Raw genomic sequence first — 57,671 nt, 5'->3', positions numbered from 1 at the left:
CCCCTTTTTAACAAAGTGACAAGTGTAGATTTTCCGCCGCTGACAGGACCCATTAACAACAGAATTCTTTTTCTTACATCCAGCCGCTTAGCAGCGGGATGAAAATATTCTTCCACAAGACGTTCCAATGCTTCGTCCAGTCCAAAAATTTCCTGGTTGAAAAATTTATATCGTTTTCGGCCATTAATCTCCTCAATCCCTGCATCTTTTATCATATTATAAACGCGAGAATGGGCGGATTGGGCTATCCATGGTTTTTCTTTTAATATTTCCAAATATTCAGCGAAGGTGCCTTCCCATTTTAAGCGCTCTTCCATTTCTCTATGCTTTTCGATTTTTTTCAAAATATCCATCAGGGACCTCCTCCATCGTTGGTTTGAGCACCAGATTAATACAATTTATGCGAGGATGTCCTTAAAGATGCTTTTTGATTAGCTTAATATTTGAAAATGAGTTAAAAAATTTTGACAAAATGACAAACCTTAGGGAAATTCTTTCACTCGTTGGGAATGTTAATGTATAATAAAACTAGTAATTTTTGATTACGTTGTACATATGAAGGAGGGATCTTTTTCATGAAAACTGCTTTAGTTTTAGGTGTCTGCATCACATTTTTAATTGCTATTTTCACTGCAGGATACAACGATAAACCTGGTGTCAACAAAAAATAATTTTGTGCATATTGATGATTTGTTCACAAGTAGTCCTCCCGATAATTTTGTGAAGCGATAAAGCAGGTAGGGAATTGCGGCTTGTTTTAGTTCCATGAAAATAACTCCAAAAACATAAAAGGGGTGCTAATTATGGCGGCAGAAAGAGTATTTATCAGCCCTGCAAAATATGTTCAAGGTAAAAATGTCATTACAAAAATCGCGAATTATCTTGAAGGAATTGGAAACAAGACAGTCGTGATAGCTGATGAAATAGTTTGGAAAATTGCTGGGCATACAATTGTAAACGAATTAAAAAAAGGAAATATTGCAGCCGAAGAAGTAGTTTTTAGCGGAGAAGCTTCGAGAAACGAGGTAGAAAGAATCGCGAATATTGCAAGAAAAGCAGAAGCTACTATTGTAATCGGCGTTGGTGGAGGAAAAACGTTAGATACCGCAAAAGCGGTAGCGGATGAATTAGATGCTTATATAGTGATTGTGCCGACAGCTGCTTCAACTGATGCTCCAACTAGTGCTCTTTCTGTTATATATTCTGATGACGGCGTATTTGAAAGCTACCGTTTTTATAAAAAGAATCCAGATCTTGTACTTGTCGATACGAAAATTATCGCTAATGCTCCGCCACGTTTACTTGCCTCTGGAATCGCTGATGCACTTGCAACTTGGGTGGAAGCACGCAGTGTTATAAAATCCGGAGGAAAAACGATGGCGGGCGGCATCCCTACAATTGCAGCTGAAGCAATTGCAGAAAAATGTGAACAAACTTTATTCAAGTACGGGAAGCTTGCCTATGAATCAGTAAAAGCAAAAGTCGTCACCCCTGCGTTAGAAGCGGTCGTCGAAGCAAACACGCTCCTTAGCGGACTAGGTTTTGAAAGCGGCGGTTTGGCAGCGGCTCATGCTATTCATAACGGATTTACCGCGTTAGAAGGCGAAATACATCATTTGACACACGGAGAGAAAGTGGCATTTGGTACTCTTGTCCAGCTCGCTCTCGAAGAACATTCACAACAAGAAATTGAACGCTATATCGAGCTTTATTTGAGCCTTGATTTGCCAGTCACGTTGGAGGACATTAAATTAAAAGATGCTTCACGCGAAGATATACTAAAAGTCGCTAAAGCAGCAACCGCAGAAGGGGAAACAATCCATAATGCATTCAATGTGACAGCTGATGATGTAGCAGATGCGATTTTTGCTGCTGATCAATATGCGAAAGCATATAAAGAAAAACACCGCAAATAACGTTTTGAATTGGCATTTCTTCATGGGATACCTTGTTGACTGCAAAAAAGGCCAGGCGCTTTGACAGCTCTGGCCTTTGTATTTGCTTTTTTAACCTTATGGTAGTCCGCTCCTTCTCATACTTCCTTTATATTTGAACAGAATAACCGCCAAAAATAATGTATATTTACAATCCGAAAGAAGCCCAAAACTAAAAGTGTTTAAGATAATCCATGAAAGCTTTGCTGTCTTAGCGCCTCATACACTAAAATAGCGGCAGTGTTCGACAAATTTAATGCCCGAACGTTTTCCGTCATTGGAATGCGCAAACACCGATCTTCATTTTCTGCAAGCAATTCTTTTGGAAGTCCTGTTGTTTCACGTCCAAAAATGAAGAAAATCTCTTTGGAAGGATCACTAAAATCATAGCTCGTATAATATCGTTTTCCAAATTTAGTTATATAGTAGAAATCCCCGTTCTGGTTTTGCTGAAAAAAATGGTCAAGAGAATCATAATAATGAATGTTTACAAATTCCCAATAATCAAGCCCTGCGCGTCGAAGCATTTTATCATCCGTTGAAAAACCTAAAGGACGAATTAAATGAAGGGCTGTATTAGTCGCCGCACAAGTTCTAGCAATATTTCCAGTATTTGCAGGGATTTCTGGTTGATATAAAACAACGTGTAATGCCACAATGATTCACCTCGAAAACTATTATAACATTTTTAAGAATCCTCATTATCATCAATGATATGAAAAAATTTATATTGAATGTTTTCTGTATAGGCAGTTGAGTCTTCGTACGACCAATATCTCATTCGGCTGTTGGATGTTTGGGCATTGACAAGCGGCATATCGCTTTTATCTTTTGCAACAACAAATGTTGAATGGTCAAATCTGCCGTCGCCTTGAAAATCATAACAAATCACATCCCCGGGCTTAAGCAGCTCAGGAGACGAAACTTCTTTCGCTCTAAGTCCTGTTTTCGATGTGGACAAATACAGCATCAGCGCATGAGCTACAGACCAGCTGTAGCTCCAATTATTATTCGCAAGCCACCATCCTGATGACCGGTTCGGGTAGCCTCTCATCGGCGCATCACCGGCACGTAAACATTGGGAAACATAATTTGTACAATTTACGTCAAAATAAGGATAATTCGGATTTCTGCTGTTCCACCACCGTTCCGCATATTGGACGCTTTTCAACCGATCATATTGAAAAGAAACCCGTTCATCTTTTTCTTGCCATTTTTCGTTTGTCCAATCATCCTCTTCATCTTTATGAAAACAGTCTTTTAGTTTAACTTCATCAGATATTAAATGACCTTTATTGGAAAACTTCGCTACCCGCTCTTCCCCAATTTCTTCTATATATAAAAAATCACCTTGCTTATAAAGAAGCCTGTAATCACATAAATAATCTAAAACGGTTGCCTCATCTTCGATCTGTTTCGGCCATTTTATGAGACAAGTCGCTTTCACTATTTCCGCTTTTCGTTTTGCTGCCAGCTCTTTTTTCTTTTCACACCATTCAAGCTCTGAAGATTGCTGCCGATTGTGATTGACAGATTTGTTCACTAAAAATTGCAGCTTTTCATTTATTTTTCGATAAACAGCCTGTACGTCCACATTTGTCACCACCATTTTCGTTTCTTCTATATACGTATGATGGTGACAATTAAAATCATGCTTTCAACATTTCAATTCCTTTGACAATTTCATTCTTTACTTCTTCATCTTGTTCTTTTTCCAGAGCTTTTTCTAATTCAAAAAGCACTGATTGATCTCCTATCCTTCCAATCGCCCATGCGGCGGTTCCCCGAATAATCGGTCTTGAATCTTCGTGCATCAGTTTAATTAAATCAGGCAAAGCCGTTCTATCTTTATAATGGGCTAAAGCGATGATCGCATTTCGCTGAATCGGCTTTTTTCCTCTCCATGAACCAGCTATATGGCCGAATTTTTCTTTAAACTCGCGGTTTGAAATATGAAGAAGCGGCTTTAATTTTGGTTTTGCAATTTCAGGATCCGGTTCCATTTCAGAATGGATATGGAAATCCTTTCCTTTATTTTCCGGACAAACAAGCTGACAAGTGTCACAGCCGTAAAGCCTGTTTCCGATTTTCCCACGGTATTCATCAGGCAGAAACCCTTTTGTTTGCGTTAAAAAAGCAATACATTTCTTTGAATTGAGCTGCCCGCCTTGCACGAGCGCACCAGTCGGACATGAATCGACACATATGTTGCAGGATCCGCATCGGTCTTCAATCGGGGTGTCGGAAGGAAAAGGAATATTTGTAATCATTTCGCCTAAATATACATAAGAGCCGAATTCCGGTGTAATAATCATGCAGTTTTTTCCGCTCCATCCGATACCGGCTCGCTCTGCTACGGCCCGATCCGACAGCTCCCCCGTATCGACCATCGATTTAACCTGTGCTCCGTCCACTTTTTCTAAAATAAAGCTTTCCAGCTTTTTTAACCGATCTTTTAGAATCACGTGATAGTCTGTCCCCCATGAAGCCCTGCAAAATAAACCGCGCCGCTCTTTTTTTGTACTTCTGGGAGCATTTTTCATTTTTGAAGGATATGCCAACGCTATAGAGATAATCGATTTTGCTTTTGGAAGGAGCAGCTCAGGATTTGTCCGCTTTTCGATATCAGGCTCCTCGAATCCTGACTGATATCCTAACTGCTGCTGTACAATTAGCCGCTCCTTCAATGTTTCAAAAACATCAGCACTCGCAAAACCGATTTTATCGATTCCAATTTGCTTGCTGTATTCAATAATTTCTTGTTTGAGAACTGTGAAATCCACACCGCTCCACCCCCTTTGTTTTTATTTCAAAAAATATATAAACTATGTTAAGATAAAATGGCTGAAAATAGGAGGGAAATCAATGGAATTTTTTATTGCTGAAGAGGTCAAACAACGAATTCCTCACTTTAAAATAGGCTTAATTGAGTATGATCATATTCAAGTATCCGAATCCCCCCAAATGTTAAAAGGGAGACTTCGTTTCTTTCAAGAATCTATTTTTTTCGATCTAGAAAATAAAAATGCAGTTGAATTAGACGGCATTCGAGAATGGCGGGAAGTCTTTAAGCGTGTTGGCACTGATCCTAATCGATACCGCCCATCCAATGAGGCTCTTTTTCGCCGCGTTCAAAAACAGCAATACTTACAGTCTATCCATTCAGCAGTTGACTTAAATAATTTTTTCTCTTTGAAATATGAAATTCCGTTAGGCATCTACGACCGAAACAAAATAAAAGGACCTATTACGTTAAAAATCGGTAAAAATGGCGATTCATATGATGCCATCAACGGCCGCCAAGTGAATTTGGAAAATAAACTAGTAACCTGTGATGCAAACGGACCTTTCGGAAGCCCCTATGTTGATTCTAAGCGAACAGCAGTACAGCTTTCGACAACAAGCGCTTTACATATCGTTTATTTAAAGCCATCGATGCGGACAGAAGAAGCAAAAAAATTACTTGAAGCGATAGCAAACATGTTTGTTCAAATTCACGGTGGAGATGCTCGCCAACAAATTTTCGCTTAAGCCTCTCCCTTTTCTTTCTTTTAATGGCATGGCAGCCATATACAAAATTTCTATAATGAAAAAACGCAATGCTTCGTTTGCTTATAAAAACGAAACACTGCGTTGATGAATGATATGTATGGAGCGGGTGATGGGAATCGAACCCACGACATCAGCTTGGAAGGCTGAGGTTTTACCACTAAACTACACCCGCATACATTATTTCTTTTCTATTTAAGATGAAAAACACGCACTTGTCATGCCTCTTCCTCTTCCAGCTTATTCGAGGAAGTAGATGCGTCGAGGCAACTCGATGCTTATTCATCGAAGCATCGCTCGTGGCTGAGGTTTTACCACTAAACTACACCCGCATACATTATTTCTTTTCTATCAAGACGAAAAACACGCACTTGCCATGCCTCTTCCTCTTCCAGCTTATTCGAGGAAGGAGATGCGTCGAGGCAACTCGATGCTTATTCATTGAAGCATCGCTCGTGGCTGAGGTTTTACCACTAAACTACACCCGCATACATTATTTCTTTTCTATCAAGACGAAAAACACGCATTTGTCATGCCTCTTCCTCTTCCAGCTTATTCGAAGAAGGAGATGCGTCGAGGCAACTCGATGCTTATTCATCGAAGCATCGCTCGTGGTAGCCGTAATGCAATGACGGGTTTTATTATAGCAAAGCGAAAATGACGGTGCAACGGAAAAATGTAAAAAAAACGACATTTTTTTATGTTTTTGTCGAAATTGTGAACAAAATAGATACCAAGCTGTCCATTTAACACCCTATACCACTGAAAAAAGCATTAAATCAACAGTTTTTCTTATTTTGTTCATATATTTACAAAGCTGGTGGTAAATGTCCGGCGTTTAAATGTAAACTCCGAAATCATGGCAAGCTTAGATAACAGTTAGATTGAACCCCTCAGTCATTCCTTCGCAAACTAAATTTATCAACCAACATAAAATACTAAGAGCTGAGAAGATTCCTATAAAATCAGAGTAAAGTTAAGACCAAATGATAACTATACCTCAAAAACTACACCATTTTGATTCATTGAAAAAATGTGATGAGCGCACTTATCCCATATCTTTTAACTTTCTATAGCACTTTCGTGACTACAGCTCCCATACCTTGCCCATTTCAGAGCTGTCAAGAATTTTTTCAAAGATAAATATACACTTATCCGGTGGATCAAAAATCTGCCTTTTTTATATTACTATAAACAACTTGCTCTTCTAAAAATTCAGCTGATGAATCGTTAAAAGAAAGTAAAAAATCGACGTTCAAAAACGCCGATTTTCACCTTATTTTTTCAACATTTCAAACACTTGCTCGACATCCTTATCTCCTCTGCCAGAGAGATTAACGATCACAATATCCTCCTTGCTTAGCTGCGGGGCAAGTTTCATCGCATATGCTACAGCATGTGAACTTTCAAGGGCAGGGATGATTCCTTCCAACTTAGATAATTGCTGAAAAGCTTCCAAAGCCTCTTTTCCAGACACCGTAACATATTCTGCCCGTCCGGTTTCCTTCAAATAGCTGTGCTCTGGACCAATTCCAGGATAATCAAGCCCTGCTGCAATAGAGTAAGTCGGCATTGGATCATTATTTTCGTCAAGCAAAGTTAAGCATTTAAATCCGTGAATAACAGCTGGAACACCTTTCGTAAGCGTTGGTGCCTCTTCCGGCTCCACTCCTATTAATCTTACGTTTGGTTCGTCCAGATAATGCGCAAAAGCTCCGATTGCATTGCTTCCTCCTCCTGCACAAGCAATCACTGCTGTTGGAAGCTTCCCTTCTTTTTCAAGAATCTGCTTTTTCGACTCTTCACTAATAACCGATTGAAAATGCTTGACAATTGTTGGATACGGATGCGGGCCGACAGCAGATCCAAGCAAGTAAAACGTGTTTTGGTAATTTTCCACATAATCAGCTAAAGCTGCATCCACCGCATCCTTCAAACGTCCTTGTCCTTTTTCAACCGGTACTACCTTTGCACCAAGCAGCTCCATCCGAAACACATTTAATGCCTGCCGCTCTGTATCGAGCTTGCCCATATAGATGGTGCATTCCATTCCAAACATCGCACACGCGGTTGCTGTTGCAACACCGTGCTGTCCAGCACCTGTTTCTGCAATGATTCTAGTAGCCCCCATCCGTTTGGCAAGCAAGATCTGTCCAATTGCATTATTGATTTTATGTGCTCCGGTATGATTTAAATCTTCACGTTTTAAATAAACTTTCGCGCCCCCGAGCGCTTCTGTGAAATTTTTCGCATATGTCAGCGGATTTTCTCTACCAACATATTCTCTTAAATAATATGCCAATTCTTCATTAAACGTTGAATCGTTTTTAAATTTTTCGAAATTCTCTTCCAGTATGTCCAATGCTCTTTGCAAATCCTTTGGAACAAAGCTTCCTCCAAATTGGCCAAAATAACCCTTCTCAACTGTTTGCTGACTCATCTTACTCATCTCCTCTAAGCTTTTATTCAATTATAGCAAAACATGTTCAAATCAAACACTTATTTTTAGAATTTCTGCCGCTTATTATTTTGCATAGTTTAGCTCCCAAACTACACCGAATTTATCGATTACCACACCATATTTTGAATTCCAAAAAGTATCTTGCAATTCCATTTTGACCTGTCCGTCTTTCGCTAATGTTGTAAAAATTGAATTTATTTCATCTTCTGACTCCAAATCCAATGTCAGCCATATATTGTTCCCCTTCGTCACCGGTGAGAAAACATCGGCAAAATAAAGTACACATGATTCGTTAATATGCAGCTCGGCATGAATATATTTTCCTTCGTGGCCTTTAAACATTTCTTTTCCATCGGATGTCTCTACATTTTTGAGTTCTCCTCCAAATACTTGCTGATAATATTGCAACGCTTCCTTACAGTTATGCAAATAAATATGAGGGATTATTTTTTTCATCTTTTTTACCCGCCTTTGCCAGATTGTAGGGATAAACATTCTTCTCGTCCATTTTATCATAAGGGAATGACACCTTGTTTTATATAAAAATAAACGGGTTAAATGATTCAAAGCTTTTTCTTTTGTCCAAACTAAAATCTTTATGAAATAGAGCATTACTAGAAACAATTGAAATATTCTAAAATATAAAATGAAGTTAAAAAGCGCAGCGTGATGCAGGTTACCTGCTCCGAAAATAGTTTTCAAATTGGTAAACAAGAAACATCTTGTTATATTGTGTAATCTTTCTTAACGAGATACTTAGCAAAAAATTCAAATTATGTAAAAATCAATTTGGAGGACACATTCATGAAGAAGAATGACTACTTTCATTCGAAAAATTACACCGGGAATCATTTACATGTAGACAACTTTAAAGATGAATTTTCCCCTTTTATCGAAGGAATTGCCTGGGAAAGAACTGATGGCACAATGGATTTATTTTTTGACGATTTAAAAGAGGAAGAATTTCAACAATTATTTGCAAATAAAGAGCATTATTATGATAAATTTAAAGGTGTATTTATAGAAAATGTTCAAACAAATGAGGAAGCGTATGAAAAATTTCGTCAATGGGTGGATGAAGTACTGGAACCGTTTAGAAATGGCCAAAAATAAGCGAATGTTCCATTGAAATGCATTTTGCAAAATTCTCCCATATTTTTACTACAAATGAAAGAAGGGATTCTATCACATGAAAAAAGACAGTTGGAATGCAGCTTTGTATGATGCAAAACATTCATTTGTTTCCAAATTTGGAGAGCATTTGCTTGATCTGTTGGAGCCAAAAAAAGGTGAACGTATTCTTGACCTCGGCTGCGGTACGGGAGATTTAGCCTGGAAGCTTTACGAATTAGGAGTTGACGTCGTCGGAATTGATAAATCAGAAAATATGATTAATCAGGCTAAAGCAAAATACCCCGGTTTAAGCTTTGAGGTGAAGGATGTTCTAAATCTTGGATACCGCAACGAGTTTGATGCCGTTTTCTCCAATGCAGTTCTTCACTGGATCAAGCCGCCAAAACAGGCGTTAATCAATATATACCAGGCCTTAAAGGAGAACGGCCGTTTTGTAGCGGAATTCGGCGGCAAAGGCAATGTCAAAACGATTACCGATGCCATCCGAAATGAATTCAATAAATTGGGCATGGAGGAATTAGCAGACCAATTTCCTTGGTATTTCCCGAGCATTGGTGAATATTCATCGTTGATGGAAGAAGTGGGGTTCCGTGTCGTGTTCGCCCAGCATTTTGACCGCCCAACGCCATTACATGGGGAAAATGGGGTAAAAAATTGGATAGAGATGTTCGCTGGCAGCCTGTTTAACAGTTTGACAAACGAAACAAAAAATCTTATCTTCACAAACGTGGAAAACAACTTGAAAAACGTCATATATAAAAATGGCATCTGGTTTGCCGATTATAAGCGAATTCGCGTCATCGGGATTAAAGAATAGCACGTAAAGAGGCGTCTCATATCTTCGCGAATTGTTGAATCTAAAAGAAAGTGAACAATATGTAACTTTCTCAAAAAAATTTTGGAAAAAGCTAAATCTCCAAGAGCTTAAAGTTGCTTCTTATTTTCTCTTGATTTATGCTCAAATTGAAGGCTATTAGAATAACAGCTAAGAGCCTCCATATATTGACAGAATATAAAAATGATGATAGCATAAAGCGAACTATTTCAATAAGATTTATATGTTTTTTTAGAATCGTAGAAAGGAGCATAGTAGTAAATGAGCAAAGTTGTAATTATCAATGGAAGTCCGTTTCCATCATCAAGATTAAATGGATTAATCCAATATGCTGAACAGCAATTGCAGCAAAAAGGAATTGAGATTGATTACATTCAAGTAGTACAGCTGCCTGCGGAAGATTTAATCAAAGCAAAATTCGACAGCGAGGCGATTCTGAACGCCAACCAAAAAGTAGAACAAGCTGACGGAATTATCATCGCAAGCCCAGTGTATAAAGCAGCTTATACAGGCGTATTGAAAACATACCTTGACCTACTTCCGCAAAAAGGGCTTTTGGGTAAAACAATACTTCCGTTGTTTATTGGTGGCACATTGGCTCACCTTCTATCTATAGATTATGCGCTAAAACCAGTGTTATCCACAATGGGAAGCAGATATATTCTAGGAGGCGTTTATGCCGTTGATGCCTGGGTAACCAGAGAAGAAAATGAACAATACAGCTTGTCTGAAGAGCTGGTGCAAAGATTGGACGCAGCAGTAGAGGAATTTGCGAATGCTTTAAATGGACAAAAAGCATGATCAGCTCCTAATCAAAACTCAAAGGTTTTTTTGTTCGTACTTGATTTCGCAAAATTGCCGCTAGTAAATTAAAAGCAGACTGCCCGTACGGTGCAATCTGCTTTTTTCATTATTATTGTTAATAAAAAATGAAAGCATTTTGAGTAAAATATTGAATTTTTCTTTATACAAGATGAAGATTAACGCCACTATTTTCCCATTTTTTGATTTCAATCTCACTTAATTCAGAGCCTATAATAACTGCATCAATTTGATTTGGACTGGCAACAGTATGCAATGCAATCCTTCCTACTTTCGTATGATCCGTTACAACATAGACGCTCTTCGCAGCTTTTATCATAGAACGCTTCGTTGCAGCAATCTGTTCATCAAAATGAGTAAGACCAAATTTGTGATGAAGGGCTGGCGTTCCGATGAATGCTTTGTCCACATGGAGATTACCTAACACTTCATCAGCAATGAGTCCATTTAACATATAGCTTTCCGGATATAGCGTGCCACCTGTTACAATAACTTTAATCCCATTTGAAAAACGCAACTTTGCCGCAACATTTATATCGTTTGTAATTACTGTTATGTTTTTTCTATCTAATATCGCTTCAGCAATATGAACGGTCGTTGTTCCTGAGTCTAGTATAATATTTTCGCCATCTTGTATAAACTGTGCAGCACGCATGCCAATTCTTCGTTTTTCCTCGAACTGAACGGTTTCCCGATCCTGAAAAGACGGCTCCGATTTTACTTTATCTTCCTCAATGACAACGCCGCCATGAGTCCTTCTCAATTTCCCCTCTGATTCTAATAGCGACAAATCTCTTCGAATCGTTGCCTCATGGACATGAAAATATACAGCCAATTCAGCCACAGTAGCAATTTTCTTTTCCTTTACGTATTCTACTATTTTTTTTTGCCTTTCAAGAGCTAACATAGTCGAACTTCCTAACAATTTAAATTTTTCTATTCTTATATTATTCTCTTTTCATTAGGAATTCAATCGACTATGTTTTTTCAGATCTTGTTATTTCGTTTCTTCAGGCAATGTAATAAATTTGGTTAATATAGCGCTTACAAAATAAAGTATTGCCAGCACCCAAATAACTCCTACATTTCCTATTGAACCAATTAACAGGCCAACGATAGCAGGACCAACAAAAACAGGCAAGCCAGCGCCTAAATTTAGAACAGACATTGCAGCTCCTTTGTCCTCTTTCACCAACGAAGGTACTAAAGCAGACAACGGAACATATCCCGCTAACAATCCGCCCCATAAAATGGCTACTAAGCCAACGATCCAAATATTACCATTAAACCACTCTGGAAAATAATATATAGCTAAAGTAGTAACTCCGCAGCCAATACCGCCAAAATACATGATGGTATTGCGCCAGCCAATTTTATCCCCTATATATCCAAAAAATAGATTAAATAAAATATTGCTTGTAAAAATTGTCCCCCAAATAGCCAACCATGTAGATGTTGGAATTCCGTGTCCAGCAAGATAAGTAGGCAAAAAAACAGGAAATGCAAACTGCGCAGTAGTATTAATGACACGAACAATGCCGCCTAATAATACTTTCGGCTCTTCCTTGACAATTGTGACACCTTTTATAAGCTCATATAATTTTTCTTTAACAGAACTTCCTTGATTTGGTTCTAATTTGTCTTTATTAATTATTAATGCGATTATCGCCCCTAATACGACCCAAAAGATTGATGACCACAACGTAGTATAGTGCCCAAATAATTTGATTGCAACTACGGAATAATAAGCCCCTAAAACATTTAAACCTCCTGTAAATACAAACCAAAACCAGCCGACTGCTGTTCCGAGACGCTCCTGATCGGCACGGTAAGCAATCCATACTAGGAAAGAGTATGCAAACAGCGGGTATCCCAAGCCCCTTAATGCATAAAACGGAACCATCCACCAAATATTCAAATTCGGCAGCCCAAAACTCAAAAATCCAATTGTCCCCAGTATATAAAATAACACCCCTAGCCACATCGTTCTTTTTGTACCAAGTGCTTCAACTAATACTCCGGACAGCCACGAGGAAACAGCGACTGTCACCCCATAAGCTGAAAACAATAGGCTAGTTTGCTGAACTGTAAATCCTTGATCAATTAACCAAGGACTTAGCCAGCCAATTTCCAGTCCATCTCCCATCATGAAAATTAAAATCCCTAAATAACCCCATGCAATCGAAGAAGGTATACCTAATTTTTCAGTCCATTTCACTCCAGTTACTTGTGTCATTATTTTACACCCCTTTTATTTAGTTCCATGAAAAAGATAAATATGTTTTTTTCCACCCTTTATGTTCAGCAGCTTCATCCATTGCCTTTTTTAAATCTTCTGCGTTTCGGATTGCTATGCTTTTTTCCGGTATCAACTTAGAGAGAGTTTTCTGATAATCCTCATTTAGAAATGCTTGCATCAAAATTTTAAAATCTTCACTTGAACTTCTGGAACTTCCGTAAAGCTGCAACCCTTTTTCTAATACATCTCTTGTATTAATTGGTACACACTGCTCTGTCACCCCCATTAAAATCAATTTGCCTTCAGGCTCCAATAAATCAATCGCTTGGTTGATAGCGTTTTCGCTAAACTTGCCACCTGTGCATTCAATTGCAACTGTCACCCCTTTAGCTTCTAAAAAAGGAAAATCGTTAACTAAGTGTACAGTGGCAAAATCAAACTGATTCAGTTTTTCTTCCACTGCTCCAAACACTAATAGCTGGCTTTTAGGAATATGAAAATAATGATATAGCATTGCGGCTGTTAAATATCCTACTGGTCCATCGCCGAACACAGCAATTTTCCCTTTATGAAAATCTTCTTCTTTCAAATGATTCAGTGCATGCAGTGAAACTGAGCATAACTCTGCTAATACAGCAATCTCATCTTTCAGCTTTTCTGGAATTGGTACAACATTTTCGCTTGGCAATACTAAAAACTCCTGACCAATGCCATCATATCCGCTTCCTAAAAACACTCCAGTTTTACAATAGTTATCTGCGACATTTCTCCTGCAGGATTCACAACAATCTTCTTTTTTCTTTTGTTCTAATCTGTAACCAGGGATGCTTGGCACAATTGCAACCTTTTGTCCAACTTGTATAAACTCATCTTTTGAAATGACTACTTCTCCAATCCCTTCATGAAATAATGCCATCGGAAGCTTTTGGTTAAGAGCTTCTTTTCTTCTTTTGCCGGTATAGTATCTTAAGTCTGCATGACAAATACTGGCTAAAATAGGCTGGACGACAACTTCACCTTCCTTTACTTTATGTTCAATAATTGTTTCTTTAAATTTTCCAGGCTCTATTAACCTATAAGCCTTTGAATGAATCACATCTGTCATCCTTAATCCTCCATGTTCATTTATGTTCTTTCTTGCTTGTTTTTGATTGTTTATAATGAATATAATTCGATATTGTTTAAATTGTCAATATAAATGAACAAAAATATGTTTATTTTTGCTCGATTATATTAATTTTATGCTTGTAAATTTTATTTTATTAGTTTAATATAATCAGTACAATGAAAGCATTTTCATGGAGTGGTTGGTATGGAAAAATATACTATTGGAATTGATTTCGGTACTGAATCTGGGAGAGTTTTAATAGTAAACATTGACGATGGATCTATTAAAGGACAATGTGTCATTCCATATGCGCATGGAGTGATTACAGAGATGCTTCCGACGAACGATGGGACGAGATTACCCAGAGATTATGCTCTTCAGCATCCGGGCGACTATTTAGAAGTCATTATGAAAGGAATTCCTCATGCTATAAAAGATGCAAATATCAGCTCTTCACAAATTATAGGTATTGGCATTGATTTCACCTCATCTACTATGGTCGCAGTAGATGAAAAAGGAAAACCATTATGTTTTCACAAGGAATTTCAAAACAATCCCCATGCGTGGGTAAAATTATGGAAGCATCATGGACCAAAAAAAGAAACAGAAGAAATGTTCAAATTAGCTTCTTCACATAAAGAAAGCTGGCTAAAAAATTACGGCTACAACATTTCAACAGAATGGTTTATCCCAAAATGCTATGAAGTTTTTTGCAAAGATCGTGAAGTGTATGAAAAAGCCAGCTTATTTTTGGAAGCAGGAGATTGGATTGTTTCACAGTTAACAGGGAAAGTTGTCAGAAGCAATTGCTCGTTAGGCTTCAAAGCTTTTTGGAATGAAAACAGCGGTTTTCCCGTGCAATTTTTCGAAAAGCTCCATCCTGAATTTAAAAACATTGTTTCTTCAAAGTTAAAAGGTAAAATTGGATATATTGGTGAAAAAGCTGGGGTCCTCACTGATGAAATGTCAAGTCTTTTAGGATTGCCGAAAAATCTGCCTGTCGCCGTTGCCATTATCGATGCTCATTCCGCAGTATTAGGAGTCGGTTCATCCAAACCGCATCAATTGACAATGGTAATGGGGACGTCCACTTGCCATATTATGCTGAGCAAAAAAGAAATTCATATACCGGGTATTTCGGGAGTAGTAAAAAATTCTATTATCCCAAGATTATATGCATACGAAGCCGGACAATCCGCTGTAGGCGATTTATTTGGCTGGTTTGCAAAACAAGTTCCGGAATCATTGATGAAAGAAGCGAAAGAACAAGGAATTTCAGTATTTGATTTACTGGAAAAAAAGGCATCTCACCTAGAGCCTGGTCAATCTGGTCTCATTGCATTAGATTGGCATAATGGAAACCGATCTATACTTTCAGATGCAGATCTTTCAGGAATGATTGTAGGACTGACCCTCGCTTCCAAACCTGAGGATATCTATAGAGCATATATGGAAGCTACAGCATTTGGCGCAAAAATCATTATTTCAAATTATGAACAAGCAGGATTAAAAATTAATGAAATATTTGCTTGCGGTGGTTTGCCCCAAAAAAATGATTTACTCATGCAAATATATGCAGACGTTTTAAATAAAGAGATTATTGTTTCAGCCAGCGATTATACCCCTGCAGTTGGCGCTGCCATTCTTGGCTCTGTTGCAGCTGGCAAGGAAAATGGAGGATATGATAGCGTAGAAGAGGCTGTTGAAAGGATGAAACAACCAATTTTGAAAACTTACAAACCAATTCTCAGCCATGTAGAAAAATATAAAAAATTATTTCAAATATATCAGCAATTACACAATTATTTCGGAATTACGAAAAAAAGTTGGATGAAGGATTTAAAATCTCTTTAATCCGAACATGTCGCCCCAAAAAATATCTGCATGGAAGCATATCGTCAGTGCCGAAAGCAATATGATCATTCATGCTTGAGCAAAAACTGAACACTATATTTTTAGCAGGTTTCCCACTCGAACAACCTGCTTTTTCTTTTCATGCAACAATTCTGCCAATATTTTGTTCAAGTCTGCCAAAAATTCGGCAAAAATCTATTTTGTATTTTTCTAATATTCCGCAAATTAAGCGCTTTCAATTTTGGTACGGTTCTTGCATGATATAAAGTCGAAAAAAATGAAAGGGGTTGATTTGAGTGAAAGCAGCAGTAGTTAACGAATTTAAAAAAGCACTTGAAATTAAAGAGGTGGAAAGACCCAAACTAGAGGAAGGTGAAGTTTTAGTTAAGATCGAAGCATGCGGTGTGTGCCATACGGATTTACATGCAGCCCATGGTGACTGGCCGGTTAAACCGAAATTGCCGTTAATTCCGGGACATGAAGGAGTCGGAATTGTTGTAGAAGTCGCAAAGGGAGTTAAATCAATAAAAGTGGGAGATCGCGTCGGCATCCCATGGTTATATTCTGCATGTGGTGAATGTGAATATTGTTTAACTGGTCAAGAAACACTTTGCCCGCATCAATTGAATGGCGGATATTCCGTTGATGGCGGATATGCGGAATACTGTAAAGCTCCCGCAGATTATGTGGCGAAAATTCCTGATAACTTAGATCCAGTTGAAGTAGCGCCAATTTTATGTGCAGGCGTAACGACATATAAAGCGTTGAAAGTATCAGGTGCTCGGCCAGGTGAATGGGTGGCCATTTACGGTATTGGAGGACTTGGTCATATTGCATTACAATACGCCAAAGCGATGGGACTTAATGTGGTAGCTGTTGATATCAGTGATGAAAAATCAAAATTAGCCAAGGATTTAGGTGCAGATATTGCAATCAACGGTTTAAAAGAAGATCCTGTCAAAGCGATACATGATCAAGTTGGCGGAGTTCATGCTGCTATTAGTGTAGCGGTGAATAAAAAAGCATTTGAACAGGCCTATCAATCAGTGAAACGGGGAGGCACATTAGTTGTTGTCGGTCTGCCAAATGCTGATCTGCCTATTCCGATCTTCGATACAGTATTAAACGGCGTTTCCGTTAAAGGTTCCATCGTCGGTACAAGAAAGGACATGCAGGAAGCATTAGATTTTGCTGCTCGCGGAAAAGTCCGTCCAATTGTTGAAACCGCTGAATTAGAAGAAATAAATGAAGTATTTGAAAGAATGGAAAAAGGAAAAATCAACGGTCGTATCGTACTAAAATTGAAGGAGGATTGATGATGAGCTCAATTGCAGCCCCTAAATTAAAAGAAAAAGTTGAAAAGTTTTTATCCGGCAAGAAAAAAATGTATATAAACGGCAGCTTTGTTGAAAGCGCTTCAGGAAAAACATTTGACACTCCTAACCCTGCAACGGGAGAAAGATTGGCAACAGTTTATGAAGGAGATGCTGAAGATATCGACCGCGCTGTGAAGGCAGCCAGAGAAGCGTTTGACCGAGGACCGTGGTCAAGAATGAGCGCAGCAGAAAGAAGCAGGCTCATGTATAAACTGGCGGATTTAATGGAGGAAAATAAAGAAGAACTGGCTCAGCTAGAAACATTGGATAATGGGAAACCGATTCGTGAAACAATCAATGCCGACGTACCGTTGGCAATTGAACACATGCGTTATTATGCTGGATGGTCTACGAAAATTGTCGGACAAACAATTCCAGTCAATGGACCGTATTTTAACTATACACGTCATGAACCAGTTGGCGTCGTAGGACAAATTATTCCTTGGAACTTTCCATTGCTCATGGCAATGTGGAAGCTTGGCGCCGCGCTTGCAACCGGTTGTACAGTTGTATTAAAGCCAGCTGAACAAACACCTCTTTCAGCTTTATATTTAGCTGAACTTATTGAAGAAGCCGGTTTTCCTGCTGGTGTTGTCAATATTGTTCCCGGATTTGGTGAAACAGCAGGTGATGCATTAGTCAAACATCCACAAGTTGATAAAATTGCCTTCACTGGTTCAACTGAAGTCGGAAAATTAATTATGGCAAACGCTTCGAAATCTCTTAAACGCGTTACGTTAGAACTAGGCGGTAAATCACCGAACATCATTTTGCCTGATGCTGATTTTTCAAAAGCAATTCCGGGTGCTTTAAATGGCGTCATGTTCAACCAAGGACAAGTTTGTTGTGCAGGCAGCCGCGTCTTCATTCAGAAGAAACAGTATGACAATGTTGTGGCTGATATGGTATCCCATGCAAAATCTATTAAACAAGGATTTGGACTAAAAGCAGATACAGAAATGGGACCGCTTGTTTCTTCCGAGCAGCAAAACCGAGTCCTTGGATATATTGAAAAAGGGCTGGAAGAAGGTGCTGAACTTTTAACAGGAGGACAAAAACCTTCCGAACAAGGGTATTTTGTAGAGCCGACTATTTTTGCCAACGTTGAAGATTCTATGACCATTTCAAAAGAAGAAATATTCGGACCGGTAATCGCCGCTTTGCCATATGAAGATATAGACGAGTTGATTGAACGTGCAAATGATACAAATTATGGATTAGCAGCAGGGGTTTGGACGCGCGATGTTACAAAAGCTCATTACATTGCTAACAAGCTCCGTGCTGGAACAGTTTGGGTAAACTGTTACAACGTCTTTGACGCTGCAAGTCCGTTCGGCGGATATAAAGAATCCGGCATAGGAAGAGAAATGGGATCCTATGCATTAGACAACTATACAGAAGTGAAAAGCGTTTGGATTGCCCAGAATTAAACAAAATAGGGGAGTGCTCAATAAGCCCCTAAATAATTCAAGTAGGGGCTGTCCGATAAGTCCCTAAAATGAAGCAAGTGGAGAAAAACAATTCGTTTCTCTCCACTTGCTTTTATATTTTTTCGATTTTTATCTGAAAGTAGCTGGCGGATGCCGGCTACTTTCAGTATGTTGTGGGCTAATGCCACAATCCCAAACTCAACATGTACCTTGTCGAGGCCCCGCAAAGAAAATCTGCGGAACGACCGATTGCCCTTGATGTGACCGAACACACTTTCTGCCTCGACTTTGCGTCGAGCGTAGATGGCGGCTTTCTCTTCACATTCAAGGGCTGTTTTGGCCTTTGCTTTCATTTCTTCGAAGATGGGATTCCAGTGAACTTGACGATTTCCCTTCGCTTTTGTGCATTTCGCTTTCAATGGGCAATCGGTACAATCTTCACATTCGTATATTTTGAAGCTTTGTTCATAGCCAGATGGATTCTTTTTGTTTTGGTATTTTTTAAACGTTACTCTCCTTCCATTCGGGCAAATAAAACAATCATCCTCTTCACAATAGGTCCAGTTTTTGGCATTTTTAATGTCTTTTTTGTATGTACGTGTTTGTTCTTTTACATAGCTCCCATAAGGAATTAGAAACTCAAAACGGGGCTCTTTCTCATCACCAACTGCATATACATAGTTTTCTTCACTACCATAGCCTGCATCCGCAATGACCGTTTTGGGCATCGGTAATGAACTGGAGGCTAGCTTCTCCATATGTGGGATAAAGCAACGTGTATCGGTCGGTCGTTGATGAATGGTATAAAACAAGATAAACTGATTCTCTGTCCCCATTTGCACGTTGTATCCGGGCTTGAGCTGACCGTTTTTCATATGGTCTTCTTTCATGCGCATGAAGGTTGCGTCTTTGTCTGTTTTCGAGTAGCTGTTACGGTCACCGAACATTTCCTTTTGTTCCTTGTATCTTGCCATTCGGGGCAGGAAATCTTCACGAATTTGTTTCACCGATTTCTTTAATTGACTGCGTTTTTTTCGCTTCTCTTTCCGAATGGATGTATCGGTCTCCTTTTCGATTTCTTCCGTTAGCGTTTCAACTTTTTCTTCTATTTCTTTTGCGATTTCCTCCATGTTTTGTTCGGTGATCTCTGTATGTTGATCGCTTTCCTTTTGCCCTGTTCCGGCTTCTAATTGGGTTAATTCATGAATGTGCTTTAGTGTTTCTTGGATTTTTTCTTTTAATTTCTCTTCGAATTTCAAAGTGGATTTTTTCCACACAAAAGAATACTTATTGGCATTGGCTTCGATCTTAGTGCCATCCAAAAAGTAGTTTTCCATCGTGATGTAATGTTCTTTTATCAATTTGAGAATCATGACTTCAAAGAGCTCATCCATGAAAGCTTTCATCCGTTCCCCTCGGAACTCATTAATGGTGCGAAAATCTGGTTGTTGCATCGCTGAAAGCCACATGGCAGGAATATTTTCTTTAACGAGTTTTTCGATTCCTCGGCAGGAATAAACCTTTTGAGAATAAGCATACAGAATGATTTTCAGCATCATTTTGGGATGATAGGAACTTCTGCCGCCGCCTTTATAATGAGAAAACAATTGTTTATCTGGTATCGCCTCCACCATTTCGTCCACGACACGTGCCACGTGATGTTCGGGTATAAGAGATTCAATATCATAAATCATTTGAACTTGACGGTTGTCATATGGTTTGAAAGTAGGGGCTAAATTTCTTTTGGCAGGAGTTTTTTCTTCTTTTCCATCTAGAGGAAGTGTCATTTGTGTGTTATAATTTTCACGAGTAATCATTTGATTGCTCATAAAAAATCGTCCTTTCTGTAATGTTGTGTGGTAACTTCATTTTACTAGAAAGGACGATTTTTTTGTGCATTTTTTTTAAAAAGTGAAAAAATGAGGGGCTCCAAAAAGTCAGTTACCCTGACTTTTTGGACAGCCCCACTTGATTTCGTATTTTTGTCTGAAAGTAGCTGGCGGATGCCGGCTACTTTCAGTATGTTGTGGTAAGCAATGAATTGTTGCTTGCCACTTACATATTTTGTTTACCTTTTACATATTAAAAGGATTTTTTTATTTTTATATGGAATTATGTATTTATGGAAAAACTGTCAATGTTAAAGGGGGGGACATAATGAACATTCATAAATTTGTCATGCCGGAGATAATATTTGGAAACGGTTCCATTTCTGAAGTTGGTAACTGCTGTTTACGTTTGGGCGCATCCAATGTGCTCATCGTCAGTGATCGCGGTATTTCGGAGGTCGGTTGGCTGGATGTAGTCATTGATAGCTGCGTGAAAGCCGGTTTAAAATATGAGACATTCATTGATATTACGATTAACCCAAAGGATACAGAAGTGGATAAAGGTCGAAATATATATCTTAAATATGGATGCGATTCGGTGATAGGGATTGGCGGAGGCAGCGCTATTGATGCAGCCAAAGCTATTGCTCTGTTAGCGACAAATGGCGGAGTCATTCATGATTATGAAGGCGTCGACAAAATTAAGCATCCCCTCCCGCCTCAAATCATGATCCCTACTACAGCCGGCTCGGGATCGGAGGTTTCACAATTTTCTATTATTTTAAATACAGAAAAACAGAAAAAGATGACCATTATTTCAAAATCGTTAATACCTGATATTGCTATTATTGACCCTGAAACACTCGTGACGAAAAGTTCCCATTTAACTGCTTCAACAGGAATCGACGTTTTAACACATGGGATTGAATCGTATATTAGTTTGGCCGCAACACCACTAACTGATGTTCATGCCAAAAATTCCATATCGCTTGTCGCTAAATATTTACGGCCTTCTGTCGCCTCTAAATTAAATAAAGAGGCGAAAACCAATATGGCAATGGCAAGTTTACAAGCTGGAATTGCTTTTTCCAATGCCATTTTAGGAGCCGTTCATGCAATGTCTCATGCAGTTGGTGGCAGATATCCTATTTTGCATGGCGATGTGAATTCTATTTTATTGCCTCATGTCATGGAATTTAATTATTTAGCAAATCCTCAAAAATTTGCAGATATTGCGTATCTCCTTGGATTAAATGATTGCGACATATCGAAAATGGAAGCTGCCAAAAAGGCGATTGACCTTGTGAAAGAATTAATTCAAGATGTCGGAGCTCCGCAAAGGCTGTCTGAAATTCATGTAAAAAAAGAAGAAATTCCTCAAATGAGCCTAACTGCTTTAAATGATGCATGTATGATCACAAATCCAAGGGATGTCACTGTCGAAATCATTGAAGAACTTTTCAGAAAGGCTTGGTAGAAATGTTGCTAAAAGAGCGGGAAGAAATGATCAGCAAGCTGACTGGTGTCCAGTCTTCTAAAAAAAGCTACTATAATGAATTGAAAATCATGGTTGAAGAGCTCAAAAAGAAAAACATGCAGCTAGAGGTGATAAATGAGGTAAATAGAAGCTTCAATATCGATATGTCAATAGATGAAATGTTGAAAAATATATTTGAAAAGCTAAAAATTTTTTTTCCGCTTGAACGAATCAGTTTATCTTTATATGAACATGATAAGCTGACGCTAACAAATGTATATCCTCCCAATTCTTTATATTTTCCTATTGGATTTGTTTTTCCAAAAAAAGATTCTTTATATTGGCAGGCAATTGAGTCGTCAGAAAAAATTTTTTACCAAATGAATAATGATCTTCATTATTTCATTGAAAAAAAGGCGTACCAATCATTAGGTATTCAAAGCGCCTTAGTCATTCCCCTCATAAGCAAAGATGCTGCTATCGGTCTTTTAAGCATTGGAAGCAAAAAAATCAATCATTTCGATGAATCGGACCTTGCGTTTTTTCAGCAGCTATCCGATCAGATTGCCGTTTGCATCGAAAATGTCCGTCTTTATCATAAAGTCTTAACAGCCAAAAAAGAATGGGAAGAAACGTTTCGTGCGGTATCAGATATGATGTTTATTACAGATTTAGAAGGAAATATATTAAAATCGAATGATTCTGCAAAAGAATATTTTAAAACCGATCTTATCGGACAGAATATACACAAGTTATTAGAAATTGATAAAAAGGAAGCTACTCAGGAAAAATATCTCTCAGTCAAAGAAAATATTATTGATGAGTTTCATTTAAAAAATCACGTCTTTGAATTCCGCTCATTTCCGATCTTTAATAGGAGCCATGAGGTTTATTCATATATCATCTACATTATCGATATTACAGAAAAACGAAAGATGGAAGCTCAACTAATTCAGTCTGGAAAATTAGCGGCTATTGGAGAAATGGCAGCCGGAATCGCGCATGAACTGAACAGCCCTTTAACAGCTATCCTTGGCAATTCTCAGCTTTTATTAAGATCATTCAAACAGGACGACCGCTCCTACAAACTTTTATCAGACATATATTTATGTGGAAAAAGGTGTAAATCCATTATCCAAAATTTACTTACTTTTTCGCGTCAAGATGAATATGTGTTCGAAGAATGCTCTATCAATGAAGCGGTGGAACAAGTATTAGGAATTTTTAGCGACCAGTTTAAGCAACAAAATATCATCATTCAAAAAGAACTGGCTGAGCATATAGATCATGTGAAAGGAAATATTCAGCAAATCGGACAGATCATTTTAAACTTATTAATTAATGCAAAGGATGCCTTGGAAGAAAAAAATATACCGAAGAAGATCATCAAGATTGAAACAAAAGAAATAATTGAAGACAACAAAAAATGGATCACAGTGTCCATAACAGATAATGGAATCGGAATTCAAAACCAGCATTTGCAGGAAATATTTAATCCTTTTTTTACCACGAAAAGTCCAGGAAAAGGCACTGGACTAGGGTTGTCCGTTAGTTTAGGGATCGCTGAAACACACGGCGGTACAATTGTCGTGAACAGTAAATACGGAGAAGGCAGTGAATTTATTTTAAAGCTCCCAGTTAGACACGAATAGAAAGGGAGATGATTTGCAATGAAAAAGGTACTAGTAATAGACGACGAACGTGAAGTAGGAAACTTTTTTCGACATCTTTTAGAAGAAAAAGGATATGATGTAAAAGTAGGTTTGAATGCTGAAGATTTTTCCAACTTAATTTCGCTCCATTCCTTTGATTTAGCACTAATTGATGTAAAGCTGCCTGGTACAGATGGTCTTCATTTGCTTAAGCAATTAAAAGCAGCTCATCCTTCCTGTAAAGCTATCATCATGACAGGATACAGCACAGTGAAAACGGCTGTAGAGGCCATTAAGAATGGTGCAAATGATTATATTGAAAAACCGTTCGATGATATAAGCCAATTAGAGAAAACATTAGAAGATTTATTAAATAGCGAGAAATTTTCTTCACCAGCAAACACCGACAAACTGGCCGATACGATTGGATTTATTATCGGCAACAATAAAAAGATGAATGAATTAGTCAAGCTGGCGGAAAAAATTGCCAAGAAAAACATAAATGTATTAATTGAAGGAGAAACAGGAACAGGCAAAGAGGTGCTTGCCCATTTTATTCACAACATGAGCTTAAGATACGATCAACCATTTGTCCGAATAAATTGCGGAGCTGTTTCCGAAACGTTATTGGAGAGTGAATTATTCGGGCATGAAAAAGGTGCTTTTACTGGAGCCATTAAACAGAAAAAAGGAATATTTGAAATAGCCAATAACGGTACATTGTTTTTAGATGAAATTGGTGAAGCAAGCCAGGCCATTCAAGTACAGCTGCTAAGAGTACTAGAGACGGGGGAATATTTCAGAGTAGGCGGTGAATCGATCCGTAAAACGAATACACGGATCATTGCGGCCACGAATAAAAATTTGGCCGAGGCTGTCCAAGAAAAAACGTTTCGAGAAGATTTATTGTATCGTTTAGACGTAGTGAAATTAAGAATTCCCCCTCTGCGAAACAGAATAGAAGATCTCCCGCTGTTTTTGGATTATTTTCTAAAAAAGATAAATGCTTCACATCTAACATTCTCTGATGAAAGCATTGAACTAATGAAAAACTATAACTGGCCTGGAAATGTAAGAGAGCTATTTAACATTGTCAAAAGAGCCGCAACATTGGCAGATGGAGAGACAAACATAATTACGCCAAAATATTTACCCGACAAATTAAAAACCAGCTTCAGCTTCCAACTAACAAAATTTCCAAAAGCTAGCACAGTTCATGATGATTTAGAAGCTTATTTATCGAATTGGACGAAACATATTTTATCGTTATGGAAGCAGCAAGATGACATCGACCTTGAACAAGTATTGGATTCCATTAAAGAATTAGAAAAACAAATTGGCCGATCATTTGTCCTCAAATCACTAAAAAAACATACAGGAGATCGAAAAAAAACAGCAGAAGCACTAAACATTACAACTCGGCAGCTACGATATTTGCTTAATGAAAAAGGGAAAATTTAAATTAAGCACTTCTTAATAAATAAAAATTATTGTGAATGAGAATTAAATGCTGCCCGTAAGCTAAAACAAGCGGATCATGAAAGATCCGCTTGTTTTATTAACACATTACTTTGATTGTGAAAAAATCAAGCAAGCTTGAAAGCAGAAAACTCACAGCCATAAAAGCTGATACGGTTTTTCTAAATATTTTTTCACCAGCCCGAGAAATTGGCTTGCCGGAGCTCCATCAATTACTTGATGGTCAAACGTTAAGCTGAGCGGCAAGATTTTTCTCTTTTGAATGGTATCTCCTGAAAACACTGCCGTATCCGCAGCTGTTCCTACTCCGAGAATGCCCACTTCCGGAGGATTCAAAATCGGGGTGAAAAATTCAACGCCGTAAGCCCCTAAACTGGTGATCGTAAAGGTCGAGCCGCTCATTTCTTCGCTGCTTAAATTTCCTTCTCTTGCCTTCTTACTTAGTTCCTTGATATTTTTCGAAATTTCGCTTAAGGAAAGCTTGTCGGCATGGCGCAAAACCGGCACAACGAGCCCGTTCTCCAATGCAACTGCAATGCCTAAATGCACTGAATCATACGTTTGAATCTGCCCATTTTCATACAAACTGTTCATTTGCTTTTGATTTCGCAGCGACAGAATGACCGCCTTAGCTACAAAGTCAGTAATAGTCAATTTTAAATTCTGCTCATCCTGCAGTTCGCTTTTAATCTTTTCTTGCAGCTCAAATAAAGAGGTCACATCGGCTTTCATATGAATCGTCAGCTGTGCTGTCTGATGCAGACTTGTAAACATCCTTGATGCAATCACTTTACGCATGCCAGTGACAGTTTTTACTGCAATATCTTCTTGCTCTTCCGCCGGCTTATTTGTCGGGATTACTACTTCTTGTTCAGGTTCTAAATGGGGGGATGCTTTTTTCGATTGAATCGCTTTTTCAACGTCCGCTCTTGTAATTCTTCCTTTTGGCCCTGAACCCGAAATACTGCTCAAATCAATCCCGGCTTCACGTGCTAGTTTTCGGGCGGCAGGTGAAACGCGAATTGTTGTTTGAGAAGATAAGCTTTCTTCTTTCAAAATGGTTGTCGCCACTTCTTGGGCAGCATCGTTCGTTATGTTGTTGATTACCTCCCCTTCTTGACCGATATAGCCAATGGCTTTTCCTACTTCCACTGTTTCATCCTGCTCGGCAGCAATCTCTAATAACACACCATCTTGCGGTGCTTCGATATCCTTTTCAATCTTATCAGAGCTGATCACCACAACTGGTTCTCCTTTTTTTACTGGATCGCCCTTTTTCTTTAACCACTCTACTACCGTTCCTTCTTCCATGCTCATTCCCAGCTTTGGCATGATAATTTCAACTGTCATGTTTCATCTCTCCTTTGATGAATACTAGAAATGCTATGCGTGTTGATGTCTCCATTCATCAACACGCACAGCTTTTTTTATGCGGTCACGATCGCTTCGTCTCCAATTATTTCAGCCGCTGCCTTAAGCACTTTTTCCGGTGTCGGCAAGTAAAGATCCTCCAGCGCAGGCGAAAAAGGAACCGGACAATGCGGAGCCGTAATCAGCTTAATTGGTCCATCCAGATAATCAAATCCTTTATCTGCTACAAGAGCGGAAATGTCAGCAGCTGCACTGCAGCGAGGATTTGCCTCATCAATGACAATTAACCGGCCTGTCTTCGATACAGAAGATAAAATCGTTTCTTCATCAAGCGGGGACAGTGTTCTCGGATCAATTACCTCCGTTTCGACTCCTCTCGTTTTTAATATGTCGGCAGCCTTCAAGGCCGTGTGCACTTGCTTCCCTATCGCTACGATGGTCAAATCGCTGCCTTCCCGTTTGATATCCGCTTTTCCAAACGGGATCGTATAAAATCCTTCCTCTACTTCTCCTTTCAGGTTATAAAGTGTTTTATCTTCAAAAAAGATAACGGGATCATCGTCAAAGATGGAGGTAAGCAACAGTCCCTTCGCATCCGCCGGTGTAGAAGGAACAACGACTTTTAAACCGGGTATATGGGTAAAAAGGGCATACAGGCTTTGGGAATGCTGTGCCGCCGCTCGAAAGCCGGCACCGTGCATTGTTCGTATCGTTACAGGCACCTTCGCCTTGCCTCCGAACATATAACGAAGTTTTGCCGCTTGGTTCATAACTTCATCTAAGCAGCTGCCGATAAAATCGTTAAACATTAATTCGGCAATCGGTCTTAGTCCTGTTGCTGCGGCGGTAACTGCTGCACCAATATAGCCGGCCTCCGCAATAGGCGTATCCAACACTCTTTCTCTTCCAAACTCTTGAACAAGACCTTTCGTAACCCCCATTACTCCTCCCCAAGCTTCATCGTCCTGCAAATGATCCACATTCGCTCCTCCTGCAACGTCTTCTCCAAGTAAAATAACATTTTGATCTTTGCGCATTGCCAGCTTCATAGCTTCATTGACCGCACCAGAAAAAGAAATTTTTCTTGCCATTTTTCGTTCCTCCTAACTCCTTTGATTTAATAAGATACATAAACGTCCTTTAAAAGATCCTCAGCAGACGGAAACGGGCTTTTTTCAGCAAAATGTACCGCCTCCTCAACCGCTTTTGTTACCTGTTGTTCGATATTTAATAATTCTTGTTCGGATATTAATTGATTGGAAAGAATGTAATGGCGGAATTTTGCAATTGCATCATTCTCCTGTAAATGCTTTTGTTTTTCTTCCGCAGATTTGTAAGTCTGGGCGTCACCTTCAAAATGTCCGTAATTCCGATATGTCTTACATTCAATTAATGTCGGGCCCTCTCCATTTCGAGCTCGTGCAACTGCTCTTTCTGCCGCCTCATATACAGCTACCACATCTTTGCCGTCGACCACTTCTCCCGGGATATTATAGGCTTGAGCCCGATCCGCAATGTTTTTACAGCTGGATGCATATTCAAATGGGGTCGCTTCTGCATATCCGTTGTTTTCCGCCACAAAAACAACAGGCAATTTCCATATAGCTGCAAGATTAATACCTTCATGAAATGTTCCATGATTGTTCGCGCCGTCTCCGAAAAAACAAACTGCAACCGCTCCCGACTTCTTCAATTTTGCTGTCAGGCCTGCCCCAACAGCTAGCGGGAACCCCCCGCCGACAATTCCGTTGGCCCCAAGCATTCCTTTTTCAACATCGGCAATATGCATCGATCCTCCTTTTCCGTTGCACAATCCTGTTGCCTTTCCGTAAATTTCAGACATCATTCCGTTCAAATCACAGCCTTTGGCAATGCAATGTCCATGTCCGCGATGCGTACTTGTGATATAATCTTTGTCATCTAAATGCGCGCAAATTCCTACAGCGACCGCTTCCTCGCCAGCATATAAATGGACAAAGCCAGGCAGCACTCCTTTGCTGAAAATTTCATGAACCTTGTCCTCAAACTGGCGAATTTCATGCATTTTCTGAAATATCCATTTTGCTTTTTCTTGTGTAATGGGAGTAGATGTTGATTTGGCAATCGTCATAAAGATAACCTCCTATTTGATTGGCTTCACTTTTTTCATTTGCAACTATCATGCCAATAAAAAAATGCTTACAAATCAACATTCTTTGTAAGCGCTTTATAAAAAATATTTTTTTCATCTCATTTTGTCCTAATTTTTATCGTTTTGTCGCAAATTAGCTCAATTTATATTTTTTTAATTTGCGATACAGTGTACTTCGAGAGATATTTAACGCAGCAGCCGCCTCACCAATATTTCCATTTGTTTTCTTCAACATATTTAGAATGCGTTCTCTTTCTAGCTGATCCCGATACGACAAATTACCTTTATGGAATGTTTCGGAATTTTCCTGTTCTTGCTCCCAAGCAATCAGCATGGATTTCAAGTGGGAAATGGATGGAATACGGTCTCCATATTCCACTCGTATACGCTCGAGCACGTTAAACAGCTCCCTTATATTTCCGGGCCAGTGATAAGCTGAAAACAACTGTATGACATCATCTGGAAAAGAAATGAGCCAATCATTTTTTTGACAATAATACTCAATAAAGAATGGGATATCTTCTTTACGCTCTCTTAATGGCGGAACGTTAAGCGTGCATACATAAATGCGGTAAAATAAATCTTCACGCAGCTTTCCTTCCTTTACTAATTTGTATAAATTGCGATGTGTTGCAGTTATGACTCTTATATCAACAGGAACGGGCTTTTCCCCGCCAATCGGTACAACTTCTTTTTCCTGAAGCACTCTTAAAAGCGCTACTTGCATTTCCGACGGTATTTCACCGATTTCATCAAGAAAAATGGTTCCGCCGTCAGCCTGAACAAATTTCCCTTTATGTCCCGTCCGTTTGGCTCCTGTAAATGCTCCGTCAACGTAACCAAATAACTCGCTGCCGATCAATTCCTTTGGAATAGCTCCGCAATTTACTGCAACAAACGGCTTATTTTTTCTCACACTATTTTGATGAATCGAACGAGCAATGAGTTCTTTTCCTGTTCCTGTTTCTCCCATGATACAAACAGTCGACTCCGTTTTTGCAACTTTTTCACAGATCTTTAAAAGATTTTGAAATGATAAGCTTTTTCCAACTACTCCTTCAAAGTGATAAATTGTTGTAGGAAATGGAAAAGCTTCATGATAATTCGTCTTCTGCAGGGTAACTTCATAGCCAATCAAATCATGGTAAATGGAAGAAAAAATAGGAGTCTTCGTTTTGATTCGCCAATTTTTATCACAAATTTCTTCAAGCGGTTGATCCATCATGCTCGCGAAGAAAGAACGTAAACAATGATTGATCCATACAATCTTCCCTTGATCATCACATATCATTGAAGGGAAATGAGGATTTTTCACTTTCGATGAATATTTAAGCAACTCCAACATATCGTCCTTTTTTCTCATGTGAAATTGTTGTTCAATCGTATACGCTGCAGCGACAACAGTGGCTAAGGCATGGTTGGAAAATTGAGAGCAGTCGATGGGGTAAGATAAGTCGATAATTCCGACAAGTTCTTTTTTTTCGTCATAGATCGGCGTGGCTGAACATACCCACTGCTGAGAAGCAAGAGAGTAATGCTCTAACCCAGTAACCGTAATAGGTTCACGAATCCTCAATGTTGTTCCAATTGCGTTCGTCCCCACCTCATCTTCAGTCCACTTCACCCCCTCAATAAAATTGATTGTTTCTGCCTTGTTCATGGCCTGTTTATGGCCGTTCATATACAAAACGTATCCGTTACTATCAGCGAGAAGAAGAATTGATTTCGTTTCTTGAAACACTTTTTCCAAATGTTCTAATATCGGAGCAGCAATTTGAAGCAATCTTTGATTCTTTTTCCTTCTTTCCGTCAACAGCTGCGAATCGAGCACAATCCTTCCTTTTCCATCGTAAGGATCGACATTTTGTCGGCGGCAAATATACCATGACTCTTCAATTCTTTTATTCATCCTCCCATGATCCAATACTCCCTCCCGAACAAAACGGCGCCAAATTTCGTGTTTCAAAGGATCAACGATACTCATTTTTCTCCTCCTTCCCACATTTTCCACCAATATGAACATTCGACTTTTTATGCAAAATTCCTTTTGAAATACGCTAATCGTTGAATTAAAGCTTTTACTGCTGAACAGTTTTTTATTTTAGATAGCGACTTGTCTGGAAAAGTTTTTTAGATAAACGCTTCATAGGTCATCGTGAAAATGAAAACGATCCAAGCGACAGCCATGGAACTTTTCATTGTCAAAATCAGATTATTATGATGCGGTGAAAACAATGAAACGTTGTGTTGACCAAACATTGATTAAATGGTTTTTCGTCATAATCAAATATATGAAACTGAAAGACTGAAATTCTGGAAGTATCTTAACATTTGCATTTCGAGGATGTTAGTCATTCAATAATGCAGTAAAACGTATAGGCTTATCTAGCGAGCAATATTGACATACAATTTTCACCTTTAAGTTCTAGTAACAGGAAGAAAACTATTGAAGTTGATTTTCATTCCCAATATAATTGAGAATGAAAATCATTAATTTGAGGGGTTGTTGATCGCATGAAACGCTATAAATTGCCTGTCATATTATTTTTATCAAGCAGTTTGTTGTTTAGCTGTTCCCAATCAAATGAAAGTTCAACAACGGAACCGGCAAAAAAAGAGACAGCGAAAGAAAGCTCCCAAGTTGATTTAAATCAAATATCTACAGATTATCGCACGTTTGCGATCGCTGAAATAGATGAATTTGTTAAAAAGACAGAAGAGTTTGCCAATGCAGTGATCGCTGGGGATGTGGAAAAAGCAAAAGAACTTTATGCGCCGGCTCGCATGCACTATGAGCGTTCTGAACCGATTGCTGAAGCATTTGCAGAACTCGATCCGAAAATTGACGCTCGTGAAGGTGATGTCCCTGATGCAGAGTGGGGAGGTTATCACCGGATTGAAAAGGGACTCTGGGTTGAAAATACGACGAAAGGCTATGAAAAATATGCTGAGCAGCTTATAAAAGATGTGAAGCTTTTGCGCGCAAAAGTTGAAACTGTTGATGTGACACCCGATCTTTTGATCACCGGCGCAGTCGACCTTTTAAATGAAGTTTCAACATCAAAAGTTACAGGGGAAGAGGATCGTTATTCCCATACAGATTTATACGATTTTGTTGCCAATGTTGAGGGTGCTGAAAAGATTTATGAATTAATGAGCCCTGCCCTTAAGGAAAAGGATGAGGCGCTCGCTAAGGAAATCGAACAGCGGTTTCAAGCAGTTTATGCACTTCTTGACAAATATAAAAAAGGCGACGGGTATATTTCATATACTGAGCTGACCAAGGATCAAGTAAAAGAATTGAGCCAATCGATCAATGAACTGGCAGAGCCTCTTTCTAAACTAGGGGTTGTACTGGAGGGATAGCCAATGTCTGAACCTGATAAAAAAGAAACGACATCTGTCTTTAACAAGAACGTATCAAGACGAGATGTGTTGAAGGCTGCGGGCATCGGAGGAGTCGGCGTGCTAATCGGTGCATCCGGCATTGGTGGAGCGCTAGCATTGGCTGACGTGTTGCCGACCTCTCAAAAAAAAGAAAATACAAATGCGGTTGTTCCGTTTTACGGAAAACATCAGGCAGGCATTGCAACTGAAGTGCAAAACCACATTTATTTTGCTGCATTTGACGTGACGGCTGAAGGCAGAAACGAGCTTATTCAGCTTTTTAAAGAATGGACGAAGGCTGCCGCAGCTATGACAGAAGGCAAATCGGTTGGAGATCCAGCTAATAATAAATACCTTCCTCCAGATGATACGGGGGAAGCTGCAGGACTTAATGCGTCAAATTTAACCATTACTTTCGGCGTCGGCCCGACGCTTTTTACAAAAAACAACAAGGATAGATTTGGTTTGCAAAAAAAGCAGCCGGATGAACTAAAAGAACTGCCGAAGTTTCCGCTTGATTCATTGGAAGAGCAATGGACAGGCGGAGATCTTTGTATTCAAGCATGCTCGGATGATTTGCAGGTTGCCTTCCATGCGGTTAGAAATTTAGCGAGAATTGCCCGCGGCAAAGCGGTTCTTCGTTGGGCACAGGCCGGATTCCAGCGTACAAAGCAAGCGAGTCCGAAAAAGGAAACGCCGCGAAATTTATTTGGCTTTAAGGATGGAACAGTGAATCCAAATGTGAAAAATTCTGCTGAAATGAATCAATACGTTTGGGTGCAGCCCGGTGACGGACCTGATTGGCTCGTGAACGGAACGTATTTAGTAGTAAGACGGATTCAAATGTTTATCGAAGTTTGGGATCGGACTACTTTAAAGGAACAAGAAAATACATTTGGCAGATATCGGGATTCAGGTGCATACCTTGGGCAAAAAAATGAGTTCGATCCACCGGATTTTGAAAAGAAGGATGAAAACGGAGAATACTACATTCCAATGACCGCCCATGTTCGAGTCGCTCACGGTGACGGAAAACAGAAAATTTTGCGCCGTTCTTATTCATATGCGGATGGAATAGATGCAAAAACTGGAACATTTGATGCCGGATTATTGTTTATCAGCTTTCAGCGCAGCATAAGCAAGCAATTTATCCCAATTCAAAAGCGGCTTTCGCAAATGGATGAATTAAACGAATATATCGTCCATCGAGGAAGTGCCGTATTTGCCTGTCTTCCTGGAGTAAAAAAAGGCGGATATATTGGAGAAACGTTATTTTCATAATTTATTTTTTGGTGCACACCTTTTTCTTTGTGTGCACTATATTGGAGAAACGTTATTTTCATAATCCCTTTCTCTCTTTCATAGGAGTTGAAGCTGATGTATAAAAAATTAGGGCTTATTGCCTTCACAATTCTTTTCACAATGGGTATTTTCTCAAATAAAGCCGTAGCCGCAGAGAACCTTGATGATTTATATGTTTTGATAGGCGATGCCATCATGAAAACAAAGGAAGCGAACTGGGATGTCGTACAGGACAATTTGGAACAATTCTCACAGCAATGGAACGAAGTAAAAGCTGTTGATAGCAAAAAAACAGCTGAAGTCGATAAACAGTTAAAAAATGCGAAAAACGCCCTGGCTCAATCTGAAAAAGATGCAACAAAAATAAGTGAAAATTTGTCCGCTTTATCAAAAGCGCTTACTTCGTACGAAGAAGAACAAAATCCGACAGATCCGCAAAAAGAAAAAGAAAAGCTAAAACAGATGTATCAATTTATTGATGAAATCGAAAAAATGATTCAAAACAATAATTTTGATCAGGCGGCCATGAAATATCAGCAATTACTTTCCACTTGGACGGCAAACGAGAACATTGTTCGTACCGAAAGCGTTGTTTCGTATGGCGAAATTGAAACACAGCTTGCTTTGTTAAGAATTTCACTGACGCAAACTCCGCCTGATCGAGAGAAGGCTTTAAAGAGCCTCAAGGATCTGACAGCTTCTGTTGAAAATTTTTTAAGCGGGAAAAATGCGGGAAAATCCGCTGGAAATGAATACACATTAAGTGATGTAACAGATTTATTGGAAAAAAGCGTACAGTCGCTAAAAGATCATAACCCATCCGAGGCATCAGAACATTTAAACAAAATATTGCTTATATGGCCGGTAGTTGAAGGGGAGGTTCGGACAAAAGACTACTCCCTATACAATCGCATGGAAACTGAAATTCCCTCCGCAATCAGTTTATTGCAGTCTGACAATAAAAACGTAGAAAAAGCTCAAACGATGATTAGTGAATTGTATGATTCCCTTCAGCTCATCGCAGCCAAAACAAGCTATACGTATATAGATGCTATGCTTATTTTACTGCGTGAGGGTTTTGAAGCTCTTTTAATCATCGCCGGTTTGCTTTCATTTTTGAAGAAAACGAATCATGCCGACAAACAAGGTTGGATTTGGATCGGCGTTTTGTGCGGCATCATTTCTAGTGCTATTCTAGCTGTTGTCATGAACATGTTTTTCTCCAAAATAACTGTTGCCGGAAGCCGCGAATCGATCGAAGGAATCGTCGGCATCACTGCTGTTGTAATGATGCTGACGGTTGGCGCTTGGCTTCACAAAAAGTCAAATATCGCCCACTGGAATCAATATATTAAAGAGCATCTCGGACACGCATTGGCAAAAGGAAGCTTGTTTTCCATGGCCTTGCTAAGTTTTCTCTCAATTTTTCGCGAAGGTGCCGAAACAATTATTTTCTATGCCGGAATGGCTCCGTCGATGGAAATCAGCCAGTTAATTTTAGGAATCGCTATCGCCATGGCGATCTTAGTGATCCTCGGGTTTATTATCATCCGCTTTAGTTCAGCGATTCCCGTCCGGCCGTTCTTTATGGGCGCAACGCTGCTTATTTATGTATTATCATTCAAAATGCTCGGAATCAGTATTCATGCCATGCAGATAGCAAACACGCTGCCAACACATTCATTGCCGAATGTTCCTTATATTGAACCAATCGGTTTCTATCCGACGATTGAAACAGTAGTGCCGCAGCTGCTTCTTATTCTTATCATCATCGGCGTAACGATGTATGTGAAAAAAACGGCTGTAAATGAAAAGGCAGTTGTTGAAAAATAAAGGATCTTAAAAGCTTCAATAAAAAAATGTACTTCGGTGAATACCGCAGTACATTGGCTGAATGCACGAGGTGCTAGTTGAACTTATTATTGTTCGACTAGCACCTCAATATTTTTCATTATGGAGTTAATTTTAAATCCGCCCAGTGCGGGTGTGCCTCAACTCTACGCTCCATATCACGGAACGCATTGAGTGAACGTCTCAGCTTACTATAAGCGTCGCCGCCTTCACTCCAACCTAAGTAGCCGATCATTCCGTTATAACCGATCTTTTTTAACTGTCCAAGCAACGCAAAATTATCTAACTCCCCAACATCCAAAGGCTCGATTGTTGCCACTCCCCCAAAACCGTGCGGATTGCGGCTGCTGCCGGACATGTTTACTTGTTTTAAGTAAGGAGCTACCGCTTGAATCGTTCCTTTTAGATTTGTTCCATCTGCCGCATACCAATGGTAGCCGCAAAAGACAATTCCAAGATTAGAATGATTCAGGCGTTTGCATAGTCTCACTGCATCTTCATGGCGTTCAATCCAGAAGGATAGATGCGTGTAAAGCAAAATGTTAATATTTCTTCGTTCGGCAATCTTCAATGCTTTTTCCAGCCATTTTACTGCGATGTCGTCCCCTTTTGGATCTGAAGGGCGGATATCTCTCCGACAGATTGAATCGCCAGCTCAACCGTGCTGCACCCTTCCATAATCTCCAGCATCTTTAAAATGCCTGCATTTCTTGGATGGTCCTCGCCTAGTGAAAGATCTAACACAACGTACACGCCTGCGACGTCCAGCCCATATTTCTCCTTAACGTTTTTGAGCTTTTCTACATCTCTCCATCGCTCTCCGTGCCAGACGGATAAATGGGTTGCGTCATAGCCAATTTCCTTTAACATTTCACATCGAGCTTCAAAACTATAAATACCCATTGAATTATAGAAAGCAAAATCCATTGCGTAAAAAGGGTAAGCCATTTTCTAATTTCTCCCTTCCTTTTCCATTGAACGGTACATTACAGTGATTTCAACGCTTCGCTAATTTCTTTATCTCCTGACATTAAATCGAATGCTTTTCTATACGTATTTGGTTCATCAAGAGCTTGAACAATCGTTCTTGCTACATCCTCGCGAGGAATGTAACCGACAGGTAAGTTTTCAGCTGCGGTAACCAGTCCTGTACCTTTTTCATTCTTTAGATAACCAGGACGAATAATCGTATAATTTAGGCCGCTATTCATCAACACACGGTCGGCATAATGTTTGGCGACATAATATGGCTTAAGGTTTTCCGGCCAGTTCTGACGATTATGGGCTTGGAATGAGCTCACGATAACAAAACGTTCAATTCCGATTTTTTCAGCAGCCTCCATGGCTTTTACAGCGCCGTCTAAATCTATCAGCAATGTTTTATCAGCCCCTGTGTGTCCCCCTGAACCAGCTGAAAATACGATCGCATCGCAGCCTTTGGCCGCTTCGGCAATTTCATCGACAGTGCCTTCCAAATCAGCGAGCACCGCTTCAATTCCTTTTTTCTGAAATTCCTCCAATTGCTCTTGCTTTCGAACCATTGCACGAACAGAATGCTGTTCATGCGCATGAAGCATATTTACTACTTGTTGTCCTACTTGCCCGTTGGCTCCAATGACCAAAACTTTCATCATATCCATCCTTTCTCATATTGATGGTTTTTAAATTTTCTTATCATGTTAAAGCAGGGAAATGCGGAAGCACATACTCGCCTAATTCTTCAATCACTTCTTCGACTGGACGCTGTCCATATTTTAAGTTGATGATGACATGGTTCACACCTGCATCCTGTAAAGCTCCAAGAAATTCGATTACGAAATTTCGTCCCGTACGGAATCCAAGATGTATCGGAATTGGTACATGATTTGGATCTTCCGTTAAGTTAATGTAAAGAGATTGGGAAAATGGCTTAAATTCTTCTGTTAGCGAACGCCAATTATCGATTAATGCTTTTTGAAACTTAATTCCACGCGGATAGTATATCCATCCATCACTATGTTCAGCAATCCATTCAGGAGATTGTCCACTGTGACCTGTTACCATTAATGGTATATCTGACAATTTTGGTTTTGGCAGCATATCTCCACTTGTCATATGCACTCGTGTCGTGTTAATCGTCGGAAAATGGTCACGCCAAACCTTTCTTATAGCAGCTACTGATTCTCGGAATAATTCGCTCCGTTCTTCTGGATTCACGGAAAATGCTGGAAACTCGATTGGACGGTCACCAGTTGCGACGCCGAGAATGAGTCTTTCACCAGATAATCTGTCTACAGAAGCTGCCTCTTTTGCCACATGAAGCGGGTGACGCAGCGTTAAAATAATGCTTCCAGTTGCTAAAGCAATCTTATCTGTGTGAGCCGCAACATACCCTAAATACGTAAACGGATCATACATTTGTCCAACATCTCCGAAATTTGGATCGTGCAGCGGCACATCTCTCACAAACAATGAAGCGAAATTCAGCTCTTCTGCTCGTTTTGCCAGCTTCATTTGCTTTTCGATATTCATCTCAGGGACGTCTCCCATATACGATTCAATCGGAAAGAACAGCCCTAAAGTCAGTTTGTTCTCTTGATACATTGCGTGAATACCCTTTATGATTTTTAAATTTTTCCATTGTTTTTACCACTCCTTAAGAAAAGGTGGGCCGTATATAAAGGAAAGGCCCTGTTTAAAATAATTTGTTTTACAGATATGAACAATATTTATAATTTGTACAAAAACATATATTATATCTGTAACGAACTTTTTATGATGCAGCCGCGGCAATAGCAGCATCGTCTTTTATCACTTTGTCAATAATGGCGCTGCCAAGACAAATCTCACCTTCATAAAATACCGCTACTTGCCCTGGTGTCACAGCCTTAACTGGTTTTTCAAATTCTACAAACACCGTTCCATCCGGACGAATATGGACACGCACCTTTTGATCCTCTTGACGGTAGCGGAATTTAGCTGTACATGCAAACGTACTAAGACGAACATCCCCATTTATCAAGTTCAGGTTAGATGCAATCAGTCCAGTAGAGAACAATGCCGGATGGTCTTTGCCTTGAGCAACAAGTAAAACATTGTTGTCTAAATCTTTATCGACGACATACCAAGGTTCTCCTGTTCCTTTGCCGCCGATGCCAAGCCCTTTTCGTTGGCCGATTGTGTAATACATTAAACCATCATGAGTACCGAGCACTTCCCCATCAAGCGAACGAATTTCTCCAGGCTGTGCCGGCAAAAAATTCTTTAAAAAGTTTTTGAAATTTCGTTCTCCAATAAAACAGATTCCGGTACTATCTTTTTTATTGGCGGTAATAAGGTTCAATTCTTGGGCGATTTTTCGCACCTCACCCTTCGTTAACTCACCCAGCGGGAACAGAACTTTAGACAAATGGTCCGACGTTAGCTGGCTAAGAAAATACGTTTGATCTTTATTCGCATCTTTTCCACGCAGCAAGGTGATTTGGCCATTTTCTCTGTTGATTCTTGCGTAATGACCCGTTGCGATATAATCCGCATCAAGTGAAAGAGCATAGTCAACAAACGCTTTAAATTTAATTTCAGTATTGCATATTACATCTGGATTCGGTGTTCGGCCTCGCTTCAGCTCATCCATGAAATACGTAAATACACGATCCCAATATTCTTTTTCAAAGTTGACGCCATAGTAAGGAATCCCGAGTTGGTTGGCAACTCGTTTAACATCTTCATAATCCTCAGCTGCCGTACATACACCATCATCATTCGTATCATCCCAGTTTTTCATAAATACCCCGATGACGTCGTACCCTTCTTTTTTAAGAAGGTAAGCAGCTACAGAGGAATCCACTCCTCCAGACATTCCGACGACTACTCGTTTTTTCTTCATCATCATTCACCTCCTTAAACTGAAACGTTTTTGATTACAGTTTTATTTAAAAAAAATTTTTGCCGCAACAAACTATTTTGTTTCAGGCATGAAACGAACTTTTTGAGCTATTATTATGAATTTCATTAATGATATCTTGAACCGTCACACCTTTTAAATAGTTTAAAAAATGTTCTTCTGCATTATGAAAAATACGAATGAGTACATCTGACAGATGTTTGCCTATTATACAGTTGTCATTGGAATCGGGACATTTCGGCACAAGCGTTTCCTCACTAGTGATTCTAAAAATTTTGTCTAACGTAATTTGTTCAGGCTGAGCGTTTAACGAAAATCCGCCCTTTGCCCCTTCTTTAGAAGCAATTATATTTTCTTTTCTTAATATGCTTAAAATTTTTCTTAATCTTACTGGGTGGACAGAAACACTTTGAGAAATGTCTTCACTGGTTACTCGCTGATTTTGCTTTTCAGCCAGATACGCAACGCAGTGAACGGCAATCGAAAAATCGCTATTCATATTGAACCTTCCTCCTAAGTGTAATAATAATGATTACAGTTTATATTGTCAACTTAAAATTACTTCTTTTCATCAGCCGCAAATAAAAAAATTCGGATCATTGGCCTAAATTTAGTGTCGAGTAGTAATGATAATAAGCGATATAAAGCTCATTAGAAAAAAACAAAAATTAGCATTTTAATCATGATTCCATTCAACTATATGAGCTGCGATTGCTGAAGCTTTGCCAGAGCATCGATTCATTTCCAAACGATCAAAGTTAGTCATGTACAGTGTTTACATGTAGCGCAACGATTAAAAAATTCTTTGTAAAAAATCTTCACATTGGCAGAAACCTTTTGCTATTTCATTATAGACATGATCGATAGATTTACTATACAATTATCTGCTCATTGTGTCTATATAGACTGACATCAGAGAGCAACCTGCTAGTTAAGAAAGAATACTATCAAAACAAATACTCCTCTTTGAAAAGGTGAATCTCAAAGAGGAGCAGAGAGCTTTCATTTTATTTTTTCCACGCTTATCCAGTTGGCGGTATTTAGAGTTCCATAAGTACGGAAAGTTTTATCTTGCATAAGTCCGAGTAATCTGCTTCCAATCTGGTGCAAAAATTACGGAATTTCCATGCGGTTTTCGTCTAGTTTATGCTTTTGCTTGTGCAAACCCCGTCTAAATTTATTGAGACGCTTTCGTTTGAAATAATTTTATACTAATCCCTATAAAATCACCCCTGTTAAACAGGCATCGTTCCGAAACTCTTCGCCTAATTAGTGATTAAGCAAAACCGGTGATAATCCGTAATTTGCAGCATTTATGTATTAAACGAGAAAGCAGTATCATAACAATTCTGAAAATAAATAACAACAAAAAAAGAAAGCTTCTTATAGAAGAGCTTAGTCTAAATTATATTGCCTAACTTTGTAATATGGGTAGTCCATTTGTTTTTGAATGCGAAGAACAGCTTCTCTGCCTGCAAGCAGCTCACAAATAAATAAACCGAGATCCACAGATGTTGCGACCCCGCCGCCAGTAATAACATAACCGTCCTTCACAATTCGATCTTCTATAACTTCTGAACAATAAGATCGAAGTAAATCATACTCGTTTGGATGGGTCGTCGCTTTCTTTCTATCAAGAAAACCAGCAGCGCCAAAAAGTATGGAACCTGTACAAACGGACACTTTATACGTCGCATTGCTGCCCGTTTTTAACCATTCGATAAATTCAGAATCATGCAATAATTCTCGAGTACCGAATCCCCCGGGGACAAATAACAAATCATACTGAGATAAATTAGGAGCCACTTCTTGAATCTTAACTGTAATTCCCCGATCATCACTTATTTCATCTTTCATTCCACACAAGGTCCAGCTTAATTCTTCATTAAAACCCATTGTTTTCAAGCGTGTTACCGCATCATAAAAACCTACAAAATCAAGAGCTGTCATTCGATCAAAAAGAATAAATGCAATTTTCATAGAATACCTCCAAAAATTGAAAAAATTGCCTAACTTATTGCTATCATACGGCATTGCTTTTCATACTTACAAGCTTTTATTTTGTCTTTCACCTGAAATCTCTCTGAATAACTTTTTCTCTTATCCATTCATCGTTCGCAAATTTATTGTCTGCTAAAGAATATGATTGATTTTCGTGAAGTAAAGGTATTTCAAATTTGGAGGGATCATGTATTTAGGAAAGCTGTTTTTATTTGTGAATGAATGAAAGGCAAGGGTGTTTACAAGGAATTTGCAATTGAGTTGAAAAACGTCCGCATGGTCTGCAAACAGGAATTGATATCGGCTGTCTTAAGACTTCTCCCTTTTATAAGATACGATTATAAAATCAAATGTCTAAATTCATTGAGAGATCAATAGGGTAGAAAAGTGATGCAACAGAGGCAAGAGGCAAAAATAAATGGCACTGCATATGTTTATTCGTTGATCTTTATAATTGAGAAACTATTGCTCACAGATCGGGTGCAGCTGCTTCCGCTTTCAAGTGAACTAATGCTCGATCAGTTTTGATTCCTTGTACTTAAAAACCGCAAAAAGCGAGCACTGAAGCTTCAAGATATGGCGTTTCAATTCCTTATAGTTAAGATAAAAACGGAGACCTGAGTGTTTTCAATGGGACATTAGGAAAGATTGGTTTCAATTCCTTATAGTTAAGATAAAAACTTAGCTGGAGCTGTTGTTGATGGTGTGTATCCAGAGTTTCAATTCCTTATAGTTAAGATAAAAACCCCAAAAAACGTTGATGTTAGTATGTTTTCTAAATAATGGCGGATGTTGGTTTTAATTATAACGAACATAGAAAAATTTAGCAATGACCCATTATTCTGCTGTTTCCTTCAAAAAACAGCTGTCGTCGATCTCCAGGGATTTTTACACGATTGGAGGTCGACGACTTTTTTCACACTTGGGCGATGTGATTACTGCGTTTGTTTCAAAATTCATACCAGAAAAAATATCGTCATTGTTTTGAAACTAAACCTTGCCTTCTCCAGCTAGCCTGCCAATTAGTCAATCATGAAGGGAGCTTCACCACAGATAAAGAAGTTAGTCCGCTTTTCCATCGGAGTTAATACGTCTAAATGTTTCCAAAAGAAAAAACAACATCTGGTAAAAGCTTTTTTTGCTGATGCTTCGTTATATTTTAAAGAGAATGGATCGCTGAATCCATGTTGTCCATTCAACTTATGAACCTCAACATTATGCTTGTTTTCTAAAGCTAAAATTAACTCATCAACATTAAACAATTTTTCTTCTTCTGGAAAGAACAGCAATTCCGGGCATTGAGGCGATATTTCCAATATAATTTCTAATACGGAACCATAATACCCAATAATTCCATCAACAAGTCGTTCTTCACTACATAGCCATGCAACGGTTGCTCCTGCACTGAATCCGGCGACAAATATGTTTTTATATCCATCCTTAATCTCCGATAATAAACTTTTAATTATGACCAAAGCGTTTGTAAAACCTATGTTCTCCATAAAATTAAAGTAAGCATCTTCCTCTTGAGAATAATCAAAAGGAGTTTCCTGTTCTAACATATTCGAACAGAAGACATCAAAGTCGAATTTCAGATAATGATTGACAAACATGTTTCATATGTTGATTGATTCCATAAATTTCGTGAACAAGATAATTGCAGCATCCGAATCTTTTTGTATGCTAATCATTATTGCTCCTCCACTAAAGCTGTTGCACCTACTTTAAATTCTTTTTTTTCTTTTTCATCACTATACTACCAGCAGCGCAGCAATCTTTATTTTTCAACTCAAGTTTATATATCAATGATTTTCAACAACTTCTTCAATAATTGAATTTCCTTCCGTTTCCTTATCATCGAGCCATTTCCAATTCTCATACAGTCTAATTCGCCCATCTGGTAAGATTTTTGGAGTAGAAGTACATTTTCCGCCCCTAATCTCGTTTTTGATATTCACATGGTTATACCTAAACTCTAAGCACCCATCTTCTTTTACTATCCCAATTAAGAATCCTTTTATAATTTCTCCACCGCTATACGTTGCTGAGATTATATTTCCTTCTTGTTTATATTCAAAAAGCGTTTCTGAAGAAACTTCTCCATTATCTGTATTTTCAATTGAAACAAACTTGCGGCCATTATAATTTATCACAAACAACGCTCCTCTAATTTTTAATTTTCACTATTTTACCACATATTTTATCCTTTTTTAGCCATCAAATTTATTTTCTCATGTTCAACTATTTCACAAGGGATACTTTGAGAAATACTTAATCAGATTTTCTAGTGCGGAATCTGTCAAAAAGGGATTCCTACATTCAGCAGGAATCCTTGATACATCCAATGCCGAACTTAAATTTAGTACAAGAAGGCGGGGTTATCGCTCTGCCTTTAGCTTCTCCGGATTCCTTCCTTTCGTTCCCCCGAGTTCAGCAGAAGTTGAAAGTAGATCTCCATTTTTGATACCGCTTTTACTTTTTATGAAAAAATTATTCTTGAGTTAAATAATTGAAATGTTTATCAGTGATATATGTTAGATCAATTCCAAAATTCATCTTATTTAAAATAGGTTTAATATATTCTATTAAATGTGCACCAGCCTCAAAATGATCAGGAAATTTACTAATATAAAATGAATTGTTATTGTCACAATTTGGCTTATGCTCCACTAATCCTTCAATTACTTCAATAATTCGACCGACAATATTTTCTTCTAATTTTTCCTCTGAAATTATTACAGTGTGGATATAATTCTCCGCGCCTTCAAATGAATTTTCATCCTCTATTTCCTTTAAAATTGGAAAATCATCCAAAACACTTGGTCTTCTGTAATCTAAAATCAACAGCATACAGATAGTTTCATTATCTTGATTATCTATACGAAACAATTCTAGATCTCGCAATTTTAGCATTCTTACCAATTTGAACATTAAATATCATCTTTCTAACTTTGGATTCCTTTTTCATTGAAGTATACTAAAGAATTTAGAATAACTATACTATACTTCATATAAAATTATATCCGAAAGTTAGAGTAAGCTGAATACACTTTGAGATGAATAACTTATACCGAGAAAAAATTTTTTATGGTTTTTCCGCAACTTTGATCGTCTCAGAAATAAGGAATATGCTCACTGATCTACCTTCCATACATATAAAAGAGATGCACTTCACATCAAGTGCACCCCAACAATTGACTGAGAACCTTTATTTAAAAGCCATCGCAGCTTTTACAGCTTTTTGCCAGCCTTCATATAATTTGTTACGTTTTTCTTCATTCATAGATGGCTCGAATGTACGGTCAATGTTCCATTGTGTCGCGATCTCTGATTGATCTTTCCAATATCCAACCGCCAAGCCGGCTAAATAAGCCGCTCCAAGAGCAGTAGTTTCATTGACAACAGGACGTTCAACAGGAACACCTAACAAATCGCTTTGAAATTGCATTAGAAAATTATTTTTTACTGCCCCGCCATCTACACGCAAGGTTTTCAAGGAAATGCCCGAATCCGCTTCCATAGCAGTCAGCACATCTTTTGTTTGATAGGCAAGGGACTCTAAAGTTGCACGAACAAAGTGTTCTTTCTGCGTTCCCCGTGTCAGACCAAATATAGCTCCTCTAACATCGCTGTCCCAATACGGTGTTCCTAATCCGACAAACGCCGGTACTACATATACACCGTCTGTGGATTCTACACGTTCTGCATATTGTTCGCTATCAGCAGCATTTTTTAACATACGAAGTCCATCTCTTAACCATTGAATGGCAGATCCTGCAACAAAAATACTTCCTTCTAAAGCATATTCCACTTTTCCGTTTAATCCCCAAGCAATCGTTGTTAGTAGTCCGTGGTTAGAAGCAACAGCTTTTTCGCCCGTGTTCATAAGCATAAAGCAGCCCGTACCGTACGTATTTTTCGCCATGCCTTCTTCAAAACAAGCCTGACCGAATAGTGCTGCTTGCTGATCACCAGCCGCTCCAGAAATCGGAACTTCTTGCCCAAAGAAATGATACGGAACTGTATGTGCATAAATTTCTGAAGATGGACGTACTTCCGGAAGCATGGATTTAGGCACGGTTAAAATTTCTAACAGTTCATCATCCCATTTCAGCTCATGAATATTGAACATTAATGTTCTTGAAGCATTTGAATAATCCGTCACATGCGCCTTTCCACCCGAGAGCTTCCAAATTAACCAAGTATCAATTGTTCCGAATAAAAGCTCTCCTCTTTCCGCTTTTTCTCTAGCCCCTTCAACATGATCTAATATCCATTTGACTTTTGTTCCTGAAAAGTATGCATCAATTAACAGACCTGTCTTTTCACGAAATGTATCATTTAATCCCTTCGCCTTTAACTCCTCACAAATATCTGCCGTTTGCCGTGATTGCCAAACAATGGCATTATATACCGGCTGACCTGTGTTTTTATCCCAAACAACCGTTGTTTCGCGTTGGTTCGTAATTCCGATGCCTGCAATTTGCTCAGGTTTTATTCCTGACTCAGACAAGGAAGTGGCGATGACGGATAAGATGGAACCCCAAATTTCATTGGCATTATGCTCAACCCAGCCTGGTTTAGGAAAATATTGCGCAAATTCTTTTTGTGAAATATGAACGATTTCCCCTTTTTTATTAAAAATGATAGCACGTGAACTTGTCGTTCCTTGGTCTAAAGCTAAAACATATGTTTCCATTTTCTTCACCTCATTTTTTATTAAAATTATAAACTTAAAGTGTTGCTTTCGTTTTCTTATAGACATTCAAGCTTTGTTCTTTATTGCTTACTAGCGCTGCCACAACGATAGCTGCTACAACAATTGTGAAAATCCAAAAAGCAGAGGTACTGACTCCTTCAAAAGCCCATTTATAAAATAACGCTCCATACGTTCCTCCAATAATCGGCCCTACAACAGGAATCCAAGCATAACCCCAGTTAGAGCTTCCTTTACCTGGAATCGGCAGAATAAAATGAGCAATTCTCGGACCTAAATCACGGGCAGGATTGATGGCGTAACCCGTAGTTCCGCCTAAGGAGAGACCTATTGCAACGATGAGAAATCCAACAATGAACGGGTTCATTCCTTCTGCAAATTTATTCGCTCCAAGTGCCAACAATCCAAGCAACAAAATGAATGTACCAATAACTTCACTTAAAAGATTCGCTGCAGGATTTTTGATTGCAGGATCTGTTGAGAATACGGCTAATTTTGCACCTTGGTCATCGGTTGCTTTCCAGTGGGGCAAATAGTGCAAATAAACGATCACAGCACCGATAAATGCGCCAATCATTTGGGCAATAATATAGGTCGGTACATCACTCCATGGGAAAGAACCGATTGCAGCTAATCCGATGGTTACAGCCGGATTAAGATGGGCTCCGCTAAATTGACCTACAGCATATGCCGCCATCGCTACGGCAAGACCCCATCCCATCGTAATAACAATCCAGCCTGAATTTTCAGCTTTTGATTTTTTAAGTACAACACCGCCGACAACTCCACCCCCAAAAACAATCAAAATCATGGTGCCAATTAGCTCACCTAAAAATGCAGACATCAAAGTTTCCTCCCTTTTCATATATTTGTTATCTCTTGCGAAAAGACTACAATTTTGGTCAATAAAAAAGATCCGCAGCAAATTCCCCCCTTAGTATGCAGGCTGCATACAGGGAATTACTGTGGATCTCCATTTCTCCATCACAAATATTAACTTGATTTCAGATTATTACAAAAAGAAAGCGTTGTCAATCACTTTTTTTTTGAATTATGATATTATTTGTTTTGAAGTAAGTTAAAGGAAATGGGACCCATGAGCCTAATATGAATTTTTGCAACAATTCAAAAGCAAAGGCTTGATTACGATTCTTTACCTGATTGGAGAAAAGAATCAATAAACGCTAATGCGTCTTTCTCATCTTCTCCATCAGTCATCACTTTGATCGTCTGTCCCTCCATTATGGCAACGCTCATAAGCTGAAGAATACTTTTCGCGTTAATCCTTCTGTCGCCGATCATTAACTCAACCTTGCTTTTATACTGGTTTACTTTTTTCACAAAATCTGCTGCTGGTCTGGCATGCAGACCATTTTCAATGGTCACTGTAATCTCTTTTTCGATCATTAAGTTCACTCCTAATTTTTCTCGCTAGTCATTGATTTTGACAAGCTCCTTTGCACTCTCGCCAGCTCGAACGACCTCTTCAATCGAGCTTCCCAAACCAGCCTCAACGACCGCTGCATAAGCTCCTTCTACGAGAGGAGCATCGGCTATTATAATGTTTTCATTGTTCTCTAGCATCTCAATAGCCATTTCAGCATTAATGAGTGCACTCCCTAAATCAAACAAAACGACAACGCCTTTCTCAGAATAGACTGATTCAATTGCTTCCTTAATGTCTAATGCATTTGTTCCGATATCTCCTTCAACCCCTCCAGCGATGGCTACAGATACTTCAGGTTGAACTTGATTCAGAAGCTTTTTTAGGCCGCTTACAATTTCATAGCTATGTGAAATTAAGACAAGACTTACATATTTCATTGGGCCACCTCTCCTTCTTCGAGCAATTCAGCTAAGGAAGCAAACAATAAATACGATGAAGCTGCCCCAGGATCAATATGACCAATAGAACGCTTTCCTAAATAAGCCGCACGGCCTTTCTTTGCCTCAAGCTCTTTTGTGTCGTCCATTTTCTCTTTAGATAAATCAGAAAGCTCTTTAGAATGAAGCGTTTCACGATTTTTCATATACTCAATGACAGGCTCCCAAACATCGATCATCGTTTTATCTCCTACTTGTGCCTTTCCCCTAACTTTTAACCCATCCAATGATGCTGCTAATGCCTCAACTAAAGCCTTTATATCAACTTCTTTTTTACCCTTTAAAGCAAGAGAAGCTTTCATGAAAGCTGTTCCATATAACGGACCTGAAGCTCCGCCTACTTTAGCAATTAAAGTCATGCCAACATCTTTAAACAAAGAACCAAGATCATCATATTTGCCTTCTGTAATTTTCTTGACGGTTTCCTGAAATCCCCGTGCCATATTTAATCCATGGTCTCCATCGCCAATTGCTTGATCCAGCTCCGTTAAATACTCCTTATTTTCCTGAATTTTATCGTTAAAAGTTATGATCCATTTTTTAGCCTGTTCAACGTCAAATGTCATTGATCATCTCTCCTCATATTCCTTCTATAGACAGACTGTAAGAAAGTAAGATTGCTATTTTTTGAATGCGATTGTATCCGCTTGTGCGTCTAACAACTCAATGAGTTGATCGTCTAATTTTAATAACGAAATAGAGCAGCCAGCCATTTCAAGCGATGTCATAAATTCACCAACAAACGTTTCATGTATATAAATGTTCTTTTCCTTTAGGACCTCAGAGACTTTTTTGTTCATAATATATAATTCCATTAATGGTGTTGCACCTAGACCGTTGATCATGACCGCAACCTTGTCGTTTTCCTCAAGTTTTAAGTCATCTAAAATTTTTTCAAGAAGTATTTGTGCGATTTCATCCGCTGGCTGGATTTGTGTTTTTTCAATGCCAGGTTCTCCGTGAATCCCCATTCCAATTTCGATTTCATTTTCTCCGAGCTCGAATCCAGGTTTTCCTGCTGCTGGAACAGTGCATGGAGTTAAGGCCATTCCCATTGACCGCACATTTTCCACAACTTTCTTAGCTACTGCTTCTACTTCTTTTAGCGTCGCACCCTTTTCCGCTAATGCACCGGCAATTTTATGAACGAAAACCGTACCTGCTATTCCCCGCCGGCCTGTCGTATATGTACTATCCTCCACAGCTACATCATCATTCACAACCACTTTTGCTACGTTGATTCCTTCTGCTTCAGCCATTTCGGCAGCCATTTCAAAATTCATAATGTCGCCAGTGTAATTTTTAATAATCAATAACACCCCATTTCCGCTATCAACCGCTTGAATCGCCTCAAAAATTTGATCTGGGGTTGGGGAAGTGAACACTTCTCCACATACCGCTCCGTCTAGCATTCCTTTACCTACATAACCAGCATGTGAAGGCTCATGACCGCTTCCTCCGCCGCTAACCAAGCCAACTTTTCCTTGAATAGGTGCTTCTTTTCTTACGATTACGTTTGTATTTGGCAATCTCTTCATTCGATTAGAATGAGCCGCCACCATCCCTGCTAACATGTCTTCAACTACTTGATTAGGATCATTGATTAATTTTTTCATAGACATACCTCCTCTTAACTTTGCACTTTTTATTAATGCAAAAATGATGCCAACAACGAAAGCGCTTTACGGATGCGTTTTCATATTTTTATGGCGAGTTCATTGGGAAAAAATATCAATCCATTTGATACTTTTTCCCAACTAAATGCTCTAATCCATATTCTCTTATTTTTTTAGCTGCCGTTTTATGAGTGATCCCAAGCGCTTTTGCTAATTGGTTATAGCTTGGGTAATATTGACAAGCAAAGGAAAAAATTTGTTTTTCATATTCTTTGAACGTCTGCACTTCGTTGCCAAAATTGATACTCTGTTTCTGCATTATTTTTTTATTTTCTTGACATTGAGGGTTCGAGATGTAGTAAGGTAAATCCTTGCATCGCATAATTTCTTCATCTGCGAGATTAAATAACCGTTCAATCACATTTTGTAATTCTCTAATATTTCCTGGCCAATGGTAACTGCATAATGCTTCCATAAATCCTTTTTCATACCCTTTGATATTTTTTCCCAATCTAGCATTCAATTGTTTTCGAAACGCCTCCACCAAAAGCGGAATATCTTCTTTTCTTGCCCTTAAAGGCGGCAGATGAATTGGGACAACATTCAACCGATAATAAAGATCCTCGCGAAAACTGCCCTCATCTACCATTTTTTTGAGATCACGGTGAGTCGCGGCAATTACCCTAACATCAAGCTGAATGGGCGCATATCCGCCAATTCTTTCCACTTCCCTTTCCTGCAGCACACGTAAAATTTTTGCTTGTAAATCCAAACTTAAATCACCGATTTCATCTAAAAAAATCGTACCTTTATTAGCGAGTTCAAATTTTCCTCGATGTGTTTTATACGCTCCTGTAAAGGCTCCTTTTTCATAACCAAATAATTCGCTCTCCATTAATTGAGGAGGGATGGCTGCACAATTCACTCGAATAAATAGGTTATTCTTTCTGTCGCTTGCTTCATGAATAGCCTTAGCAACAAGTTCTTTCCCTGTTCCGCTTTCTCCTGTAATAATCACTGTCGAATTTGTTTTTGCAACCTTTGCGGCGATTGTTAAGGAATCTTTTAATGTCTCGCTGTTTCCTATGATCTTATGAAATGCTTCATCAAATCCTTGATGTTTGGACAGCTCCATTTCCAAATATTTCGTTCTTTGCTCCATTAGATCAATTTTTTCGAGGAGCTTTTTAATATCATCGAATGGAGTCATGGTGGCAACTGTTCCGCGAAATTCATCGTCAACGAAAATAGGATTTATTTTTGTAATATAACTAGATTGTTGGTTTACTTGAATTAGTTTCATAATCTGATTTTGAGTGCTTTTAATATTTTCCCATTCATGTTGCCCGATTATTGATTGAATGTTTGGGACACTGTTTAAATTTTTTAACAAAACATCCATTTCATCATTTTTGTATATAAAATTTCCATTTTTATCTGTTAATCCGATTAAATCTGAGACGGACTTTAAAACAAGATTTAGTCGCTGCTGCAGCTCTTTTACTTCATTCAATTCTTTACTGATTTTCTCAATGGTAGATATATCTTGAAAAATAGCAACAGCCCCAATCGTTTTTCCATTAAAAATAATTGGCGAACGGGTTGTTAACAATGTATGATGGTTGATTTCTTGCTTTTTGGATAATTCCATTTTTCCTGTCTTCAGTACTTCATGCAATCTTGAATGGGGAATCACTTCGTCAGCACGTTGATTGATAAGCTCATGAGGATCTTTTTCCAAAAGTTTTGCTGCAGCTGCATTGACATAAGTGATGATATTGTCGCTATTCACAACGACGATTCCATTCGGTAAAGCAGATATGGCCTCATGAAGGGTAATGGAATTTTCCATGAGAAGTCGATCTGTTTCTGCTTGCTGGGAATCTTCAAGATCCGTTTGTTCAAAAAAATCTTTTATCTGCTGGACGATTTGATCGTCTATTTTTTCTTCAAAATGCAGGATAAATTCCTCTCCTTGTCCAATCTTTAAGGACACTAAAGATAATAGATTATTCACTTGAACTTTTTTATCCTGATAGAGAACGTACGTCTTTTTTAATATCTCTTTATTTTGTATGAGATTTTGAAGCAGCGAAATAAAAGCTGCTGCCATCCGGACATGAAGACCGTTCTTTTTGTAAACTGTTAATTTAATGAACATGAAATCCCCTCCTTTTTCCATTTTAATATACTTGTTAACAGGATTACTGGAAAATTTTTTGAAAAAGATAGTAGTTATGAATCTCACGATTAAAAAAATTTTTTCACCCTGTAAACGATCATGCGTGGATGTTCTCATTGCTTTGACAGCGCTTTTGTTTATGGTACAATATTAATAAGTTAATAAATTGTAGCGGAGAGAAGGAGATCCACATCAATTCCCTTTAGTCGTTTGGATGAAGGGGTGTTTTGTTGTGGATTTCTTTTTTTCTAGAGACTTGAAGCAAAGACCTCTTCTCTGTTTCAATTAAGTTTGAAAGCTGAATTCACACTGATTTTTTGCCAATAATAAAAAAGGTGGAACGAACAATGGAATATAAAGATCAAAAAATTATTCCAGCGATTCGCAATATGAAGGATTTTGAAATTTTTCTTCAGAGTTCCTATGCATATGGTGTGTTATTAGATGTCCATATTGCCCAGTTGAAAAATATCGTCAATATTTCTAAGCAGCATTGTAAAAACTTGTTATTGCATGTTGATTTAATACATGGTCTTAAAAATGATGAATACGCAACCGAATATTTATGCCAGTCCTTCAAGCCCTATGGACTGCTTTCGACAAAAGCAAGTGTCGTTTTGAAAGCGAAACAAAAAGGCGTATTGGCCATTCAACGAGTTTTTCTCATTGACTCAAACGCTTTAGAAAAAAGCTATTCCTTATTAGAAAAAACAAAGCCCGATGTGATTGAGGTTTTACCTGGCGCCATGCCGAGCATTATTGCCGAAATTCATCAACGAATTCAAATCCCGATCTTCGCTGGTGGATTTATCCGCAGTATTGACGATGTCAACAATGCTTTACAAGCTGGTGCTGCAGCCGTGACAACATCCAATAAGCAATTATGGAAAGAATTTGAACAGTCATAATTTATTTTGAATGCCTACCCAATTTTTCGATGCTTTAGGTTTTGGCGGCAGTTTTAGACTTTCAGTTTCAGAAACGCTGTAGAAGGCATGAAAGACGCAAGCCATCTTCATCAATTGAATGAAGAAAAAATGGCTTGTGCGATGGTGTCAATAGCGTCTTCAAACACTGATTCTTCATCAACTGAATAAAGAAAAGTTCATTATGGGGAAAAGCTTTGAATTTTAAATTCGCATACAAAAGAATTTTCAGAAGATGAAGAATATGCTATAATACATTCAAAGTTAATATTCGGTTGGAGACAAGGAGAGACCACATAGCATTACGTCTGTAGAAGGAGCGTAGTGTGTATGTGGTCTCTTTTTTTAGGACTTTTGACGGATCACAGGAGGAATAACAAATGAACAAAAATGTATTTGCTTATCAAAGACAAGAAATATTAAAAGACGTCGATGGAAAACAGTTTGATGTCATCATTATTGGCGGTGGTATTACAGGTGCAGGAATTGCACTTGATGCAACAACACGTGGAATGAAAACAGTTTTATTTGAGATGCAGGATTTTGCAGCAGGAACCTCAAGCCGTTCCACGAAGCTTGTGCACGGAGGCCTCCGTTATTTAAAACAGCTGGAAGTGAAGTTAGTCGCTGAAGTTGGGAAAGAACGCGCTATCGTCTATGAAAATGGCCCGCATGTAACTACACCTGAATGGATGCTTCTTCCGATTTATAAAGGAGGAACATTCGGTAAATGGAGCACATCCATTGGACTGAAAATTTACGATTACCTTGCTGACGTGAAGAAAAGCGAACGAAGAGCGATGTTGAATGCGAAGCAAACTATTGATAAAGAACCTTTATTAAAACAAGATGGATTATTAGGCGGAGGATATTATGTCGAATATCGAACTGACGATGCCCGCTTGACGATTGAAGTTATGAAAAAGGCAGTCGAATGCGGTGCAAAAGCGATTAACTATGCAAAGGTAGACGAATTTATTTATGAACAAGGCAAAGCCGTAGGTGTAAAAGTTGTTGATCAATTAACAGGAGAATCATATCAAGTGTTCGCAAAGAAAATTATAAATGCAACAGGCCCTTGGGTCGATACGTTACGGGAAAAAGATCACTCTTTAAAAGGAAAACATTTGATTTTGTCAAAAGGAATTCACCTTGTTTTTGACCAAAGCCGATTCCCATTAAAACAAGCGATCTATTTTGATACACCTGATGGACGAATGGTGTTTGCCATTCCGCGTGATGGAAAAACTTACGTTGGCACAACAGATACTTTCTATGATGGGGATATTGCACATCCTAAAATGACTGTTGAAGATCGAGATTATCTTATTAAGGCCATTAATTATATGTTCCCAACGGTCCATATCACCGTGGAAGATATTGAATCAAGCTGGGCCGGGCTCAGACCATTAATCCATGAAGAAGGAAAAAGTCCTTCTGAAATATCACGCAAAGATGAAATTTGGACGTCTGATTCAGGTATTATTACCATTGCCGGCGGAAAATTAACAGGATACCGTAAAATGGCAGAAACGATCGTTGATCTTGTTGCCAAATTATTAAAAGAGGAAGAAAACGAAGCATTTTCCCCTTGCAGAACGAAAAACCTGCCGATTTCGGGAGGAAATTTCGGAGGTTCAACAAATTTTGAATCGTTCGTAACTAAAAAAGTTGAACAGGGAGAAAAATTGGGATTTAGCAGAAAACAATCGGAAAGATTGGTCCGATTATATGGAACGAATGTAGACCGGGTGTTTGAACTGGCAGTTGATTTAAAGAAAGTAAGAGATGAGTTTCAATTACCGATTGATGTTTTAGCCCAGCTTCAATATGGTTTGGAAGAAGAGATGGTCGTAAAACCGGAGGACTTCTTTATCCGGAGAACGGGATCGTTATTTTTTGAAATTCATTCAGTTCACCAATGGAAGGAATCCGTTATTCAATATATGGCGAAAAACTTGGAGTGGACAGAAGAGGAGCAAAACCGTTATCGCAAAGAATTAGAAACATATCTGCACGACGCCGTCACGCCTGTTGATGAAAAACAATAATAGACAAAATATATTATGGCTGCAAAGGCTTTTATTATCCGGTTATTTGAACGAAAAGGAAAAAGTAGCCGAATTTTGACAGCATCCCCCTATAAGGAGACAGTAAATATGCATCAATTTACTGTTTACTTATGAGGGGATTTTTTTCGATAATGGTGGTGTTTAACTTTGCACCGGTTATTTCTTAAATTCGTAAATACAAAAAATCATATTAAAGAAAGCTTATTATGTAAAAAGTTTTTAAGAAGTGGATGTCGCAAAGTAATGCAAGGTCTAACTTACAACAGTTGTATCAAGCATTTCACATCCAGTGCACCCCAACAATTGACATAGCCTGACCAATCTGAAAAATTCAATCCCTGACCGGCAAATGGGATCTGCCATGGAAGGGATTGAGAACGTTAAAGTTCCGCCCGAAAACACCAATGGATTGGAGAATAAAGTTCGAGCTTATCTGAGTGAGAAGACGGGGTTAAATCTAGGCGAAGGTAAAGCAGGCAACGATGGCGTTGAACTTAGCATTAAGGGTACTGGCAAAACAGTTGATGATTTAATTAAAGTTGCTAAGCCTGGAAGAGCAACAAAAGGAAGAACTATTCAGTATGAGTTATCTGGTGGATTTAGTGAAGCAATGAATGACTTTCACTCGTTGGGACCCAAAATTACTAAGGATACGCCTGACCTCAAAGTCGGTATTTTAAAGGATGGAAGAACAGTCATTGTTAGAAAGAGAAGTAGTGATGGCCGTCCTACACTTGAAATTCAAGATGGCAAGAAGAGAATAAAGTTTCGTTACTAGAAAACAAATATGGAGGAAGTTTTATGGAACAATGGGAAAGATGGATACCGCTAGATGATATACCTTCAACAATTTATAATGATATGCTTTTGGATGGTAAAGATGGTGTTATTTTAGAATTTAGTGATGAAAATGGTGAAAAAAAAGTTGTAGTGAATTTTAAAGAAGGAGTATTATCGTTTAGAAATACTGATGAAGGTTCGTTATTAGAAACGCTAAACTATTTAGATCAATATTACGGTACAGATTTTTATAGTGATTGGTCTTTATTTAAAGTTAAAAACTCAGAATACTTGAAATGGTTTCATAAAGAAAGTTGCGGTATATACGAGTCAAGAGAGGTAGAACATTATGTATTTTTAACTTCTAATGATGTAATTGAAATATTATCAATATATCCTCCTAGTATTACGGTAAAGTAATTTTGTTATAGTGTGTGAAGCAAGGTTCCCTAATACATCGATAAATAAACAATCCGCTTGAACAAAAAGTTCAAGCGGATTGTTTATTCCTCAAGGAGCGCTTCGAATAAACTATATAGAGCAATGCCCTATACAATGCGCGCGGACCTTGCTTTCCTAGGAGATTCCCTCTTTTTAGCCATGGAGATTCCCGGCATCGGTTCCGCCGCCATCCGCGAGCTTACAGACGAACTGATTCATTGGCTCGACCGCTATGGAGAAAAGCTGAATGAAGCGGAGGAACTGCTGTATCAGACGGCCGCGTCCATCAGACAGGCAGACCAAACGCTCGCGGACAACATAAAAGAATTCGGTCTGGAGCTTCTTGGCTGGTATGACTTGCATCGATTGTTTGGAGAATACGACCCGATTACTGGAGAACGGATATCCGGATGGGACCGCCTAGTTGCGGGAGGAATGTTATTGTTGTCCGTCATTCCTCCAGCCAAAGGGGCAGGAATCGCTGGAAAAGCGGGGGTCAAAGGAGCGAAAGCGGCCGGGATAGCAGCGGATGTTTCGAAATTGGTCCCGCAAATGAAATATGTTCTCCGCTATGATAAAATGATGTCTGTCTTCAAGCGGCGTACCTCCAAGTCGTGAAAGCGCCGATTACCAAAACGCTGCGATATTTTAAGAAGCAATGGGATGACCGTCTTACCAGCGTTTCGTCTGTCCAATGGCAGCCAGCCTTGGCGGGAATTGGTCCAGCGTCCCGCGCATGGATGAGCAAGGCTAAGGAAGAAGTAAAAGAAACTGCGATTAACATGATTGGCAAAACTGGGGATGAGGTGGACGGTAAGGGTACGGGTAAATTTAGTAAGTATGATGTAGGATTATATAAAGAAATAAAAGGTGTACCGAGGTTAGATGCACATCATGTTGGACAAAAAGCAATTATGAAAAAATTCATTCGAAATTATGATCCAAATAATGCACCAGCAATATTAATACCAAAAGCTGGACATACAAGAAGGTCCTAGGGGAATAGTTTCGAGAAGTTCAAAAGGAATTGAGAGTGTAAGACAATTATTAGCAAGAGATATAATGGAGTTAAGAAGAGTATATCCAGACATTCCTAATTCTCAACTTCGAAAATTAATTGAATTAAATAAACAATTGTATCCAGAGATGAGAAGGAGATGAGATATATGAATAAAGAAGAGTTTGTTAAACTTTTACATCAGTCAATTATAAAAGAAAATCGTAATTTTTATCGAGATATATTCAATAATACTGATATTAATGAAGTTACAGACCCTTATTGGAAAGAAGCGTTGATGTTTTATTCAGAACTATCAGATAAAAATAAAGAAATATTATTTAAAATAATCGAACAAGTAGAAGTGGATGCTGTATCTAATATTTTAGGGGTGTTAGATGGGGTAGTATCAATAGGAGAAGAGGATATTGAGTTTAAAGTGACAATTAACAATAATAATGAACCAATTAATGGAGATTTACAAGACCTATTTTTGGAGTATGATGAAGAGAATAGGTAACAAGTAATGTTAGACTAAAAGCAGACACAGATTATTATAGTAATAATAGACTAAAAAATGAGGTGTCTACATGACAAAAAACAAAGGCGGTACGATCGGGATTAAGCCAATTACTTGTTATGGCCTTCGCCACACTCACGCATCAATGCTCCTATATAAAGGGGTGAATATTAAATACGTTTCTCGACATCTTGGTCATAAGGACATTGTGACAACATTTCAGACGTATTCACACATTTTGGACGAGATGGAGCAAAAAGAATCCCGTGCAATGGAGGAGCTCTACCATACAAAATAGCCGTGCAAAATTCGTGCAAAATTTTTTCGAATTCTATCGGATTCTTCCGGTTTTCCAAAAAATGAAAAACGACTGCGTTTGCAGTCGTATTAAAGCTTCCATGATTTTTGATCGTGAGATATCGGATACTAAT

General features: G+C 38.7%; 50 protein-coding genes, 1 tRNA gene and 3 pseudogenes (1 of these 54 running past the window's edge). 22 read left to right on the top strand and 32 right to left on the bottom strand.

The genetic code is table 11. The features are described 5' to 3' along the window. Positions 1 to 353, bottom strand: the 5' end (the start) of a protein-coding gene (locus NSQ61_RS00270; RefSeq protein WP_063387245.1) for a PrkA family serine protein kinase. The gene continues 1,543 nt to the left of window position 1, outside the view; 353 of the gene's 1,896 nt are visible here — the first part of the coding sequence; the start codon lies at positions 351 to 353; its stop codon lies beyond the left edge, outside the window. A 450-nt stretch (positions 354 to 803) separates the two neighbouring features. Between NSQ61_RS00270 and NSQ61_RS00265 the strand changes: the two genes are divergently transcribed. Further along, the gene (locus NSQ61_RS00265; protein WP_063387244.1) at positions 804 to 1,916 is read left to right on the top strand and encodes a glycerol dehydrogenase; all 1,113 of its coding nucleotides are present in this window, start codon (positions 804 to 806) and stop codon (positions 1,914 to 1,916) included. Between the two features lie 200 nt (positions 1,917 to 2,116). Here NSQ61_RS00265 and trmL read toward each other — a convergent pair whose 3' ends face one another. The 3 genes from trmL to queG are packed head-to-tail and all read right to left on the bottom strand — an operon-like array spanning position 2,117 to position 4,717. After that, entirely contained in the window at positions 2,117 to 2,590 is a 474-nt protein-coding gene (trmL, locus tag NSQ61_RS00260; protein WP_094244585.1) for a tRNA (uridine(34)/cytosine(34)/5-carboxymethylaminomethyluridine(34)-2'-O)-methyltransferase TrmL, read from the bottom strand. A gap of 32 nt (positions 2,591 to 2,622) precedes the next feature. Then, entirely contained in the window at positions 2,623 to 3,543 is a 921-nt protein-coding gene (locus NSQ61_RS00255) for an amidase domain-containing protein (protein WP_339193262.1), read from the bottom strand. A 40-nt stretch (positions 3,544 to 3,583) separates the two neighbouring features. Then, positions 3,584 to 4,717 (bottom strand): tRNA epoxyqueuosine(34) reductase QueG, encoded by a 1,134-nt coding sequence (gene queG / locus NSQ61_RS00250; protein WP_327848606.1) that lies wholly within the window; start codon positions 4,715 to 4,717, stop codon positions 3,584 to 3,586. An 82-nt stretch (positions 4,718 to 4,799) separates the two neighbouring features. Here queG and NSQ61_RS00245 point away from each other — a divergent pair, with 82 nt between their 5' ends. Beyond that, complete coding sequence (locus tag NSQ61_RS00245; protein ID WP_327848607.1) at positions 4,800 to 5,465, top strand: B3/B4 domain-containing protein; 666 nt, start codon at positions 4,800 to 4,802, stop codon at positions 5,463 to 5,465. Between the two features lie 119 nt (positions 5,466 to 5,584). Here NSQ61_RS00245 and NSQ61_RS00240 read toward each other — a convergent pair. The 3 genes from NSQ61_RS00240 to NSQ61_RS00230 all read right to left on the bottom strand — a co-directional run bounded on the left by NSQ61_RS00240 (position 5,585) and on the right by NSQ61_RS00230 (position 8,400). Further along, positions 5,585 to 5,658: transfer RNA gene (locus tag NSQ61_RS00240), tRNA-Gly, on the bottom strand. Between the two features lie 1,101 nt (positions 5,659 to 6,759). After that, entirely contained in the window at positions 6,760 to 7,923 is a 1,164-nt protein-coding gene (gene trpB / locus NSQ61_RS00235; RefSeq protein WP_063387240.1) for a tryptophan synthase subunit beta, read from the bottom strand. A gap of 84 nt (positions 7,924 to 8,007) precedes the next feature. Further along, the gene (locus NSQ61_RS00230) at positions 8,008 to 8,400 is read right to left on the bottom strand and encodes a VOC family protein (RefSeq protein ID WP_063387239.1); all 393 of its coding nucleotides are present in this window, start codon (positions 8,398 to 8,400) and stop codon (positions 8,008 to 8,010) included. Between the two features lie 348 nt (positions 8,401 to 8,748). On the opposite strand from NSQ61_RS00230, the gene NSQ61_RS00225 reads away from it, so the two are divergent. The 3 genes from NSQ61_RS00225 to ssuE all read left to right on the top strand — a co-directional run bounded on the left by NSQ61_RS00225 (position 8,749) and on the right by ssuE (position 10,714). Continuing rightward, a complete protein-coding gene (locus NSQ61_RS00225; protein WP_066250938.1) occupies positions 8,749 to 9,057 on the top strand; it encodes a hypothetical protein in 309 nt (102 codons plus the stop codon). Positions 9,058 to 9,133: 76 nt separating this feature from the next. Next, complete coding sequence (locus NSQ61_RS00220) at positions 9,134 to 9,895, top strand: class I SAM-dependent methyltransferase (RefSeq protein ID WP_339197212.1); 762 nt, start codon at positions 9,134 to 9,136, stop codon at positions 9,893 to 9,895. A gap of 279 nt (positions 9,896 to 10,174) precedes the next feature. Next, the gene (ssuE, locus tag NSQ61_RS00215) at positions 10,175 to 10,714 is read left to right on the top strand and encodes an NADPH-dependent FMN reductase (RefSeq protein WP_339197214.1); all 540 of its coding nucleotides are present in this window, start codon (positions 10,175 to 10,177) and stop codon (positions 10,712 to 10,714) included. 163 nt (positions 10,715 to 10,877) lie between these two features. Here ssuE and NSQ61_RS00210 read toward each other — a convergent pair whose 3' ends face one another. The 3 genes from NSQ61_RS00210 to NSQ61_RS00200 form a co-directional block, all read right to left on the bottom strand. Next, complete coding sequence (locus tag NSQ61_RS00210; RefSeq protein ID WP_311066438.1) at positions 10,878 to 11,642, bottom strand: DeoR/GlpR family DNA-binding transcription regulator; 765 nt, start codon at positions 11,640 to 11,642, stop codon at positions 10,878 to 10,880. 90 nt (positions 11,643 to 11,732) lie between these two features. Further along, positions 11,733 to 12,971 carry an MFS transporter gene (locus NSQ61_RS00205; RefSeq protein WP_340805619.1) on the bottom strand — a complete coding sequence of 413 codons (1,239 nt, stop codon included), beginning with the start codon at positions 12,969 to 12,971 and terminating at the stop codon, positions 11,733 to 11,735. 19 nt (positions 12,972 to 12,990) lie between these two features. Continuing rightward, positions 12,991 to 14,079 carry an alcohol dehydrogenase catalytic domain-containing protein gene (locus NSQ61_RS00200; RefSeq protein WP_094244579.1) on the bottom strand — a complete coding sequence of 363 codons (1,089 nt, stop codon included), beginning with the start codon at positions 14,077 to 14,079 and terminating at the stop codon, positions 12,991 to 12,993. 207 nt (positions 14,080 to 14,286) lie between these two features. Here NSQ61_RS00200 and NSQ61_RS00195 point away from each other — a divergent pair, with 207 nt between their 5' ends. From NSQ61_RS00195 to NSQ61_RS00185, 3 genes are all read left to right on the top strand, one after another. Next, positions 14,287 to 15,936 (top strand): ribulokinase, encoded by a 1,650-nt coding sequence (locus tag NSQ61_RS00195; RefSeq protein ID WP_117016927.1) that lies wholly within the window; start codon positions 14,287 to 14,289, stop codon positions 15,934 to 15,936. A 296-nt stretch (positions 15,937 to 16,232) separates the two neighbouring features. After that, positions 16,233 to 17,252: an alcohol dehydrogenase AdhP gene (gene adhP, locus NSQ61_RS00190; RefSeq protein WP_063387231.1), complete on the top strand. Its 1,020-nt coding sequence runs from the start codon at positions 16,233 to 16,235 to the stop codon at positions 17,250 to 17,252. A gap of 2 nt (positions 17,253 to 17,254) precedes the next feature. After that, on the top strand, positions 17,255 to 18,742 hold the full coding sequence (locus NSQ61_RS00185; protein WP_063387230.1) for an aldehyde dehydrogenase family protein: 1,488 nt from the start codon (positions 17,255 to 17,257) through the stop codon (positions 18,740 to 18,742). 17 nt (positions 18,743 to 18,759) lie between these two features. Here NSQ61_RS00185 and NSQ61_RS00180 read toward each other — a convergent pair whose 3' ends face one another. Beyond that, positions 18,760 to 20,571, bottom strand: coding sequence for an IS1182 family transposase (locus NSQ61_RS00180; protein WP_340805614.1), 1,812 nt, complete (start codon positions 20,569 to 20,571; stop codon positions 18,760 to 18,762). A gap of 328 nt (positions 20,572 to 20,899) precedes the next feature. On the opposite strand from NSQ61_RS00180, the gene NSQ61_RS00175 reads away from it, so the two are divergent. From NSQ61_RS00175 to NSQ61_RS00165, 3 genes are read left to right on the top strand one after another with little or no spacing between them, the layout of a single operon-like run. Next, the gene (locus NSQ61_RS00175) at positions 20,900 to 22,048 is read left to right on the top strand and encodes an iron-containing alcohol dehydrogenase (protein ID WP_340805611.1); all 1,149 of its coding nucleotides are present in this window, start codon (positions 20,900 to 20,902) and stop codon (positions 22,046 to 22,048) included. Positions 22,049 to 22,050: 2 nt separating this feature from the next. Beyond that, entirely contained in the window at positions 22,051 to 23,700 is a 1,650-nt protein-coding gene (locus NSQ61_RS00170) for a GAF domain-containing sensor histidine kinase (protein WP_339230223.1), read from the top strand. A gap of 18 nt (positions 23,701 to 23,718) precedes the next feature. Then, a complete protein-coding gene (locus tag NSQ61_RS00165; protein WP_340805607.1) occupies positions 23,719 to 25,161 on the top strand; it encodes a sigma-54-dependent transcriptional regulator in 1,443 nt (480 codons plus the stop codon). Between the two features lie 150 nt (positions 25,162 to 25,311). Here the strand turns inward: NSQ61_RS00165 and NSQ61_RS00160 are convergent, their stop codons facing one another. The 4 genes from NSQ61_RS00160 to NSQ61_RS00145 form a co-directional block, all read right to left on the bottom strand. Then, positions 25,312 to 26,529, bottom strand: coding sequence for a dihydrolipoamide acetyltransferase family protein (locus NSQ61_RS00160; RefSeq protein WP_340805605.1), 1,218 nt, complete (start codon positions 26,527 to 26,529; stop codon positions 25,312 to 25,314). 77 nt (positions 26,530 to 26,606) lie between these two features. Further along, positions 26,607 to 27,641, bottom strand: a complete 1,035-nt coding sequence (locus tag NSQ61_RS00155) for an alpha-ketoacid dehydrogenase subunit beta (RefSeq protein ID WP_063387225.1) — start codon at positions 27,639 to 27,641, stop codon at positions 26,607 to 26,609. A 26-nt stretch (positions 27,642 to 27,667) separates the two neighbouring features. Continuing rightward, positions 27,668 to 28,660 carry a thiamine pyrophosphate-dependent dehydrogenase E1 component subunit alpha gene (locus NSQ61_RS00150; protein WP_063387224.1) on the bottom strand — a complete coding sequence of 331 codons (993 nt, stop codon included), beginning with the start codon at positions 28,658 to 28,660 and terminating at the stop codon, positions 27,668 to 27,670. Between the two features lie 154 nt (positions 28,661 to 28,814). Beyond that, on the bottom strand, positions 28,815 to 30,665 hold the full coding sequence (locus tag NSQ61_RS00145; protein ID WP_066250963.1) for a sigma-54-dependent Fis family transcriptional regulator: 1,851 nt from the start codon (positions 30,663 to 30,665) through the stop codon (positions 28,815 to 28,817). A 530-nt stretch (positions 30,666 to 31,195) separates the two neighbouring features. Between NSQ61_RS00145 and efeO the strand changes: the two genes are divergently transcribed. From efeO to NSQ61_RS00130, 3 genes are all read left to right on the top strand, one after another. Beyond that, entirely contained in the window at positions 31,196 to 32,047 is an 852-nt protein-coding gene (efeO, locus tag NSQ61_RS00140; RefSeq protein ID WP_063387222.1) for an iron uptake system protein EfeO, read from the top strand. 3 nt (positions 32,048 to 32,050) lie between these two features. Next, entirely contained in the window at positions 32,051 to 33,349 is a 1,299-nt protein-coding gene (efeB, locus tag NSQ61_RS00135) for an iron uptake transporter deferrochelatase/peroxidase subunit (protein WP_063387221.1), read from the top strand. A 96-nt stretch (positions 33,350 to 33,445) separates the two neighbouring features. Continuing rightward, complete coding sequence (locus NSQ61_RS00130; protein ID WP_066250968.1) at positions 33,446 to 35,203, top strand: FTR1 family protein; 1,758 nt, start codon at positions 33,446 to 33,448, stop codon at positions 35,201 to 35,203. Between the two features lie 118 nt (positions 35,204 to 35,321). Here the strand turns inward: NSQ61_RS00130 and NSQ61_RS00125 are convergent, their stop codons facing one another. The 7 genes and pseudogenes from NSQ61_RS00125 to NSQ61_RS00095 all read right to left on the bottom strand — a co-directional run bounded on the left by NSQ61_RS00125 (position 35,322) and on the right by NSQ61_RS00095 (position 41,084). Continuing rightward, positions 35,322 to 35,792 carry a sugar phosphate isomerase/epimerase family protein gene (locus NSQ61_RS00125; RefSeq protein ID WP_340805600.1) on the bottom strand — a complete coding sequence of 157 codons (471 nt, stop codon included), beginning with the start codon at positions 35,790 to 35,792 and terminating at the stop codon, positions 35,322 to 35,324. A gap of 17 nt (positions 35,793 to 35,809) precedes the next feature. Then, entirely contained in the window at positions 35,810 to 36,169 is a 360-nt protein-coding gene (locus tag NSQ61_RS00120) for a hypothetical protein (protein ID WP_340805598.1), read from the bottom strand. A 38-nt stretch (positions 36,170 to 36,207) separates the two neighbouring features. Next, positions 36,208 to 36,852, bottom strand: coding sequence for an SDR family oxidoreductase (locus tag NSQ61_RS00115; RefSeq protein ID WP_340805596.1), 645 nt, complete (start codon positions 36,850 to 36,852; stop codon positions 36,208 to 36,210). A 43-nt stretch (positions 36,853 to 36,895) separates the two neighbouring features. Next, positions 36,896 to 37,841, bottom strand: a pseudogene (locus NSQ61_RS00110) (LLM class oxidoreductase). A 132-nt stretch (positions 37,842 to 37,973) separates the two neighbouring features. Continuing rightward, positions 37,974 to 39,086, bottom strand: coding sequence for a tRNA 2-thiouridine(34) synthase MnmA (gene mnmA / locus NSQ61_RS00105; RefSeq protein ID WP_082829590.1), 1,113 nt, complete (start codon positions 39,084 to 39,086; stop codon positions 37,974 to 37,976). Between the two features lie 82 nt (positions 39,087 to 39,168). Next, positions 39,169 to 39,603 (bottom strand): RrF2 family transcriptional regulator, encoded by a 435-nt coding sequence (locus NSQ61_RS00100; protein WP_063387215.1) that lies wholly within the window; start codon positions 39,601 to 39,603, stop codon positions 39,169 to 39,171. A gap of 896 nt (positions 39,604 to 40,499) precedes the next feature. After that, positions 40,500 to 41,084 (bottom strand): DJ-1/PfpI family protein, encoded by a 585-nt coding sequence (locus NSQ61_RS00095; RefSeq protein WP_339230218.1) that lies wholly within the window; start codon positions 41,082 to 41,084, stop codon positions 40,500 to 40,502. A gap of 411 nt (positions 41,085 to 41,495) precedes the next feature. Here NSQ61_RS00095 and NSQ61_RS00090 point away from each other — a divergent pair, with 411 nt between their 5' ends. Then, positions 41,496 to 41,633, top strand: a complete 138-nt coding sequence (locus tag NSQ61_RS00090; RefSeq protein ID WP_157727868.1) for a hypothetical protein — start codon at positions 41,496 to 41,498, stop codon at positions 41,631 to 41,633. 494 nt (positions 41,634 to 42,127) lie between these two features. Here the strand turns inward: NSQ61_RS00090 and NSQ61_RS00085 are convergent, their stop codons facing one another. The 10 genes from NSQ61_RS00085 to NSQ61_RS00040 form a co-directional block, all read right to left on the bottom strand. Beyond that, positions 42,128 to 42,667, bottom strand: a complete 540-nt coding sequence (locus tag NSQ61_RS00085; protein WP_311066446.1) for a dienelactone hydrolase family protein — start codon at positions 42,665 to 42,667, stop codon at positions 42,128 to 42,130. Positions 42,668 to 42,907: 240 nt separating this feature from the next. Continuing rightward, on the bottom strand, positions 42,908 to 43,258 hold the full coding sequence (locus NSQ61_RS00080) for a n-acetylglutamate synthase (protein ID WP_198318546.1): 351 nt from the start codon (positions 43,256 to 43,258) through the stop codon (positions 42,908 to 42,910). A 337-nt stretch (positions 43,259 to 43,595) separates the two neighbouring features. Continuing rightward, complete coding sequence (locus NSQ61_RS00075) at positions 43,596 to 43,994, bottom strand: hypothetical protein (protein WP_232515612.1); 399 nt, start codon at positions 43,992 to 43,994, stop codon at positions 43,596 to 43,598. 319 nt (positions 43,995 to 44,313) lie between these two features. After that, on the bottom strand, positions 44,314 to 45,804 hold the full coding sequence (gene glpK / locus NSQ61_RS00070) for a glycerol kinase GlpK (RefSeq protein WP_130157090.1): 1,491 nt from the start codon (positions 45,802 to 45,804) through the stop codon (positions 44,314 to 44,316). A gap of 34 nt (positions 45,805 to 45,838) precedes the next feature. Next, positions 45,839 to 46,666: an MIP/aquaporin family protein gene (locus NSQ61_RS00065; protein ID WP_327864109.1), complete on the bottom strand. Its 828-nt coding sequence runs from the start codon at positions 46,664 to 46,666 to the stop codon at positions 45,839 to 45,841. 299 nt (positions 46,667 to 46,965) lie between these two features. Beyond that, positions 46,966 to 47,229: an HPr family phosphocarrier protein gene (locus tag NSQ61_RS00060; protein WP_063387209.1), complete on the bottom strand. Its 264-nt coding sequence runs from the start codon at positions 47,227 to 47,229 to the stop codon at positions 46,966 to 46,968. Positions 47,230 to 47,253: 24 nt separating this feature from the next. Further along, positions 47,254 to 47,646 carry a dihydroxyacetone kinase phosphoryl donor subunit DhaM gene (dhaM, locus tag NSQ61_RS00055; protein ID WP_063387208.1) on the bottom strand — a complete coding sequence of 131 codons (393 nt, stop codon included), beginning with the start codon at positions 47,644 to 47,646 and terminating at the stop codon, positions 47,254 to 47,256. Further along, entirely contained in the window at positions 47,643 to 48,272 is a 630-nt protein-coding gene (dhaL, locus tag NSQ61_RS00050) for a dihydroxyacetone kinase subunit DhaL (protein ID WP_340805586.1), read from the bottom strand. The genes dhaM and dhaL overlap by 4 nt, the downstream gene beginning before the upstream one ends. Positions 48,273 to 48,326: 54 nt before the next feature. Further along, a complete protein-coding gene (gene dhaK, locus NSQ61_RS00045) occupies positions 48,327 to 49,322 on the bottom strand; it encodes a dihydroxyacetone kinase subunit DhaK (RefSeq protein ID WP_327848249.1) in 996 nt (331 codons plus the stop codon). Between the two features lie 115 nt (positions 49,323 to 49,437). Further along, positions 49,438 to 51,483 (bottom strand): sigma 54-interacting transcriptional regulator, encoded by a 2,046-nt coding sequence (locus NSQ61_RS00040; RefSeq protein WP_339197260.1) that lies wholly within the window; start codon positions 51,481 to 51,483, stop codon positions 49,438 to 49,440. A 368-nt stretch (positions 51,484 to 51,851) separates the two neighbouring features. Between NSQ61_RS00040 and NSQ61_RS00035 the strand changes: the two genes are divergently transcribed. From NSQ61_RS00035 to NSQ61_RS00005, 7 genes and pseudogenes are all read left to right on the top strand, one after another. Then, positions 51,852 to 52,412, top strand: a complete 561-nt coding sequence (locus NSQ61_RS00035; RefSeq protein WP_066250997.1) for a glycerol-3-phosphate responsive antiterminator — start codon at positions 51,852 to 51,854, stop codon at positions 52,410 to 52,412. Positions 52,413 to 52,810: 398 nt separating this feature from the next. After that, the gene (locus tag NSQ61_RS00030; protein ID WP_339212021.1) at positions 52,811 to 54,481 is read left to right on the top strand and encodes a glycerol-3-phosphate dehydrogenase/oxidase; all 1,671 of its coding nucleotides are present in this window, start codon (positions 52,811 to 52,813) and stop codon (positions 54,479 to 54,481) included. 382 nt (positions 54,482 to 54,863) lie between these two features. Continuing rightward, on the top strand, positions 54,864 to 55,280 hold the full coding sequence (locus NSQ61_RS00025; RefSeq protein WP_063387202.1) for a hypothetical protein: 417 nt from the start codon (positions 54,864 to 54,866) through the stop codon (positions 55,278 to 55,280). A 23-nt stretch (positions 55,281 to 55,303) separates the two neighbouring features. Further along, the gene (locus NSQ61_RS00020; protein WP_063387201.1) at positions 55,304 to 55,702 is read left to right on the top strand and encodes a hypothetical protein; all 399 of its coding nucleotides are present in this window, start codon (positions 55,304 to 55,306) and stop codon (positions 55,700 to 55,702) included. A 174-nt stretch (positions 55,703 to 55,876) separates the two neighbouring features. Then, positions 55,877 to 56,574: pseudogene (locus NSQ61_RS00015) on the top strand (pre-toxin TG domain-containing protein); the annotation flags it as partial. A 315-nt stretch (positions 56,575 to 56,889) separates the two neighbouring features. Further along, the gene (locus tag NSQ61_RS00010; RefSeq protein ID WP_029761977.1) at positions 56,890 to 57,240 is read left to right on the top strand and encodes a hypothetical protein; all 351 of its coding nucleotides are present in this window, start codon (positions 56,890 to 56,892) and stop codon (positions 57,238 to 57,240) included. A 100-nt stretch (positions 57,241 to 57,340) separates the two neighbouring features. Continuing rightward, positions 57,341 to 57,538, top strand: a pseudogene (locus tag NSQ61_RS00005) (tyrosine-type recombinase/integrase); the annotation flags it as partial. Between the last annotated feature and the right edge of the window lie 133 nt (positions 57,539 to 57,671).

Origin of the sequence: Aeribacillus sp. FSL K6-1121 (assembly GCF_038003725.1) — a bacterium.
Taxonomy (GTDB): Bacteria; Bacillota; Bacilli; order Bacillales; family Aeribacillaceae; genus Aeribacillus; species Aeribacillus composti.
The sequence above is the reverse complement of the archived record's forward strand: the minus strand, read 5'-3'. Positions and strand labels throughout refer to the sequence as shown.

Excerpts from the sequence above, each read along its gene's own strand:
- NSQ61_RS00035 (WP_066250997.1), top strand. The coding sequence starts at position 51,852 with ATGGAATATAAAGATCAAAAAATTATTCCAGCGATTCGCAATATGAAG.
- NSQ61_RS00020 (WP_063387201.1), top strand. The coding sequence starts at position 55,304 with ATGGAACAATGGGAAAGATGGATACCGCTAGATGATATACCTTCAACA.
- glpK (WP_130157090.1), bottom strand. The coding sequence starts at position 45,804 with ATGGAAACATATGTTTTAGCTTTAGACCAAGGAACGACAAGTTCACGT.
- NSQ61_RS00100 (WP_063387215.1), bottom strand. The coding sequence starts at position 39,603 with ATGAATAGCGATTTTTCGATTGCCGTTCACTGCGTTGCGTATCTGGCT.
- NSQ61_RS00245 (WP_327848607.1), top strand. The coding sequence starts at position 4,800 with ATGGAATTTTTTATTGCTGAAGAGGTCAAACAACGAATTCCTCACTTT.
- NSQ61_RS00040 (WP_339197260.1), bottom strand. The coding sequence starts at position 51,483 with ATGTTCATTAAATTAACAGTTTACAAAAAGAACGGTCTTCATGTCCGG.
- NSQ61_RS00120 (WP_340805598.1), bottom strand. The coding sequence starts at position 36,169 with ATGGCTTACCCTTTTTACGCAATGGATTTTGCTTTCTATAATTCAATG.
- NSQ61_RS00145 (WP_066250963.1), bottom strand. The coding sequence starts at position 30,665 with ATGAGTATCGTTGATCCTTTGAAACACGAAATTTGGCGCCGTTTTGTT.
- dhaM (WP_063387208.1), bottom strand. The coding sequence starts at position 47,646 with ATGAAATATGTAAGTCTTGTCTTAATTTCACATAGCTATGAAATTGTA.
- dhaK (WP_327848249.1), bottom strand. The coding sequence starts at position 49,322 with ATGAAAAAATTAATCAATGATCCTAATCAAGTAGTTGAAGACATGTTA.
- dhaL (WP_340805586.1), bottom strand. The coding sequence starts at position 48,272 with ATGACATTTGACGTTGAACAGGCTAAAAAATGGATCATAACTTTTAAC.
- NSQ61_RS00090 (WP_157727868.1), top strand. The coding sequence starts at position 41,496 with ATGCAACAGAGGCAAGAGGCAAAAATAAATGGCACTGCATATGTTTAT.
- NSQ61_RS00025 (WP_063387202.1), top strand. The coding sequence starts at position 54,864 with ATGGAAGGGATTGAGAACGTTAAAGTTCCGCCCGAAAACACCAATGGA.
- NSQ61_RS00115 (WP_340805596.1), bottom strand. The coding sequence starts at position 36,852 with ATGAAAGTTTTGGTCATTGGAGCCAACGGGCAAGTAGGACAACAAGTA.
- NSQ61_RS00200 (WP_094244579.1), bottom strand. The coding sequence starts at position 14,079 with ATGACAGATGTGATTCATTCAAAGGCTTATAGGTTAATAGAGCCTGGA.
- NSQ61_RS00155 (WP_063387225.1), bottom strand. The coding sequence starts at position 27,641 with ATGGCAAGAAAAATTTCTTTTTCTGGTGCGGTCAATGAAGCTATGAAG.
- NSQ61_RS00255 (WP_339193262.1), bottom strand. The coding sequence starts at position 3,543 with ATGGTGGTGACAAATGTGGACGTACAGGCTGTTTATCGAAAAATAAAT.
- NSQ61_RS00130 (WP_066250968.1), top strand. The coding sequence starts at position 33,446 with ATGTATAAAAAATTAGGGCTTATTGCCTTCACAATTCTTTTCACAATG.
- NSQ61_RS00180 (WP_340805614.1), bottom strand. The coding sequence starts at position 20,571 with ATGAGCAATCAAATGATTACTCGTGAAAATTATAACACACAAATGACA.
- NSQ61_RS00150 (WP_063387224.1), bottom strand. The coding sequence starts at position 28,660 with ATGACGATTGCCAAATCAACATCTACTCCCATTACACAAGAAAAAGCA.
- NSQ61_RS00185 (WP_063387230.1), top strand. The coding sequence starts at position 17,255 with ATGAGCTCAATTGCAGCCCCTAAATTAAAAGAAAAAGTTGAAAAGTTT.
- NSQ61_RS00060 (WP_063387209.1), bottom strand. The coding sequence starts at position 47,229 with ATGATCGAAAAAGAGATTACAGTGACCATTGAAAATGGTCTGCATGCC.
- mnmA (WP_082829590.1), bottom strand. The coding sequence starts at position 39,086 with ATGAAGAAAAAACGAGTAGTCGTCGGAATGTCTGGAGGAGTGGATTCC.
- NSQ61_RS00160 (WP_340805605.1), bottom strand. The coding sequence starts at position 26,529 with ATGACAGTTGAAATTATCATGCCAAAGCTGGGAATGAGCATGGAAGAA.
- NSQ61_RS00165 (WP_340805607.1), top strand. The coding sequence starts at position 23,719 with ATGAAAAAGGTACTAGTAATAGACGACGAACGTGAAGTAGGAAACTTT.
- NSQ61_RS00195 (WP_117016927.1), top strand. The coding sequence starts at position 14,287 with ATGGAAAAATATACTATTGGAATTGATTTCGGTACTGAATCTGGGAGA.
- NSQ61_RS00085 (WP_311066446.1), bottom strand. The coding sequence starts at position 42,667 with ATGTTAGAACAGGAAACTCCTTTTGATTATTCTCAAGAGGAAGATGCT.
- trpB (WP_063387240.1), bottom strand. The coding sequence starts at position 7,923 with ATGAGTCAGCAAACAGTTGAGAAGGGTTATTTTGGCCAATTTGGAGGA.
- NSQ61_RS00170 (WP_339230223.1), top strand. The coding sequence starts at position 22,051 with ATGTTGCTAAAAGAGCGGGAAGAAATGATCAGCAAGCTGACTGGTGTC.
- efeO (WP_063387222.1), top strand. The coding sequence starts at position 31,196 with ATGAAACGCTATAAATTGCCTGTCATATTATTTTTATCAAGCAGTTTG.
- NSQ61_RS00210 (WP_311066438.1), bottom strand. The coding sequence starts at position 11,642 with ATGTTAGCTCTTGAAAGGCAAAAAAAAATAGTAGAATACGTAAAGGAA.
- NSQ61_RS00230 (WP_063387239.1), bottom strand. The coding sequence starts at position 8,400 with ATGAAAAAAATAATCCCTCATATTTATTTGCATAACTGTAAGGAAGCG.
- NSQ61_RS00175 (WP_340805611.1), top strand. The coding sequence starts at position 20,900 with ATGAACATTCATAAATTTGTCATGCCGGAGATAATATTTGGAAACGGT.
- NSQ61_RS00225 (WP_066250938.1), top strand. The coding sequence starts at position 8,749 with ATGAAGAAGAATGACTACTTTCATTCGAAAAATTACACCGGGAATCAT.
- NSQ61_RS00030 (WP_339212021.1), top strand. The coding sequence starts at position 52,811 with ATGAACAAAAATGTATTTGCTTATCAAAGACAAGAAATATTAAAAGAC.
- NSQ61_RS00205 (WP_340805619.1), bottom strand. The coding sequence starts at position 12,971 with ATGACACAAGTAACTGGAGTGAAATGGACTGAAAAATTAGGTATACCT.
- NSQ61_RS00010 (WP_029761977.1), top strand. The coding sequence starts at position 56,890 with ATGAATAAAGAAGAGTTTGTTAAACTTTTACATCAGTCAATTATAAAA.
- efeB (WP_063387221.1), top strand. The coding sequence starts at position 32,051 with ATGTCTGAACCTGATAAAAAAGAAACGACATCTGTCTTTAACAAGAAC.
- ssuE (WP_339197214.1), top strand. The coding sequence starts at position 10,175 with ATGAGCAAAGTTGTAATTATCAATGGAAGTCCGTTTCCATCATCAAGA.
- NSQ61_RS00065 (WP_327864109.1), bottom strand. The coding sequence starts at position 46,666 with ATGTCTGCATTTTTAGGTGAGCTAATTGGCACCATGATTTTGATTGTT.
- NSQ61_RS00095 (WP_339230218.1), bottom strand. The coding sequence starts at position 41,084 with ATGAAAATTGCATTTATTCTTTTTGATCGAATGACAGCTCTTGATTTT.
- NSQ61_RS00220 (WP_339197212.1), top strand. The coding sequence starts at position 9,134 with ATGAAAAAAGACAGTTGGAATGCAGCTTTGTATGATGCAAAACATTCA.
- NSQ61_RS00265 (WP_063387244.1), top strand. The coding sequence starts at position 804 with ATGGCGGCAGAAAGAGTATTTATCAGCCCTGCAAAATATGTTCAAGGT.